Annotated in this window: 49 protein-coding genes and 3 pseudogenes (2 of these 52 only partly in view); 12 read left to right on the top strand and 40 right to left on the bottom strand. The window is 63.7% G+C overall.

Going from position 1 to position 57,671, the window contains the following annotated elements; genetic code table 11:
* Together ACSKB9_RS38870 and ACSKB9_RS38865 are read right to left on the bottom strand one after the other, a co-directional pair.
* Positions 1-66, bottom strand: partial view of a hypothetical protein gene (locus ACSKB9_RS38870; protein WP_438079623.1) — the 5' end (the start) only. The gene continues 168 nt to the left of window position 1, outside the view; the window shows 66 of its 234 coding nt (coding positions 1-66); the start codon lies at positions 64-66; the stop codon falls past the left edge of the window.
* Positions 63-1,148 (bottom strand): hypothetical protein, encoded by a 1,086-nt coding sequence (locus ACSKB9_RS38865; protein ID WP_438079622.1) that lies wholly within the window; start codon positions 1,146-1,148, stop codon positions 63-65. The genes ACSKB9_RS38870 and ACSKB9_RS38865 overlap by 4 nt, the downstream gene beginning before the upstream one ends.
* A 231-nt stretch (positions 1,149-1,379) precedes the next feature.
* On the opposite strand from ACSKB9_RS38865, the gene ACSKB9_RS38860 reads away from it, so the two are divergent.
* Together ACSKB9_RS38860 and ACSKB9_RS38855 are read left to right on the top strand one after the other, a co-directional pair.
* Positions 1,380-2,924: a hypothetical protein gene (locus ACSKB9_RS38860; RefSeq protein ID WP_438079621.1), complete on the top strand. Its 1,545-nt coding sequence runs from the start codon at positions 1,380-1,382 to the stop codon at positions 2,922-2,924.
* A gap of 36 nt (positions 2,925-2,960) precedes the next feature.
* On the top strand, positions 2,961-3,947 hold the full coding sequence (locus tag ACSKB9_RS38855) for a UbiA family prenyltransferase (protein WP_438079620.1): 987 nt from the start codon (positions 2,961-2,963) through the stop codon (positions 3,945-3,947).
* Positions 3,948-4,047: 100 nt separating this feature from the next.
* Here the strand turns inward: ACSKB9_RS38855 and galE are convergent, their stop codons facing one another.
* From galE to ACSKB9_RS38830, 5 genes and pseudogenes are all read right to left on the bottom strand, one after another.
* Positions 4,048-5,043, bottom strand: coding sequence for a UDP-glucose 4-epimerase GalE (gene galE / locus ACSKB9_RS38850; RefSeq protein ID WP_438079619.1), 996 nt, complete (start codon positions 5,041-5,043; stop codon positions 4,048-4,050).
* 140 nt (positions 5,044-5,183) lie between these two features.
* Positions 5,184-5,438, bottom strand: a complete 255-nt coding sequence (locus ACSKB9_RS38845; protein ID WP_438079618.1) for a hypothetical protein — start codon at positions 5,436-5,438, stop codon at positions 5,184-5,186.
* A 28-nt stretch (positions 5,439-5,466) separates the two neighbouring features.
* Positions 5,467-6,225, bottom strand: coding sequence for a transglutaminase-like cysteine peptidase (locus ACSKB9_RS38840; RefSeq protein ID WP_438079617.1), 759 nt, complete (start codon positions 6,223-6,225; stop codon positions 5,467-5,469).
* Positions 6,226-6,444: 219 nt separating this feature from the next.
* Positions 6,445-7,107 carry a ParA family protein gene (locus ACSKB9_RS38835; protein ID WP_028345280.1) on the bottom strand — a complete coding sequence of 221 codons (663 nt, stop codon included), beginning with the start codon at positions 7,105-7,107 and terminating at the stop codon, positions 6,445-6,447.
* Between the two features lie 140 nt (positions 7,108-7,247).
* Positions 7,248-8,357 (bottom strand): annotated as a pseudogene (locus ACSKB9_RS38830) (glycosyltransferase); the annotation flags it as partial.
* 349 nt (positions 8,358-8,706) lie between these two features.
* Here ACSKB9_RS38830 and ACSKB9_RS38825 point away from each other — a divergent pair.
* Positions 8,707-9,477, top strand: a complete 771-nt coding sequence (locus tag ACSKB9_RS38825) for a hypothetical protein (protein WP_438079616.1) — start codon at positions 8,707-8,709, stop codon at positions 9,475-9,477.
* A 298-nt stretch (positions 9,478-9,775) separates the two neighbouring features.
* On the top strand, positions 9,776-12,058 hold the full coding sequence (locus ACSKB9_RS38820; protein WP_438080583.1) for a glycosyltransferase family 2 protein: 2,283 nt from the start codon (positions 9,776-9,778) through the stop codon (positions 12,056-12,058).
* Here ACSKB9_RS38820 and ACSKB9_RS38815 read toward each other — a convergent pair.
* A complete protein-coding gene (locus ACSKB9_RS38815) occupies positions 11,999-14,341 on the bottom strand; it encodes a glycosyltransferase family 2 protein (protein ID WP_438079615.1) in 2,343 nt (780 codons plus the stop codon). The genes ACSKB9_RS38820 and ACSKB9_RS38815 overlap by 60 nt on opposite strands.
* Positions 14,342-14,573: 232 nt before the next feature.
* Here ACSKB9_RS38815 and ACSKB9_RS38810 point away from each other — a divergent pair, with 232 nt between their 5' ends.
* Positions 14,574-15,881, top strand: coding sequence for a UDP-glucose dehydrogenase family protein (locus tag ACSKB9_RS38810; protein WP_438079614.1), 1,308 nt, complete (start codon positions 14,574-14,576; stop codon positions 15,879-15,881).
* A gap of 135 nt (positions 15,882-16,016) precedes the next feature.
* Here the strand turns inward: ACSKB9_RS38810 and rfbD are convergent, their stop codons facing one another.
* Complete coding sequence (rfbD, locus tag ACSKB9_RS38805) at positions 16,017-16,928, bottom strand: dTDP-4-dehydrorhamnose reductase (RefSeq protein ID WP_438079613.1); 912 nt, start codon at positions 16,926-16,928, stop codon at positions 16,017-16,019.
* Positions 16,913-17,482 (bottom strand): dTDP-4-dehydrorhamnose 3,5-epimerase, encoded by a 570-nt coding sequence (gene rfbC, locus ACSKB9_RS38800; protein ID WP_438079612.1) that lies wholly within the window; start codon positions 17,480-17,482, stop codon positions 16,913-16,915. Before rfbC ends, rfbD begins: the two co-directional genes overlap by 16 nt.
* 109 nt (positions 17,483-17,591) lie before the next feature.
* On the opposite strand from rfbC, the gene rfbA reads away from it, so the two are divergent.
* The 3 genes from rfbA to ACSKB9_RS38785 all read left to right on the top strand — a co-directional run bounded on the left by rfbA (position 17,592) and on the right by ACSKB9_RS38785 (position 20,292).
* Entirely contained in the window at positions 17,592-18,503 is a 912-nt protein-coding gene (gene rfbA, locus ACSKB9_RS38795; protein ID WP_438079611.1) for a glucose-1-phosphate thymidylyltransferase RfbA, read from the top strand.
* Positions 18,493-19,560, top strand: a complete 1,068-nt coding sequence (gene rfbB, locus ACSKB9_RS38790) for a dTDP-glucose 4,6-dehydratase (RefSeq protein ID WP_310880773.1) — start codon at positions 18,493-18,495, stop codon at positions 19,558-19,560. Before rfbA ends, rfbB begins: the two co-directional genes overlap by 11 nt.
* A 165-nt stretch (positions 19,561-19,725) precedes the next feature.
* Positions 19,726-20,292 (top strand): hypothetical protein, encoded by a 567-nt coding sequence (locus ACSKB9_RS38785; protein ID WP_438079610.1) that lies wholly within the window; start codon positions 19,726-19,728, stop codon positions 20,290-20,292.
* 131 nt (positions 20,293-20,423) lie between these two features.
* Here ACSKB9_RS38785 and ACSKB9_RS38780 read toward each other — a convergent pair whose 3' ends face one another.
* The 16 genes and pseudogenes from ACSKB9_RS38780 to ACSKB9_RS38705 form a co-directional block, all read right to left on the bottom strand.
* Entirely contained in the window at positions 20,424-21,725 is a 1,302-nt protein-coding gene (locus ACSKB9_RS38780) for a glycosyltransferase family 92 protein (RefSeq protein WP_438079609.1), read from the bottom strand.
* 441 nt (positions 21,726-22,166) lie between these two features.
* The gene (locus ACSKB9_RS38775; RefSeq protein WP_438079608.1) at positions 22,167-23,090 is read right to left on the bottom strand and encodes a glycosyltransferase family 2 protein; all 924 of its coding nucleotides are present in this window, start codon (positions 23,088-23,090) and stop codon (positions 22,167-22,169) included.
* Between the two features lie 11 nt (positions 23,091-23,101).
* The gene (locus tag ACSKB9_RS38770; RefSeq protein ID WP_438079607.1) at positions 23,102-23,656 is read right to left on the bottom strand and encodes a hypothetical protein; all 555 of its coding nucleotides are present in this window, start codon (positions 23,654-23,656) and stop codon (positions 23,102-23,104) included.
* Positions 23,657-23,663: 7 nt separating this feature from the next.
* Positions 23,664-25,307, bottom strand: a complete 1,644-nt coding sequence (locus ACSKB9_RS38765) for a glycosyltransferase WbsX family protein (RefSeq protein WP_438079606.1) — start codon at positions 25,305-25,307, stop codon at positions 23,664-23,666.
* 334 nt (positions 25,308-25,641) lie between these two features.
* On the bottom strand, positions 25,642-25,986 hold the full coding sequence (locus ACSKB9_RS38760) for a tetratricopeptide repeat protein (RefSeq protein WP_438080581.1): 345 nt from the start codon (positions 25,984-25,986) through the stop codon (positions 25,642-25,644).
* Positions 25,961-27,676, bottom strand: a complete 1,716-nt coding sequence (locus tag ACSKB9_RS38755) for a tetratricopeptide repeat protein (RefSeq protein WP_438079605.1) — start codon at positions 27,674-27,676, stop codon at positions 25,961-25,963. The genes ACSKB9_RS38760 and ACSKB9_RS38755 overlap by 26 nt, the downstream gene beginning before the upstream one ends.
* Positions 27,673-29,019 carry an HlyD family type I secretion periplasmic adaptor subunit gene (locus tag ACSKB9_RS38750; RefSeq protein WP_076833256.1) on the bottom strand — a complete coding sequence of 449 codons (1,347 nt, stop codon included), beginning with the start codon at positions 29,017-29,019 and terminating at the stop codon, positions 27,673-27,675. The genes ACSKB9_RS38755 and ACSKB9_RS38750 overlap by 4 nt, the downstream gene beginning before the upstream one ends.
* The gene (locus ACSKB9_RS38745) at positions 29,009-31,243 is read right to left on the bottom strand and encodes a peptidase domain-containing ABC transporter (RefSeq protein ID WP_438079604.1); all 2,235 of its coding nucleotides are present in this window, start codon (positions 31,241-31,243) and stop codon (positions 29,009-29,011) included. Before ACSKB9_RS38745 ends, ACSKB9_RS38750 begins: the two co-directional genes overlap by 11 nt.
* Before the next feature lie 195 nt (positions 31,244-31,438).
* A complete protein-coding gene (locus ACSKB9_RS38740) occupies positions 31,439-32,053 on the bottom strand; it encodes a class I SAM-dependent methyltransferase (RefSeq protein ID WP_438080580.1) in 615 nt (204 codons plus the stop codon).
* A 460-nt stretch (positions 32,054-32,513) separates the two neighbouring features.
* Positions 32,514-32,864, bottom strand: a complete 351-nt coding sequence (locus ACSKB9_RS38735) for a hypothetical protein (protein ID WP_438080675.1) — start codon at positions 32,862-32,864, stop codon at positions 32,514-32,516.
* 4 nt (positions 32,865-32,868) lie between these two features.
* Positions 32,869-33,180 (bottom strand): annotated as a pseudogene (locus ACSKB9_RS38730) (calcium-binding protein); the annotation flags it as partial.
* 16 nt (positions 33,181-33,196) lie between these two features.
* Positions 33,197-33,787, bottom strand: coding sequence for a calcium-binding protein (locus ACSKB9_RS38725; RefSeq protein ID WP_438079603.1), 591 nt, complete (start codon positions 33,785-33,787; stop codon positions 33,197-33,199).
* 666 nt (positions 33,788-34,453) lie between these two features.
* Positions 34,454-35,608 carry a glycosyltransferase gene (locus ACSKB9_RS38720; protein WP_438079602.1) on the bottom strand — a complete coding sequence of 385 codons (1,155 nt, stop codon included), beginning with the start codon at positions 35,606-35,608 and terminating at the stop codon, positions 34,454-34,456.
* The gene (locus ACSKB9_RS38715) at positions 35,605-37,593 is read right to left on the bottom strand and encodes an alginate lyase family protein (protein ID WP_438079601.1); all 1,989 of its coding nucleotides are present in this window, start codon (positions 37,591-37,593) and stop codon (positions 35,605-35,607) included. The genes ACSKB9_RS38720 and ACSKB9_RS38715 overlap by 4 nt, the downstream gene beginning before the upstream one ends.
* A gap of 1 nt (position 37,594) precedes the next feature.
* On the bottom strand, positions 37,595-39,775 hold the full coding sequence (locus ACSKB9_RS38710) for a bi-domain-containing oxidoreductase (protein ID WP_438079600.1): 2,181 nt from the start codon (positions 39,773-39,775) through the stop codon (positions 37,595-37,597).
* A gap of 111 nt (positions 39,776-39,886) precedes the next feature.
* On the bottom strand, positions 39,887-41,137 hold the full coding sequence (locus tag ACSKB9_RS38705) for a glycosyl hydrolase (RefSeq protein WP_438079599.1): 1,251 nt from the start codon (positions 41,135-41,137) through the stop codon (positions 39,887-39,889).
* A gap of 117 nt (positions 41,138-41,254) precedes the next feature.
* On the opposite strand from ACSKB9_RS38705, the gene ACSKB9_RS38700 reads away from it, so the two are divergent.
* The 3 genes from ACSKB9_RS38700 (at position 41,255) to ACSKB9_RS38690 (ending at position 44,676) form a co-directional block, all read left to right on the top strand.
* A complete protein-coding gene (locus tag ACSKB9_RS38700) occupies positions 41,255-42,559 on the top strand; it encodes a glycosyltransferase family 4 protein (protein ID WP_438079598.1) in 1,305 nt (434 codons plus the stop codon).
* A 78-nt stretch (positions 42,560-42,637) separates the two neighbouring features.
* A complete protein-coding gene (locus tag ACSKB9_RS38695; RefSeq protein ID WP_438079597.1) occupies positions 42,638-43,948 on the top strand; it encodes a nucleotide sugar dehydrogenase in 1,311 nt (436 codons plus the stop codon).
* Between the two features lie 8 nt (positions 43,949-43,956).
* On the top strand, positions 43,957-44,676 hold the full coding sequence (locus tag ACSKB9_RS38690) for a class I SAM-dependent methyltransferase (RefSeq protein WP_438079596.1): 720 nt from the start codon (positions 43,957-43,959) through the stop codon (positions 44,674-44,676).
* A 21-nt stretch (positions 44,677-44,697) separates the two neighbouring features.
* On the opposite strand, the gene ACSKB9_RS38685 is transcribed toward ACSKB9_RS38690, so the two are convergent.
* From ACSKB9_RS38685 to ACSKB9_RS38620, 14 genes and pseudogenes are all read right to left on the bottom strand, one after another.
* Positions 44,698-45,369, bottom strand: coding sequence for a class I SAM-dependent methyltransferase (locus ACSKB9_RS38685; RefSeq protein WP_438079595.1), 672 nt, complete (start codon positions 45,367-45,369; stop codon positions 44,698-44,700).
* 85 nt (positions 45,370-45,454) lie between these two features.
* Positions 45,455-46,081, bottom strand: coding sequence for a class I SAM-dependent methyltransferase (locus tag ACSKB9_RS38680; RefSeq protein ID WP_438079594.1), 627 nt, complete (start codon positions 46,079-46,081; stop codon positions 45,455-45,457).
* Positions 46,078-46,395 carry a hypothetical protein gene (locus ACSKB9_RS38675; RefSeq protein ID WP_438079593.1) on the bottom strand — a complete coding sequence of 106 codons (318 nt, stop codon included), beginning with the start codon at positions 46,393-46,395 and terminating at the stop codon, positions 46,078-46,080. Before ACSKB9_RS38675 ends, ACSKB9_RS38680 begins: the two co-directional genes overlap by 4 nt.
* The gene (locus tag ACSKB9_RS38670; protein WP_438079592.1) at positions 46,343-47,398 is read right to left on the bottom strand and encodes a lipopolysaccharide biosynthesis protein; all 1,056 of its coding nucleotides are present in this window, start codon (positions 47,396-47,398) and stop codon (positions 46,343-46,345) included. Before ACSKB9_RS38670 ends, ACSKB9_RS38675 begins: the two co-directional genes overlap by 53 nt.
* Positions 47,395-48,687, bottom strand: coding sequence for an O-antigen ligase family protein (locus ACSKB9_RS38665; RefSeq protein WP_438079591.1), 1,293 nt, complete (start codon positions 48,685-48,687; stop codon positions 47,395-47,397). The genes ACSKB9_RS38670 and ACSKB9_RS38665 overlap by 4 nt, the downstream gene beginning before the upstream one ends.
* Positions 48,684-48,974, bottom strand: coding sequence for a glycosyltransferase (locus ACSKB9_RS38660; RefSeq protein WP_438080578.1), 291 nt, complete (start codon positions 48,972-48,974; stop codon positions 48,684-48,686). Before ACSKB9_RS38660 ends, ACSKB9_RS38665 begins: the two co-directional genes overlap by 4 nt.
* Before the next feature lie 383 nt (positions 48,975-49,357).
* Positions 49,358-49,768 (bottom strand): annotated as a pseudogene (locus tag ACSKB9_RS38655) (glycosyltransferase family 4 protein); the annotation flags it as partial.
* A 33-nt stretch (positions 49,769-49,801) separates the two neighbouring features.
* Positions 49,802-50,560 (bottom strand): class I SAM-dependent methyltransferase, encoded by a 759-nt coding sequence (locus ACSKB9_RS38650; RefSeq protein WP_438079590.1) that lies wholly within the window; start codon positions 50,558-50,560, stop codon positions 49,802-49,804.
* Positions 50,557-50,808, bottom strand: a complete 252-nt coding sequence (locus ACSKB9_RS38645; protein WP_438079589.1) for a hypothetical protein — start codon at positions 50,806-50,808, stop codon at positions 50,557-50,559. Before ACSKB9_RS38645 ends, ACSKB9_RS38650 begins: the two co-directional genes overlap by 4 nt.
* Positions 50,809-50,845: 37 nt before the next feature.
* Complete coding sequence (locus ACSKB9_RS38640; protein ID WP_438079588.1) at positions 50,846-51,286, bottom strand: hypothetical protein; 441 nt, start codon at positions 51,284-51,286, stop codon at positions 50,846-50,848.
* Positions 51,238-53,601, bottom strand: coding sequence for an AAA family ATPase (locus ACSKB9_RS38635; RefSeq protein ID WP_438079587.1), 2,364 nt, complete (start codon positions 53,599-53,601; stop codon positions 51,238-51,240). The genes ACSKB9_RS38640 and ACSKB9_RS38635 overlap by 49 nt, the downstream gene beginning before the upstream one ends.
* Before the next feature lie 185 nt (positions 53,602-53,786).
* Entirely contained in the window at positions 53,787-54,392 is a 606-nt protein-coding gene (locus ACSKB9_RS38630) for a hypothetical protein (protein WP_438080576.1), read from the bottom strand.
* Positions 54,393-54,506: 114 nt separating this feature from the next.
* Positions 54,507-56,006, bottom strand: coding sequence for an O-antigen ligase family protein (locus ACSKB9_RS38625; protein ID WP_438079586.1), 1,500 nt, complete (start codon positions 56,004-56,006; stop codon positions 54,507-54,509).
* Positions 56,007-56,037: 31 nt separating this feature from the next.
* The gene (locus ACSKB9_RS38620) at positions 56,038-57,150 is read right to left on the bottom strand and encodes a polysaccharide biosynthesis/export family protein (RefSeq protein ID WP_438079585.1); all 1,113 of its coding nucleotides are present in this window, start codon (positions 57,148-57,150) and stop codon (positions 56,038-56,040) included.
* A gap of 297 nt (positions 57,151-57,447) precedes the next feature.
* Here ACSKB9_RS38620 and ACSKB9_RS38615 point away from each other — a divergent pair, with 297 nt between their 5' ends.
* Positions 57,448-57,671: the 5' portion of a hypothetical protein gene (locus ACSKB9_RS38615; RefSeq protein ID WP_438079584.1), read on the top strand. The gene runs 82 nt beyond the window's last position; 224 of the gene's 306 nt are visible here — the first part of the coding sequence; its start codon is at positions 57,448-57,450; its stop codon lies beyond the right edge, outside the window.

The following is a 57,671-nucleotide window of genomic DNA, read 5'->3' as shown; positions in this document are numbered from 1 at the left end:
AACGGCAGCACGCGATGCCAGCAGGAGCGCCAGCACGACGCTGAACCGGACGGACACTCCGCTCACGGTTTCTCGCATTCCGAGTAGAACACGCCATTGGCGGCCGCCAGCCGCTGCAGGCAATGCCGCTTGTCGGTGACCGCGCCCTCGACCGTGAAATCGTAGGCCTGCGCCTTCAGGATCAACGCGTAGCGTCCCGGCGGCAGCGGCGCCTCGTCGCGCGGCAGGACCTCGAACATCTGCGGATCGTCCTTGAGCGGCGCCGCGCGGAACGGGATCGAGATGTTGCGGATCACCCAGCTGTCGTCGCCCGGCGAGACCACCGGCTTGCCGGTCGCGTCGAACGTGGTCTGCTGGCTCACATGCGCGATCAGACGCACATCGATCGGGTCGGAGGCGCCGCCGGCACCCTCGCGCCGGAACACGATGAAGCGGAGATGTCCGTCAGGCAGCGTGGTCTCGCTCGGCCTGGTGATCGCCGCCGAGATCGCCACCCGCGGATCCGGCGCACGCCCCTGGATCAGTTGCAGCTCGTAAAGCTTGCCGCCGCTCTCGGCGTAGACGCCGTAGGCGGTCGGCAATGGCCGTCTCGGCACCGGCGGCTCGGCCGCAGCGGCCGGCGCCGGGACGGCCGCGACCACCGCCGGCCTTTGGGCTTCGGGCGGCGCCGATGCCAGCGTGCCGGCAATCATCGCGCGGGCCGCGGCCAACGACACGCCGCGTTGCTGCAGCAGGACAACGGCCGCGATCAGCCCGAAGAACGCCAGCATGACAACGTAACGCAGCGGCGCCGACGACGACCATCGCGAACGGCGCGGTATCTTGGCGGGCTCGACGCGATCCATGGTCGTGACAAAGGCCACCTCGGCATCGATCCGGGGCGGTGCCTCGATCCTCCGCGCAGCGCCCGCCGCCTCGAGGAATGCGGGCAGCGCCCGCGCCGGCGGCACCTCGAATTTCTCGATCACATTACTCTTGGTGTGCGCTTCGACGCCTTCGATCGCCACTTCCAGCGCCTGCATCAGACGCTGCTTTTCCGCCGGATCCTCGTGCCCGAGCTGCTGCAGCTTCTGCCGCGCGAGCTCGTAGACCGCGCTGCGCAGCTGCTGCGGGTCGGCGCTCACGGAATCGATGGTTCGCGCCAGCACCAGCGCGAACTCCACCTCGGGGTGCGCAGGACCGATGTCCCTGACCGTTCTCTGGGCTGGCGTCGGCGTCACAAATGTTAGTCTGGTTTGCCCATAATGTTACAACATTCTATGTGGATTTTACTGTTAACACAAACCACCAGGCCGGCCGATCACGCCACGGTTTGACCGTCCCGATCCGAGCAGCAGCAGGATTCATTGACCCGTTCTCTGCCCATCCTAGACCAGTGGTTGTTCGCGCCCAAGCGGGACCGCCGATCCTGGCCGGACGTCCTGCTCCTCGCGGGATGGGTCGCGCTGGTCGGCTTCCAGATCGGCCGTCACGTGATGTGGCGCGACGAGGTCCGGGCGCTCACCATTGCCCTGAACGGCGACGATCCGGTCGCCATGCTGAGAGGGTTGCATGGCGAGGGCCACCCTGCCCTTTGGTACGTTCTGCTGCGCGGCGCACATGTCGCATTCGATCGGGTCGAGGTGCTGCCCGCCGTCGCCTTCGTGGTCGGGCTCGTCACGGTCGCGTTGCTGATCTTCCGGTCACTATTCCCACGACCGTTGGTCCTGCTGCTGATCACGGGCCATGCGCTGTTGTTTGAATATGTCGTGATGGCCAGGAATTACGGCATCTCGGCCCTGGTCCTGTTCGCGATTGCGGCCTGCTATCGGGCCCACCGCGACCGTGGTCTGGTGCTCGGCGCGCTGCTGTTCCTGCTCGCCAACACCAACGTCGTCGGCGCGATCATGGCCGGCGCATTCCTGCTGTTCTGGCTGCTCGACCTGCTCGAGACCCGAGGGAGCCGTGACTGGCGCTGGTCGCCGCAACTCACCAATTTCGCGATCAATGCAACGATCGCGACGATTGGCGTCGTGATCTGCGCGGTGACGATGCTGCCGACCTATAATGACGCCGCGGCCCGGGACTGGTCGCACGATTCACCGCTGGCGGCGGCAATCCTGTCCCTGGTGAACCCCGGCGCGACGTCGCTGGGCGCGCTGTTTGCCAATCTGCTGCCGGGGGTCGCGGGATCGGTGCTGCTGTTCGGCGCGACGCTCGGGCTCTTGCCGCGGCGGCCGGCCTTTCTCGCCGCCATCGCCGCCCTGCTGCTGACGTCGATGTTCTTCGCCGTCGCCGCCAACGGTGCCTACCGACATGCCGCGGTCTGGCTGAGCTTCCTGATCGCGCTTTACTGGATCGGCTGGAGCCGGGTCACCGCGCCATCCGGCTCTCGCGCATGGCTCGACCAACGCTTGCCGGCGATCGGACGCGTGTCGCTGCTGCTGGTGCTCGCGATCCAGACTGCCGCCGGCATCAACGATTTGCGCAACGCAGTGACCGGCGTGGTCGCGAGCCGCAGCGCCGATCTCGGCCGCCTGATCGCCTCGCGCGCCGATCTCACCAATGCAGTGATCCTCGGCGAGCCGGAATGGCTGGTCGAGGCGTTGCCCTACTACGTCAAGAACCGGACCTACCTCGCGCGCGACCACAAATTCGGCAGCGTCGTGATCTTCTCGCGCAAGGGCAAGATGGACGGCGATCTCGGCGAGACCCTGCGCCTCGCCCGCGAGCTTCGCGACACGAGCCGCGCGCCCATCATCATCCTGCTGGCCTACCGGCTCGACGAGATCACGCCCGACCGGATCTACGACGAAGGCAAGGACTGGCGGACGTTCCATGCCTCGGTGGCGCAGATCCGCGATTTCCGCGAAGCGACCACGATGCTCCGCCGCTTCGGCCCCGCCAAGACCGACGAGAGTTTCGACGTCTACCTCCTCAACTAGGCGATCGATCGACGACAACAGAAGAAGGACCGTGCGATGGCGCTGATAGACAGCAAGGTCGAAGCCGGCAAGCCGCCGGCCGCAAGCATCCGGCAGTATCTCGCCATCCTGCGGCTCGACCACAGCACCAAGCACATCTTCATCGTCCCCGGGATTGTCCTCGCCTGGCTGTTGCGCGGCCCGAGAGGCGAGCATATCGCGAGCGCGATCGTCCTCGGCCTCGTGGCCGCGATCTGCATCGCGTCGGCCAATTATGTGATCAACGAATGGTTCGACCGCGACTTCGACCGGCATCATCCGACCAAATCGCAGCGCTCCGCGGTGCAGCGCGCGATGGACGGCAAGATCATCGGGCTAGAGTGGCTGCTGCTGGTCGCGCTCGGTCTCGTCTGCGCATCTGCCAGCAGCCGCCTGATGCTGTTCGCAACCGGCATCTTCGCCCTGCAGGGCATCGTCTACAACGTCCCGCCGCTCCGCAGCAAGGACAAGGCCTATTTCGACGTCATCTCGGAATCCGTCAACAATCCGCTGCGGCTGTTGATCGGCTGGGCGATGATCGACCCGACCTCGCTGCCGCCGGGCTCGGTGATCCTGTGCTACTGGTTTGGCGGCGCGTTCCTGATGGCGGCCAAGCGGCTGTCGGAATATCGGGAGATTGCCGCGTCCCACGGCAGGGAGCTGCTGGCGCGCTACCGCGCGAGCTTCGCGCACTATACCGAGGTGTCGCTGACGGCCTCGTGCCTCAGCTATTCGCTGTTCTCGGTGTTCTTCCTCTCGGTGTTCCTGGTGAAGTACCGCATCGAGTATGTCTTGGCGATGCCGCTGGTGGTGATGCTGTTCACCACCTACTTCTCGATGTCGACGTCGCCGGGGTCGTCGGCGCAGAAGCCCGAGAAGCTCTATGGCGAGCGCGGCCTGATGCTGCTCGTGCTGGCGCTGGTCGCCGTCTTCCTGGTGGCAAGCCTTGTCGACATGCCGTTCCTCTCGCGGCTGGCCGAACAGCACTACATCACATTGAACTGAGCCTCTCGCGGCGCAATCGTTATTTGAGCATGATCTCCGCGCAAACGCGTTCCGCGTTTGTCGCGAGGGAAAACCGCTTCGCACTTTTCCGGATCATGCTCTACCGCCGGCGCGGATGTGCCTTCTGATGCCAGGCCCAGGCCGAGCGAATGATGTAGCCGAGATCGGACCGGCTGGCCTTGAAGCCGAGGCCGCGCTCCGACCTGGAGGGATCGGCCACCAGGATCGGCGGATCGCCGGCCCGGCGCTCGCGCACCACGCTCGGCACCGCTTCACCGGTCTCGGCCCGGATCGCGTCGAGCACCTGGCGCACCGAATAGCCGGTGCCGGTGCCGAGATTGAACACGCCGCCGGCGTCGCCCTTCAGCAGCAGCTCGAGCGCCGCGATATGGGCGCCGGCGAGATCATCGACATGGATGTAGTCGCGCACCGCGGTGCCATCAGGCGTGTCATAGTCTTCGCCGAAGATCGCAAAGTCCGGCACGTGCCCCAGCAGCGCCATCAGCGCGCGCGGAATCAAATGCGTCTCGGGATCGCGGAGTTCGCCGATGGTGACGGAGGCGTCGGCGCCGCAGGCATTGAAATAGCGCAGGCAGACCGAGTTGAACCGATAGGCCGCGCGGTAGTCGGCCAGGATCTGCTCGATCATGAATTTGGAGCGGCCGTAGGGATTGACGGTCGGACCTGCGGCACTCTCGGGAATTGGATCGCGGCCGGCGTTGCCGTAGACCGCGCCGGTGCTGGAAAACACCAGGCGGTCGCAGGCCGCCTCCCGCATGCCGCGCAGCAGGCCGAGCGTGCCGGCAACGTTATTGGTGAAGTATTTCTGCGGATCCGCCACGGACTCGCCGACCGCACTGAACGCGGCGAAATGCATCACGGCGAGCGCGTTGTGGTCGCGGATGGTGGCGGCGATCTTGTCGTGGTCGGCGACGTCGCCGATCACGAGCGGCCCCCATCGCACGAAATCACGGTGACCGGTGGACGAATTGTCGTAGACGACCGGCAGAAACCCGGCCTCGGCCACCGCCTTGGCGCAATGGGACCCGATGTATCCCGCGCCACCCGTGATCAGGATCGAACCCCTGCTCGCCATTTAAAAGTGTTGTCCTTGCGCGAACCAATCCCGCGCCTCAACCGGCGCAGTGATCGCATCGGTACGACATTCCGTCCGAGGCGGCAAAATGACGATGGGAATAGCGTTAAGACAGAACGGATTTGCAGCCGAAGCGACGGTTAGCGCGACCCGAGCGGCACGTTGGTCCGTTGCCCGACCGGCGGCGAGTGCCGCGACGGTCTGCCATAGGGGTAAGCCGGTGTTGCCGGCGGGACCGGCCGGGTCGCCTGCGGCCGCGATGTCGGAACGCCGCCGCCGGGTCCATCGATCGAATAGCGCGTTGTGCCCTGCGTGGTCTGTCCGGTGCCCTGTGCAAGCGCCGGGGTGATGGCGACGACCAGCGCCGCTGTTGTGACAAGGCCGGCCAGCTTCATGTCGATGCCTCGATGGGTTGGACCGGGGTCAACCGTTGATGCCTCCAATCGTTCCGGCAATGTCGTCGCAGCGCGCTGGCGATCGTCTCTGATGCGAAAAATGGCGCGGCGAAATGTCTCGCTGCGCCATTTTCGATCGATGGGGCTCGTTCAGAAATTCAGGCGCCGGCCTGCGCGACGGCGGCCCAGTGATCGGGGTTCGCCGGGGTCTGCATCCTGACCCAACGATAACGCGCCTGCGACCAGCTGCGATCTGCGCATTCAGATTGTCGAGCACGATGTCTCCACCCCTGGCGCGGACCACCAGCACGAGATGATGCTCGCCGGAGGAGGTCACAACCTCGCTCAGCAGAAGGTCGCGCATCGGCCAGCCGCGCGCCAGGAGTTCGTGGCGCTTGCTGACTGCATAATCGTTGCAATCGCCGCGCGCCGGATTGATCAACCATTCCTCGCCGGCAAGGCCGCGTTCGTTGCGCTGTGGCACGATGCTGCGATTGACCGATGCGTTGACCTCGATCAGGTCGGCGATGCGTTGCTTGGTCAGCCGTGTGGCGCCGCCGCGGAACACCATCCGGGCGCGGGCTTTCTGCTTGCACTCGTCGGCATAGCGCATGCAGAACATGGTGTAGGCCATCGGCGCCAGCGTCGGCGCGCTGAAGCGGATCTTCTCGATCACGCCGCGCAGCGGCAGCGGGAAGCCGACCATTCCAGCCTGGGTGTTCTGTGCGCTTGTCCCGAGCGCAAGGACGGCCAGAACCAGGGCCATCACTCTCTTGACGTTGTACATTCTTCACTCCCCACAGTGACGGGAAGCATGTACGGGAAATGTCTTGAGCTTGGGCTCAAGCGCGCGGCGGCATTTGTTTCAAATGCGAGGGTGCGCGCGAGCAATCCGTTAACCAAGCCTGCGGGGCGCCGCCGTCAGGTCAAGGGCCGGTTGCGGCCCGAACTCTTTCGTTCCCATGCCCGCATGGTTGGCCTGTCGTGAAGCCGCCGGCGCGCTCTGTTAAATCGCCACCCGCTGCCTGGGCGCGATCCCGCACCAGCTCATGACGAGATCGGCGAGCATCTTGATCTCGAGATCCGCGGGCGTCCCGCCGGCGAAATCGGCGACCGATTGCCCCAAGGCGACGGCGCGAACATAGGCCGAGCGACTGCCGATCATCGGCCCGATCTCCTCGTCGAGCGTATCGAGCTCCTCGATCAGCTGCTGGCCTTCGAGCGTGCGCTGGTCGACGCGGTTCGGCACGATCATGGCACGGAGCGCCGTTCGCCGCGTGGCACGCACTTCCCGCACGATGTCGAGCGTCCGCGCGGTGGCCTCGATGTCAAGGCCGGACGGCGTGCACGGCATCAGCACGATATTGGCGACCGCGAGCACCGCGCCCAGCACCCGATCGTTCGGCGCGGAGTCCACCACGATGATCTGATGCGGAATCTGGCGCATCAGCTTGGCCCATTCGGCGACCGGCCGGGTTTCCGGATCAAGCTGGTAGACGGGGAACGACAGATTGCCGGGCTCGGCCCAGTGACACGCGGACGCCTGCGAGTCGGCGTCGACCAGTCCGACCACGCCCGTGCGCCGATCCAGTTCTGCGGCGAGCAAGACCGCAAGGGTCGTCTTTCCGACCCCGCCCTTGCGCTGGGCAACCGAGATGACAAGCGGCATCGCAAACTCCTGGCGTTATCCCCCGTACGTGCGCGGAGGACACCTTCATCAACGAGCGTCAGCATCCGCGGCAGACAGACCCGCCTTGCGTCGTAATTGTCCCGCACGAAGCTGCGCGCCTTCATCCGCATCTTCTTGAAGGCCTTGGGCCGTGACAGCACCGAGACTACCTGATCCGACAGCGCATCAATATCAAAAAACGGCACCAGCAGGCCGTTGCCGTCCGAGATGATATCGCGAAGCGGGGCGGTGTCGGATGCCACCACCGCACATCCCGCGCTCATGGCCTCCAGCAGCGACCAGGACAGCACGAAGGGATAGGTCAGATAGACGTGCACCGAGGAAATCTGCAGCAGCTCGAGATACGGTTCCCGAGGAATCCGGCCGAGGAAATGCACCCGCCGCAGGTCGATGTCCGCCTTGATTTCGTCGAGGAACATCGACTTCCAGCTCGAACCCTTGGGTGGGTTCGCGCCGTAGGATGTCCCGCTGCCGCCGACGATCACAACCTGCGCATTCGGCCGCGCGGCGAGGATCCTCGGCAGGGACCGCATGAAGATATGGAATCCGCGCACCGGCTCGAGGTTGCGCGAGACGTAGGTGATCACTTCGTCGTCCGCCGACAGCGTCGCGCCGTTCGGAAGCTGAAACCGCGCGACGGGATTGGGCTTCACCTCGTCGGTGTCGACGCCCTCGTGGATCACCTCGATCTTGCTCTGAAACTCGGCGGGAAAGGTCGACCTCTGCCAGGGCGTCGGCGAGACGCCCGTATCGCATTCCGTGAGCGCCAGCAGCGTGGTCGCATTCTTCAGATGGAGTGCGACATTGCCATCGAGGCCCGTCATGGGAAACTCGGGATCGAAGCCGACGTCCCTGCCCTCGGCACCGTAGTAGAATTCGCAATAGAGGATGATCCGCGCGCGCGGAAACATCGTGCGCAGCGGCAGCGTCTCGCCCCAACCGGGATGCGCGAAGATCAGGTCGGGCACGAAGCCCTGCCCCGACAGCGATGACAGCGCGTACAGAACCTCTTCGGCACGCCGCAATTCGACATCGAAGCGCCGGGCAAACGGATGGACGACCGCGAAATCCGTCTTGGTCGTCGAATATTTGAGCAGCCGGATATCCGGCGTCGTGCTGGCGGTCGACGAACCGACGGCAACGACCCTGTTGCCGGGCTGCTCTGCGAGCGCGCGCGCAATGTGGCGGTACTGGGCCGGAAAGTTATTGTGGACGAACAGGACGTTCATTGGCGGGCGAGCGCGCCCCCGGCCGCGCGGTCTTCGATTGGGGTCAGGGTCTGCATCATCACCGGCGGTATGTCATCGATTGGCGAGCAAAACTATCTTACCGGATTAACATTAAGCCCCCTTCTATCACACAGATTTTTGGGCACACTGCAGGAGACTTACCAATCCATTCCGTTAGGCTCGCAGGCGACAATGAACGAACAGATTCAGCAGAAAACCATTGATCTGGCACGGGGTCTCTTCCTGGTTCGATACAATGGCGCAGATGATAAGGTGTCACCTCCGGTGGTGCGCGTATACGCGGATCGCGCAGAGTCTTAACAATTGCAATATCATTACCGGACCGGACGTGGTCAATGGAACCCTGTTCGCGCCCGAGACCGCGCTGGTCGTTTCGGTCGCCCGGCCAAGCCGCCTGATCGTCGAGGTCACCGCAGGGCGCGTCGGCGGGTCGACCGCCGCCAACATCAAGATCGAGCCGCTGACCCAGGGACAGGCGGCTGAGCAGCAGCCGGCCAGCCAGCCATTCGACATGTTCGAGCCGGAGGCCGGCCCCGGCGAGTTGAGCGACCTCAAGCTGCTCGCGCATGTCGCGGGCCTCGGCGACGTGACCGTCGGCTCGAATGTCTGGATTGCCGGACCGTCCGCGCCGGCCCGGATCGAGGGAATTTCCCTCGAATGGCCCAACAAGCCGCGGGATCTCCAGCTGCAATATGCCGTCAAGTTCGCCAGGCCGCAGCGCGGCGACAACCAGTTCGTTCCTCTCGGAACTTTTGCCGGAACCCGGGGACGCGCATTGGCCATCACGGGGTTCTCGCTGGAGGCCTCGGGTCCCGGTGCGGATCGCTACGCCATCGCGGCTGAAACCATCTTCCTGGGGGCTCCGACCCTGCGGGTCACCGGGAACCGGATTGTGGTGTCGGGCCCCTCCGGACGGGAACCGTTGGTGGGCCTCAAGCTCAATCTCGAGGAGCGCCGGGTGCAGGCAGCCCCTCTGGCGCCCCAGCAGCCGCGGCGCGTCGAACCCGCCACTCCGATGCCGCACCAGGACGGACCCCGCCTCGAGGGACGGGTGCGTGTGTTCCGGAGCCGGCAGGGCGCCGTCAAGACGGCAGGCTGACCATGCGGGCAGATAAGGGCGCCACTTGACCGCCGACGCGCGCAGGATCGCCTTTACGTCCAAAACGCTCCACCACGTCGATCTCGAGCGGGCCGCTGTCGGGGCGCTCGAGGCGCGTGATTTCCGCCTGGCGTTCGCGCTCGCCGACCGCCGCTGCCGGATCCTGCCGCATCCGGGCGCTCGCGCCCATCTGCTGCGCGCAGAAGCGCTGTTTCATCTCGATCTCAGGGATGCGGCCATCGCCAGCGTGGCGAGGGCGCTCGAGCTCGAGCCGGACGATCTGGTCGCTGCCCGGCGAATGATGGCTTGGGGCGACGACCTTCAGCAGATCGAGGCGGCGCGAAGCGTCACGCGGCGTGATGACGATCCGGATTCGGTCAGGAGCGCCCTCCTTCTGCTCGAACAGAGCGGCCAGGACAGCTGCGCCCGCATCGACTTTCTCGATGAAGAGGTGAAGGGATGGGTGACGTGGCGCGGGCCGGACGACCCGCACCTTTCGCTGGCGCAGGCGGATCAATCCAGCACGATCCAGCTTCCCGCCGATCCACGCCACAAATTCGCGCGTGACGGGCGACAGGCTGCGAGCTTCCGTCTGATCCGGCCCGCATCCGCGACCTCGCAGCGCCTGCAGATCACGCAGGCGGACCGGGTGATCGCAAGTGTTCAACTCCCGGCCAACCGCGTTCCGGATCATCGGACCGCACCACGCCGGCCGGCTCGCCTTCGAAACGGCGAACCTCCTCCGCTCACCATCATCATCCCGGTATACCGGGATCTGGCCGCAACGCGAGCCTGCATCGACAGCGCGTTGAATGCGCTCGCCTGCACGCCGGGCTCGACCATCGTCGTCGTGGATGATGCGTCGCCCGAGCCCGACATCAAGCGCCTGCTCAATGAGCTCGCCGCCGAATTCCGCATCAGGCTCCTGACCAACGAGCACAATCTTGGCTTTGTCGGCGCGGTCAACCGGGCGCTCGGCGAGACCGGCGCCGGCGACGTCGTGCTGCTGAACTCGGACACGATCGTGCCGAAATACGCGCTGCAACGCCTGCGCAGCGCCGTGCAATCGACGCCGCGCGTGGGCACGGCGACCCCGCTGTCGAACAACGGCGAATACACCAGCTTTCCAATCCCGAACCGGTCGAATCCCCTGCCCGCGGCCGGCGAAATCGAATTGCTGGACGAACTTGCAGGCAGCGCAAATTCCGGGATTGCGATCGACATCCCCAACGGCATCGGGTTCTGCCTCTACATTACCCGCGAATGCCTCGACGCCGTGCGCGAGCTCTCCGACGACTTCTATCGCGGCTACCTCGAAGACGTCGACTTCTGCTTGCGCGCGGCGGAGGCCGGCTTCCGCAACGTCTGCATTCCTTCGGTTTTCGTCGGGCACGAGGGCTCACGCTCGTTTCTGGGCGAGAAGCGTTCGCTCGTGATGCGAAATCTTCGCGTTCTCGAACACCGTTACCGGCGCTATGCGACGGACTGCGCCGCATTCCTGCTTGCCGATCCACTCCGCGATTGCCGCGCCGCGCTCGAGCTCAAGCTGCTCACGAACCAGCAGGTCGCCGCCGGCCCAACAGTCATCCTCTGCGGCTCGTTCGCCGGCCGCGAAATTGCCATCAGGCGCTGCCGGCAGCTGGCAGCAGAGGGTCAGCACGGTCTGGTCGTGCAGATCCGCTCCGAGGGACAACGCCAGCTGGCTGCGATGTTCGATCCGGATGGCGGAGCGCCGCAGTCGATCGCACTCGACGTTGCGACGCCTGAGGGCCGCGAGGCTCTTCTGAGGTTTCTCGCCGATCTCGGAATCCGGTCGCTCGAGATTGCGGAGCCGAACCGCATTCCCGGCGCATGTCTGGCGCAGCTCAAGCAACACTTTGCCTACGACCTCCTGATCACCGACACCGCGCTTGCAACGCGCACGGCGGTTGGATCAGGCGTTCATCCGGATTGGACGAGCCTGGTCGCCGGGGCGCGGCGCGTGACTGCGATCGGTGACGATGGCGCGGCCTTTTCCGAAGCCGTTCTCGGCCTGCAAGCCGTGAGGCTGAGCGACCCGCCCGCGCCGCCGGCGCTGTATGCCGCCGTGAGCGGCCCCGCGCGTCTCGGCCTGCTGGTCCTGCACGCCAGCGCCGCGGAATTTCGCTTCATACGTGCGTTGAGCGATCAACTGGCCGACACCGACGAAGACGTCGAGATCGTCGTGCTGGGGAGTACCCTCGACGATCTCAAGCTGATGCAGCGCACCAATGTCGTCGTCACCGGCGATATTGCCGTCGACGACGTCGCCACGCTCATCGAAGGTCACGGCATCACGCAATTGGTTCTCGACATCGGCGAACCGGCGTTTGGTCATCCATTGGTGGACGCACTGCTGGCAACCGGGCTGCCGATCGCCGCGACGGAATGGAGTCCAACTCGTCCGGGACGCGGCCGAAGCACCGACCTGAAGCTGCAGCCGGGCCTTGATGCCGATGCAACGATTGCCGCCGTACGCGACTGGGCGCTCGAGGACGTCCTGCTACAACCCGATCGGAGGGGCGGTCGGCACCGGCGGCAGGTTGGCACGCGCCTTCCATGATCGCGGCGGCCATGCAAGCGAGGAGAACGGCGTCGAATCCAGCCCCAGCAGCGGGCTGTAATAGGGATCGTCGAGCAGCACCTCTCCCCATTTCGCGCGCAGGATCGACAGCTCGCGCCTGAAGCGTGCCCTGCGATCAGGCGCGGAATCGCGGCCGCGGCTTGCCAACTCCAGATGAACGAGTTTCGCGTCCGGCGTGAACACGATCCGCTTTCCGAGCTCGCGCAGCTTCAGGCACAAATCGATATCGTTGAAGCTGATCGGAAAGCGGATCTCGTCCATGCCGCCGACGGCCACGAAATCGCGCTTGCGCATCAAGAGGCACGCCCCCGTCACCGCCGAACATTCGTGCGCCACCTGAAGCAGATCGCCATAGCCGGGATCACCATCCATCCGGTCGTTGAAGGCGTGCGCAGCCGAAAAATTGGCGCCCAGCACCACTCCACCGTGCTGCACGACGCTGCTTGGCCAGAGCAGCTTTGCGCCGACGGCTCCGACATCGGGAGCGGCGAGCCGCCACAGCATCTCCGCCAACCAGGTATCGTCGAGCGCCTCGACGTCATTGTTGAGAAAGCAGATGTTCTCGGTATCGACGCAAGCAACGGCGGCGTTGTTGATGAATGCGAAGTTGAAGGGCCCCTCGACCGAGATGACGTCGATTTCCTGCGCGGACAGGCTGTCCAGATAGTCCAGCGTTTCCGGCTCGGTCGAGCTGTTGTCGACGACAAGGATCCGGGCGTTTGTCTCATTTGCCGCCGGCATGACCGTCTCGATGCATCGCTTGAGCAGCTCGGCGCGATTTCTGGTCGGGATGATGATGGTGGTGCGCTCGTTCCAATCGACGGCGCGCTTGACCTGAACGGCCGGAAGAAGACCCGCTTTCCGCGGCTCGACATTGGCCTCGATGCCGGCCCTGGCGAAATATGCCTTGCTTGCGGCGACCAGTTCGGCGGTGGCGGCCGATGCATCAATCCGCGGCAATGCCGCAACCGATCCCGGAAGATGATAGGTTCGATCCGGCTCCGCGCAGCAAAGGAAGATGTCGTAGAGCGACATCGCCGATCGCAGCGCTTCCACGGCAGGCTCCCGACGCACCGCAAAACAATACGCCCCATAGCCCTGCTCGAGCGCGCGTTCGAGATCGAACGCGGAGAACGCCAGCGGCCAGACAGCGCCGGCGCCCGCAGCGACCTCGACGTCGCCATAGACCATATCGCAGCCGGGTTCGGACGCGAAGAGATCGGCGAAGCGTTGCAAGGCGTCTTCCGCGAGGATCGTTCCGCTCAGACAAAACACAAAGAACGCACTGCCGGCGGCATCGCCTTCGACAAACTCGCGCGCTGCTTTTGGATCGAATTGACTGAACGCCCGCGCCGGCAGGGACACCGCCGACCAGGCAGAGTGCCGTTGGGCTTCGAGGCTTTCGATGCTCTCGTCCACCCTGGCATCGCCGATCAGGACGACTGCCGCCTCGGATGCAACATCAGACTGTTCAGATTGTGTCGTCGGCAAGAAGCGCTCTTTCCAGCCGCGATAGGCGTGAAACGGCATCGAGGCCGGCAGCACCCGGTCGAACAGCTCTCCACGAAGCCGCTCGCTATCCCAGCGCCCGAGATCCGCGAGCGTTTGCTCCAATCCGCGATCGAAAGCGACAAAGGAAATCGGCTCCGAGATCAGGCTCCGTCCCGAAATCGTCCGCGCGGATAGTCCACGCATGCGACCGTCCGCAAAATGCTCGGGCAGATGAAAATCGATCCGGCGGCCGACGCCGAACTCGCCGCCCCGCGCTACGTTGGTCCATCCGGTCGGCTTCACGGTCATCACCGGGCGTTGCGCGATCAGGATTTCGATGTCCTCGTCGATGTCCTGAGCAAGCCAGCCTTCGAAGCGCAGACCTCCGACCCACTCGATATCGCCGATCCGGTGCCACCGCGCTTCCGGCGCGGCGACATCGCAGCGAATCGGAGCACCGACGGGAGTGCCGATATTTGCCAGCCTTGCCTCAATGATCCCGGCGTTCGCGCTGACTTGATCCTGCACGTTGAAGGTAAAGCCAAATCGAGCGTCGCCGATCCCGGCATCGGCAAGCTCCGTTACGAACTCGTCACACAATGATGACATGTATGGCTCGCCGTCGATAAGCAGGTCGACGGTGTAGCGTCGGCCGAGATCGGCGCGATCATAGACAAACCCGGAAAACGTCGTGCGATCGGATCTGGAGAACTGCGTTTGCAACGACGCGTATTCAGCTCCTGAGGGCTTCTGCTTGCCAATCGTCTTCATGCTCATGTCCACCCTCAAACGGCAGCTCGATTGTCGGTCGATTTCAAGTTGAGAATGTGTCCATGGTGCGCCCGAGGTGACTAGCGGGCGCTCAGCTGCACTGGGGCGATCACCGTTTGCACAAAAAGCCGCCGACCTCCAACACAAACTATACGCTATAAAACTTGGCGTTATCGGCGCCAATTGTGCTAGTGCTAACTCCTCCTCTCCACACTGATCGACGAGCGGATTCATGAAGATTGCAATGGTTGGAACGGGATATGTAGGTCTCGTGTCCGGTGCGTGTTTTGCCGATTTCGGCCATCAGGTCGTTTGCGTCGACAAGGACGCCGGCAAGATCGAAGCCCTGAAGCGCGGCAAGATCCCGATCTACGAAACTGACCTCGATAAGCTCGTCGAGACCAACGCCGCGGCCGGACGGCTGACCTTCACGACGGAGCTCGCGGGCGCCGTCGCGGACGCCGATGCCGTGTTCATCGCGGTCGGAACGCCCTCGCGGCGCGGCGACGGCCATGCGGACCTGAGCTACGTCTATGCTGCCGCCAAGGAGATCGGCGCGGCGCTCAAGAAGTTCACCGTGGTGGTCACGAAGTCGACCGTGCCCGTGGGCACCGGCGACGAGGTGGAACGCCTGATCCGCGAAACCAATCCCGACGCCGATTTCGCCGTTGCTTCGAACCCCGAATTCCTGCGCGAAGGCGCCGCAATCCAGGATTTTCGCCACCCCGACCGCATCGTCGTCGGCACCGAGGACGATCGGGCCAAGAGGGTGATGGGCGAAGTCTATCGTCCGCTCTATCTGAACCAGGCGCCGATCCTCTATACCGCGCGACGCACGGCGGAACTGATCAAATACGCCGCGAATGCCTTCCTTGCCACCAAGATCACCTTCATCAACGAGATCGCCGATCTCTCCGAGAGGGTCGGGGCGAACGTGCAGGAGGTCGCGCGCGGCATCGGGCTCGACAACCGGATCGGAACCAAGTTCCTGCATGCCGGCGCCGGCTATGGCGGCTCCTGCTTCCCGAAGGACACCCGTGCGCTGTTCAAGACCGCGCTCGACCACGACGTCCAGCTGAAGATCGTCGAGGCCACGCTGACCGCGAACGACAACCGCAAGCGCGCGATGGCGCGCAAGGTCGCCAACGTGCTCGGCGGCGAGCTGCGCGGCAAGACCATCGGCGTGCTCGGCCTGACCTTCAAGCCCGATACGGACGACATGCGCGAGGCGCCCTCGATCCCGCTGATCAACGGCCTGATCGACTTCGGCGCCAAGGTTCGTGCCTACGATCCCATCGGCATGGAGCAGGCGCGCAAGGAATTGCCGGAGATCGAGTACTGCAAGGATGCCTATGAATGCGCGCGGCAGGCCGATGCGCTGGTGATCGTGACCGAGTGGCGCCAGTTCCGCGCGCTCGATCTCAAGCGCATCAGGCAGGAGATGAAGCATCCGGTCGTCGTCGACCTGCGCAACATCTACCGTCCGGACGAGATGGCCGCACACGGCTTCACCTACGACAGCATCGGTCGGCCGCGTTGAGCGCTCGCGCCCGGCGACGATAGCCGCCGGCCGGTTCAATCCTTGAGCCTTGGTTCTGATCAAATCAGGACCAAGGCTCTTTTCTTGTCTGACGCGTTTCCTTCACGCGCGCCGGCATCCACTTCCGAAAGCGCCCTAAGCGTGGGCGGGGGCGCCGAGCTGGACAAACGCATCCAGTTCGCGCGCCAGCGCTTCCTGCCAGGTCGGCATCGCCACGCCGAACTGCGCCTTCAGCCGCGACAGATCCAGCCGCGAATTGCCCGGACGCACCGCCTTGGTCGGAAAATCGGCCGCTGCGATCGGAGCGATGTTCTCGACCGCCAGCGTGATGCCGCGAGACCTCAGCCCGCCGACAATGGCGGTTGCGAAGCCGTGCCAGCTGGTTTCGCCCGCGCAGACGAGATTGACGACACCGCCCCGGCGCACGAGCTGATCGTGCAACGTGGTGAGGTTCGGCAGGACGATGCCGGCGACCGCACCGGCGATCGCTGATGCCGTGGTCGGCGCACCGATCTGATCGGCCACGATCCGCAGCTCCTTACGCTCGCCAGCGAGCCGCGCGATGGTGCGCAGGAAATTCGTGCCCTTTGCGGCATAAACCCATGAGGTGCGCGCGATCAGATGCGCCGCGCCCGCCGCCTGGATCGCGACATCACCGGCAAGCTTGCTGGCGCCGTAGACCGACAGCGGTTCGGTCGGGCTGTCCTCGCGCCACGGCCTGTCGCCCGAGCCATTGAAGACGTAGTCCGTGGAGAAATGCACCAGGGGCACGCTGTTCGCCGCAGCCCATTTGGCGATCGCTTCAGGTGCCTTCGCGTTGACCAGGAACGCCAGCTCGCGCTCGTCCTCGGCGCGATCGACGGCGGTATAGGCCGCCGGATTGATGATGAGATCGGGCTTCAAACTCTCAAGCTGGCTCGTCAACTGCTCCGGCTTCGACAGATCGAACTCCGCGGTGGGCGGCGCGATGATCGTGCCGTGGCTTTCCAGCAGAGGCTTGAGCGCACTGCCAACCTGGCCGCGTGTTCCCGTCAACAAGATCCGCATCGGATTTGTCCATAGGTCGGAAGGTTGCTGGCGTCGGCAAGGAGCGGCGCGTCCGCATCCTTGGCCGACAGCTGTGGCTTGTCGACGCCCCACTTGATCCCGATCGCGGGATCATTCCACCGGATCGAGAGCTCGTCCCTGGGGCTGTAGAAATCATCGCATTTGTAGAAGAAGTCGGCGGTCTCCGAGAGCACCACGAAGCCGTGGGCGAAGCCGCGCGGCACCCATAATTGCCGGCGGTTCTCCTCGCTCAATTCGACCGCGACATGCTTGCCGAAATTCGGACTGCCGACGCGCACGTCGACGGCAACGTCCAGCACCTTGCCGCGCAGCACGGAGACGAGTTTGCCTTGGGTGACCGGGTTTTGCAGATGCAGCCCGCGCAGCACGCCATAGGCCGAGCGGGACATGTTGTCCTGCACGAACGGACGCGTGATGCCGTGCTCGACATAACGCGGAGCCTGGTAGGTCTCGAGGAAGAAGCCGCGCTGGTCGCCGAACAGCTTCGGCTCGACGATCAGGACTTCAGGAAGCTCGGTCTTGATGACGTTCATCTAACATTTGTTCCAGTTTGACGCGCTTGAAATGTTAATTTCCCTCTCATAACAAACTTGTGCAGCGCACGCTATATGTTATGTTCTGATAGTCAAATTGTGAGGGACCATGAAAGGCATTATCCTTGCCGGTGGCACCGGCTCGCGCCTCTATCCGGTGACGACAGTCGTCTCCAAGCAACTGCTGCCCGTCTTCGACAAGCCGATGATCTACTATCCGCTGTCGACGCTGATGCTGGGCGGAATCCGCGATATCCTGATCATTTCCACGCCGCAGGACAAGCCGCTGTTCCAGCGCTTGCTCGGCGATGGCAGCGAGATGGGTGTCCGGTTCGCCTATGCCACGCAGGAGACCCCGCGGGGTCTTGCCGACGCCTTCATCGTCGGACGCGACTTCATCGGCGATGACTCCGTTGCCCTTGTGTTAGGGGATAACATTTTCTACGGCCACGGCCTGCCGAGCATGCTGTCGTCCGCCTCGATCCGCAAGAAAGGCGCCACCGTGTTCGGTTACGTCGTGAACGCGCCTGAACAGTACGGCGTGATCGAGCTGGACGGCACCGGCCGGGCGCTCTCGATCGAGGAGAAGCCGAAGCGGCCGAAGTCCAACGTCGCGGTCACCGGCCTCTATTTCTACGACAATGATGTGGTCGACATCGCGGCCAGGATCAGGCCATCCCCGCGCGGCGAGATCGAGATCACCGACGTCAACAAGGCCTATCTCGAACGCGGCGATCTCTATGTCGAGGTGCTCGGCCGCGGCTTTGCCTGGCTCGACACCGGCACCCATTCCTCGCTGGTCGAAGCCAGCCATTTCGTCCAGATCCTGGAGCAGCGCCAGGGCCTGCGCATCGCCTGCCCCGAGGAGATCGCGCTGCGCCAGGGCTACATCTCGCTCGAGGCGTTCGCGAGGGTCGCGCAGAAGACCGCCAAGAGCAGCTACGGCGAGTACCTGCTGTCGGTCTACCGCTCATTCCACGGCGAGCCGCGCGCGGCGGAGGTATTCAAACATGCGGTTTAAGGGATCGACGATCTTCGTCACCGGCGGCGCCGGCTTCATCGGCTCCGCCGTGGTCCGCCACCTGCTGCGCGACACCCACGCCCGCGTCGTCAACATCGACAAGCTGACCTATGCGGCAAACCTGGCCTCGCTGCCCCGCGCCGCCGAAAGCCTGAATTACACCTTCGAGAAGGCCTGCATCTGCGAGGCGCAGAACCTGCGCCGGCTGTTCGAGAAATATCAGCCCGATGCGGTGATGAACCTTGCCGCGGAAAGCCACGTCGACCGCTCGATCGACGGCCCCGGCGAATTCATCCAGACCAACATCGTCGGCACCTTCACGATCCTGCAGGAGACGCTGCGTCACTGGCGTACGCTCTCGCCCGAGAAGCGCGACCGCTTCCGCTTCCTGCATATCTCGACCGACGAGGTGTTCGGTTCGCTCGGCGACGAAGGGCTGTTCACCGAGACCACGGCGTATGCGCCGAATTCGCCCTATTCGGCCAGCAAGGCGTCGTCCGATCATTTGGTGCGGGCCTGGCGCGAGACCTACGAGCTGCCGACCCTGGTGACCAACTGCTCCAACAATTACGGCCCCTACCACTTCCCGGAAAAGCTGATCCCGCACATGATCATCAAGGGGCTCGCCGGCGAGCCGCTGCCGGTCTATGGCGACGGCAAGAACATCCGCGACTGGCTGTTCGTCGAGGATCACGCCAAGGCGCTGACGCTGGTGCTGGAGCGCGGCGAGGTCGGCGAGACCTACAATGTCGGCGGCCGCAACGAACGCACCAACCTGCACGTGGTCGAGAGCATCTGCGACCTGCTCGACGAGGTCGTGCCGGCCGCGGCAGGCCCGCGCCGCCAGCTGATCAATTTCGTCGCCGACCGGCCGGGCCACGACCGCCGCTATGCCATCGACGCCACCAAGCTCGAAACCGAGCTCGGCTGGCGCGCCGAGGAGAATTTCGAGACCGGCATCGCCAAGACCGTGCGCTGGTATGTCGACGAGCAACCCTGGTGGCGCGCCATCCTGGAGGGCGGCTACAAGGTGGAGCGCGTCGGCCTGAACCAGTAGTCGCCGATCTTTCCAATCACCGGCGTGGATGGCCAACAGGACGTCGAGAAGCGCGATGACAACTCAACCAGATCTCATCGCTGCTTGACGAGCCGCGACCGCCTTCCGACGGTGGATTGGCAGCCACCCGCCAGACAACAACTCGAGAAACCACGGAATCCCGTCATGAACATCGCAATGGACGGTCAGGAACTGACGCTGTTCAAAAGCTTCGTGGTTCTCTCGAAGCGCTATCTGGAATTTGGTTCGGGAGGCAGCACTTGGCTCGCCTGTCAAACCAAGAAGGAATGGGTTATCTCGATCAATTCCTCGCTGGAATGGCTCAACAACGTCGGCGACGCTACGCGCGATGCGAGCACCAAGCCGCTGCTGCTGCACGTCGATATCGGCAAGCTGCGCGAGTGGGGTTATCCGATCGAGAAGGAGAAGGAGGGCTCCTGGCCCGAATATCACGAGCGTGTCTGGGAGCGTCCGGAAAGCAGGACGGCCGACCTGTATTTCATCGACGGCCGGTTTCGCGTGGCAAGCTTCGTGCAGTGCGTGCTGCACGGCGCACCGGGAGCCTTCATCGCAATCCACGACTTCGAGAACCGGCCCCACTACCATTCGGTGCGGACGGTCGCGCGGGAAATCGCGCGCGCCAACAACATGTCGATCTTCCAGAGGCCTACCAGGATCGACGTCGATGCCGCACAAGCCCTGCTTGCGAAATACCGGCTGGAGCCGCTGTAGCCGGCAGCCGGAGCTGGAGGCTATTGCGGTCGATCGTTGCCGCGGTCAAAGATCACGCAAACTGCATGATTGATCGGGCGCGCCACTTGGCGCGCCCTCCTTTTCGGTGAGGAAATCGCTGTCGCCCCGCTTCAGCCCTGGACCAGCTTCTTCAACTCCGGAAGAAACCTTTGAATCGTTGCGTCTTCGACGTCGTTGCGATCCCGCAACGTGAAGAACTCCATCGCGCGGATCTTCTCGGGATCTCCATCGGCGAGCGGCCTGCCGCGCTCGCGCTTCTTCAGCAATTGCTCGCGTGACTTCGTGTAGTAGTGATTGATCACGAGCTTGCTCCGCTTGGGAGCCGTGCAGCGGCCGCCGATCGGGAATACCGGCGTGCCGTCTTCCTGGACGTAGCAACCCAGAACGAGCGATTGATGGGGATGCAGGTAGGACACGATGGTGTCCGGCCGCACGATCGACTTCATGATGAAATGATCCGGGAAGTCGTCCGGAGCGCGACGCGTGAAGGACTCGATGCACAGGCCGGCCGGCCGCGCGTCGTGACCGTTCGATCCGAAGTTCAACCAATGCACCGCCACTGCCGGCGCCGAGCCGAGCTCGGTCAGGACGTCCTTGATGTTGCCGGCCTGCGTCGGAAACAAATACTCATCGGCATCAATGAAGGCGCACCATTCCGCACAATTGCGATAGGTGTCGATCGCATGCGAGAAGGCGCGCATCTGGCCGAATTCGCCCTCCACGAAATGATAGGTGATCATCTCGGGCCACGGGAAGGACTCGATCACGGCACGCGTATCATCAGTGCTGCCGTTGTCGTAGAGGTAGAAGTGATCAACGCCGACCAGTCGGTGGAAGTGCAGCCATTCCAGCAGATCGTCGCCTTCATTCTTGATGGCGCACACCGCGGCGAGGCTGTGCTTCTTCCGATCGACCCCGACATAGAGCTTCTTCGCCTCCATCACGCGCAGGAGGCCGGCAAACTCTCGCCGCAGATTTTCACTTTTCGGGGCCGCAATGAGCGCGGCAAGATAGACATCCTGCGCTTCATGGGCGGACCCCATGTTGAGGGCCGCGATTGCCAGGCGATGCAACACCCGCGAGTCGGACGGCATCTGCTTGACGAGGTCGAGAAGGATTCCACGCGCTCCGGCGAAATCGCATGCCTGCACAAGCGCCGCCGCCTTTGCAAACTGGAATTCCTTGTAATCACCGAATTGCTGCTCCAACTGCTTGACCGATTGGATCAGCTCGTCGGGTTTCGGATTTGCGATCCGCCCGGAAAAGAAATCTCTAAGCCTTGCCTCGATCTCACTTGCTGGAAGCGTATCGAGATTCACGCCTGAGCTGAAACTAGACAATGCTGGAATTTCCATGTCCAACCTGAGCCGCTCCCACGAGATCAACAAGCTATTAACATTGGTTCGCACCACGAATTCCCTATTAGCGCACATATCCTACAAGAATAAGGCTATAACACGCAGTGCTCACAATTAACTCTTGTAAGGTTATTTCGAGGAAAATCAATACAATAGAGCAAGGAGGCTCGACGTCATTTGCACGAAAATCGCGTCACAGGACCGGAACGATCGGAGATCGCCGATGGACGACGGGAATGAAGCAGTCCGCTAGTCGTTCGGGCTTACAAGACGATGCCTTTGACATCGTTATCCGCAAGCCTCCCGCCCGGCGCGTTCAGCTTTTTGAGTTCCAGCACCCTGCTGCGGCTGCGGCACGTTCCAGACCTCTCGTCGGAGCAATTCGATGGGACGCCAGGCTCCCAGCCGACGAAGCGATGAAGCTCGGTCCCCATCCCAATCAAGGCGCCGTTCCGATTGTGTCGGAACGGACAAGGCTGGCCTTGCATTGCTCGATCAGCGCCAGCGAACCGGCCGGGTCCGATCGTTCAACTCCACCGTCCGGTGTTCTACATGATAGGGCGCGTAGATCTGCTTCACCCAATAGTTGAAGTTCGGGTGCAGCTTCACGAAGTCATAGAATGAATCGCCGAAATTCGACGGACTGAGGCAGGTCTTGTTCTGAGGCCGTGACGCGATTGCATTCAGGCAATACGACATCATGCAAGCCTTTGTCTCGCTCTCTGCCACCTTGCTCAGACTTCGGAAACTGTTGGTTGAATGAAGTCGATACAGATAGCGGTCGGTCTCGAGATAGGTCGGCTCGACCTTGGTTACCGCGCGTAACGCAAAGTCCCAGTCATGGCAGTATTTGAGGTCGGCAAGCCAACCCACCTGCCGCAGCAGTTCACGGCTGAAGACAAAGTTTCCGGTCGATGCCGCGATCTGAGAATCCAGAAATGTCCATGACAACGGCGCACCTGCGATCTGGGCCCGATCGATCGCATAGCGCAGGCGCGTTGGAAACTGGAAGTTGCTGATCGACTTTCCATGTTCGTCGATTGGCTCAACCGCCGAGAAGCCGAAGAACAGCCGATCATTGGCATGCTTATCCGCGAACAGCCGAACCCGATCCTTGGAAAAGGCATCGTCCGAATTCAAAAGGAAAATCATGTCGCCGTTCGTCAGCGATAATGCCCTGTTCCAGGTGTAGTGGGCGCCAAGATTTTGAGGGTTCTTGAGCAGCTTGCAGGAAACGAAGCGCTTTCCGAACGACCTCTTCTTGAGGACCCTCTGCGCGACTTCAAAACTCTTGTCCGGCGAATTGTCGTCTACGATGACGAGCTCGATGTCGGCAAACGTCTGTTGATAGACAGTCTCAAGGCATTCCTCGAGATACTGCTCATGCTTGTAGCACGCGATGACAACACTTGCGAGCATCGGTGGCGACCTCAACGTCTCACGATGATCGAGTGGCGAGACCGCACGAGTGCACTAGTCCCGTCGCCGACCTCCAGAACCGCGAGTTGATATTCACCATCCGGCAAATCTCGAATCGAGAAGGACAGCTGGAAACCGAAATAGCAGTCCTTGCTCTCGGCCTTCATATACTCCTTCACGTCCACGCGCTCGTGCCAATCTACGATCAGGCAATAGCCGCCGTTTGCTGCGCCATCCGGAGTAAGCCCCGACAGGACCAGGAATCCCGTTCTCTGTCGGCTGGCCTCAAAGGCGTTGCCCGCGCAAATCCATCCCCGCACCAATATCTCATAGCGCGGATCGACAATCACCCGTTCGCCGGTTTGAGAATTGATGTTCTCGATCACCAGCAACGAACCTGCCGGATTACCGGACGCGCCTTCTGCCTCCACTGGCGTGCCGCTTCTTACGCGCTGCACCCCCGAATGGGTGAGGCCCGACCGGTGCAGGCTTGCGAGCACTTCGACATGTGTCGAGGCTTCTTTTACCGCCCACTCAAGCTCCTGCCTGCTCAGGCAATCCAGCAAATCCGGGCTATTTCGAAATCTGGGCCGAAATGGGCTCAGCCGAAGCGACCCTTCGCACGACCTCGAGAAACGCCCGTCCATGGCGCGAATCCGGCTCGAGATGCGCGCCTTCCGCCCACTCGTTCCAGGAATTGATAAACACCAATGATTCGGAAAAGCTGTTGCCCTTGGCACGCAGGGTTGCATCGCGAAGCCAAACCTCAAACGCTTCCGGACTGGACCTGGTAAAGACGTGACCGCGCGGCCCCTTGCGAGGCGTATTGTCCCAACGCGGCATCACCGCAGGAAAGAACGGGAAGTCGTAGATCTTGCCGATCGACGATCGCATGGCGTCGACATAGTCGTACACCTTTCCAGCGAAGGTCGGCGGTGCGTCGACTTCGGTCGGCGGCACCTCCCTTGTCGAGACCGTGTGCGGAGGAAACTCGATTGCCGCGTCGCAATTGACGTCGCGCGGATCGAACTCTCCGAACGTCATCGCATTGCAAATGAGAAGCTCGCCGATTCCGAGTTCTCTGGCTCGCTCGCGCCAAATCTCGAACAAGCGCTGCTTGTCCGGCAACAATGACGGCCTGTAGATGACGATGACCTTTCGACCGTCGACAGTTATGTAGCGCTCATCGAGCAGCAGGTCGGCCATGTCGTCGATAAAGCGGACATCGTCGTCCAGGGAGTGGTTTTGTCCCAACAGAAGCTCAGCGTCCGAGCCGTCCCACCGACGAGACCAATTCTCGTTTGCCCAGCAAATGCAGAAAGGCAGGTTCGGCTCGCCGTCCTCGAGCAGCAGCTGAAGCGGCTTTTCCAATAACCTTCGGCCCTGGAACCAATAGACGTAGTAGCAAAATCCATCGATGCCGTACTGGCGCGCCAGCTCGCCCTGCTGACGACGCGTTTCCGGCAGCCGGACGTCATAGAATCCAAGATCGGCCGGCAACCATGGGGACTCGTGTGCCGGAAACTGGGCACGCATGCGCGCGACGTTGGTCCACTCGGTAAACCCTGGCCCCCACCACCTGTCATTTTCATCAAATGAATGGAATTGCGGGAGGTAGAAGCAAATGTAGCGCACCTCCTTGGGAGGCGCGTCCGCCAGTCCAGCAACGATCCTGTTGTTGCTCGGAAACAACAGGTCGTCGTAGTCCGCGGTCGAGAACCCCAGCGCGACGATCAATTCGCCTGGCGTATAGTTCTCGAACAGGGGTATTTCGTAGTACTCGCCATCATTCAGGCTGATACGCAGATAGATCTGCGCACGCTTAGGCTCCACAAGCGCGTTTCTCAGGGCGCGCGCCAAGCGACGGCGCACTCCCGGCGCGGATAGATCGATACGAAATCCGGGACGTCCGATCACGCTCCGCGGACCTACGCGGGCCGGCATAGACCGGCCTGTCCGTCCCTCCTCGACACAGTGGGAACCGACAAAAAGCGCGATCGAAACGGTTGAAGCGGGCGACTGGGCATCGACAATCCAACCCGAAATCCCACGCCCCGAATACTCCAGTATCGCGCCGCGCAGACGCGATCCTGACTGGAGATCGCCTACGTCGGGATCCAGGAACAGGCTCTGCGGATGGTCGTCCTGCTGAACCGGACTGGCAACGGGCAACATATCCTTTGTATCCCTGACGCTCCGTTCGACCATCTTGTTCATTGCCACTCAATCTCCTGCCAACGCTCAGCGCCGGGTCCGGTTTCTCTTTCCCGGTCGCGCGGAAGTTCGATCCCGAGATCACGCTGCCTGACATGCCCGGATCGTGACCTCCTGATCCTTATCGATCATCTCCACACAACCAGAGGTACAATGAACATTTCTTCCGCGAACGCAACATTAGCGCAATCTCTCTGTCGTCGATGTGAAAACCATTGTTCGTTCTGCCTAGATTGTCACGCGGACTTGCCCGCTTCCGTGCCTTCGCGCTCAAAAACAAAGCTGTCCATCATCTCTGCCGTTGCCTGCGCGCGACGCGATGCCGCCTCCAACAATCTCAGCCAACGCTCTCGCCCATTGCCTGCAGACGACGTCGCGCGCCTTCGTTGTTCTGCTGCGCCGCTTGTCGATACCAGTACAGCGCCTGATCGCGATCCTGTGCGACGCCGTTGCCGGCGCGCAGCGCATCGCCAATTGCGAGTTGGGCTTCGATCATGCCCTGCTTCGCAGCGGCCTCGAACCATTCGGCCGCCTTCGCCGGATCGGCATCGCGGCCCTGTCCCCGGCCCAGCATCACGGCAAGGTTGTATTGCGCCGTCCTGTGGCCCTGGCGCGCCGCCGCCTCGTACCACGTGACGCCCTTGGCGAGGTCCTGCTCAACGCCCTGCCCGGTGCAATACATCACCGCAAGCTTGAACTGCGCCGCGGCATTGCCGCCGTCCGCGGCCTTGACGATCCAGCCGGCGGCGGCCTGCGGATCCTTGAGGCCGCTCTTGGGATCGGAATACAGTAGCGCCAATGTGCTGGGCCTCGACGTGGCCGGCGCTCGCCGCGCGTTTGAACCATTGGGCTGCGGCCGGAACGTCGACCGCGCCGCCGGATCTTCCCATGTGAAGGCCGCCCAGCTGAAATGCCGCGGCCGGATGGCCGGCCTCGGCAGCGTCGGTCAGCAGCGCACGTGCTTGCGCAAGACGCTCCGCGGACGGTTCATCCTGGATAAGAAACATCGCATAGGCCGTCTTCGCATCGGCATCGCCGCCGTCGGCCGCCTTGCTGAGCCACTCCGCCGCACGCGCTTGATCGCGCGCCACGCCGTTGCCCGCCGAGTAGAGCCGGCCGAGTTGCACGCCTGCGGCGCTAATGCCTCCCTCGGACGCGCGCTCGAACCAATTGATCGCAGTGGCGACATCGCGCGCCACGCCCCTGCCATTGAGATAGAACACCGCAATGTTGTGGGCCGCCGTGGCATGGCCGCCCTCCGCCGCACGCTCGAACCATTTCGCAGCCTGGCGAATGCTGGGCGGAACGCCGGTGCCGGTGGCATAGAAGCGTCCGGTCAGGAACTGCGCCTGCGTATCGCCGCGCTCGGCCGCCTTCTCGTACCAATACGCAGCCTCGCGCAGATCCGGCTCGGCGGCAGTCCCGAGCGCATAGAACTCAGCGAGCGCCTGGATCGCCGGCAGGAAGTCCTTCCGCGCCGCCTTGCGCAATGCGGTCTCGGCCCTGTCGAGATCCTTGACAGCCCCTTTGCCGCTCAACCGCAACAGCGCAATGTTGTAGAGCGCGATCGTATCGTCATGCGCAGCGGCGCTCTGGAACAGCCGTGCGGCCTCTTCGACATTTTCGGGGAGCCCGGTACCCTTGAGGCACATGAAAGCCAGCGCAACCTGTGCGCGAACATGTCCCTGTTCCGCGGCCTTGTGATACCAGATCGCGGCCTCCGCGAAATCGACGGGAACGCCCCGCCCCTGATAATACACATCGCCAAGCGCGAACTCACCGGCCGCCGCCTTCTGCTCGGCCGCGGCCTCGTACCAGCGCAGGGCGGCAGCGTGATCTTTCGTGCAGCCTTGCCCGTTGGCGTACATATCGCCAAGGATCGCTTGCGCCTCCGCTTTGCCGGCCTCCGCCGCCACCGATAACCAGAGGAACGCGGCGTCGATATCCCTGGGCACGCCGATTCCGTTCGGGAAAACCAGATCGTGGAGGTTGACCGCCTTGTCGCCCAGACGCGCCGCAGTGGATTGCCGCCACATCTCTGGCCTGTTCGGTCCAACCGTGGCGTTGACGCCGTTGAAGTAGATCAAGCCAAGCTGGAATTGGGCTTCGGTATGTCCCTTCAGGGCGGCGCGTTCGTACCACGCGACCGCATCCGGAAGGCTGCCGATAACGCCCTCGTTCCGCGCATAGAGCAGCCCGATCCGGTAATCCGCCTCCGGATCGCCGGCTTGCGAGGCGAGCCGCCAAAACCGCAACGCCTCGAGATATTGCTGGTTCTCGTACGCCTCCAGCCCCCGTTCAAACGGCTTCGAGTCTGAACGGGACGAGCCGGGGCGCAGCAAGTTGAGAAGGGAACGCGTCGATACCGTCATGGCTCGCGCATTGCTTCTTTTGCGCTGCGCAGCATGCCGCCGAGCAGATACATCGCCACCGAGCGGGTGCCGACATTGACATCACCCTGCAGCGTCATGCCGGGGATGAGGCGGAAGGTCTTCGGAACATCCTTGAAGTTGGTCTGGTCGACCGAACACCGCGCCTTATAGAAGGCGTCCACAGGCTTTCCATCATCGTCGTTCGTGAAGGCGCCTTCGCTGATCCAGCGAATCTTGCCTTCGGCCGTACCGTGCTCCGCCGCGTTGAACGCATCGACCTTCATCGTGCAGGGGTCGTTGGGCCGGACGAAGCCGACGTCGCGCGACAGGATCTGGATCTCCGCCTCGAGCCGCGTCTTGAGCGGCATCAGCGTGATGAAGGGATCACCCGGCTTCAGCACGGACCCGACCGAGAGCTTGGCGAGGGTCAAGACGACCGATGGCTCGGCAGCCGTCCACCGCACAAGGTCCTGATGCTTGATCGCCTTGTCATACTGTGAGCGGGCCGTATCAAGGTTGTTGCGCGTCGTGACCAGATCCTGGCTCAGCTGCGCGTTCCACTGCTCGGTGAAGGCGTTGCGATCCGCCTTCAAGGAATCCAGCTGGTGCTGCGCTTCCAGCAAAGTGTTGTGCGTGTTGTCGATCTGACGCAACAGCTCCAGGCGCGTGTCCTGCGAAAGATACAGGTTCAGCTTGGACCCGCTGCCGCTTTCGGCGAGCGTCGAGCGCATGTCCTCGATCTTGCCGGCGATCTCGGCACGCTGACTGTACCGCTCGTCGTCCTTCTTCGACTTCTGGATCGTCGCTTCGGTTTGGCTGATCTTGGAATCGTAGCTGTTCACCTGCGCGTGGTACTGCGCGACGCGCTGGTCGTAGAGCGCCTTTTGCAAGGAGTTGTACCTGGTGACATCAGGATCGTTGGATTGGCCGTACGACAACGGCTTTCCGGACAATTCGGCCTCGTCCCGGGCGACCTGCGCCTCAAGGCTCGCAACCTGCAGCTTGTACTGCGTGACATCGGCAGCCGTGAACGTCGAGTCCAGGGTCGCGAGCAATTGTCCCGTCTCAACCTGCTGACCTTCCCGAACATCGATCGTCTTGATGATGGACGCGTCCAAAGCCTGCAGGACGTTGATCTGATCGACGGGAACGATCTTGCCGCCCACGCTCGTGATCACGCGATCGACGCGCGTGAAGCACATGATCGCCACGACGGCGGCGAGGAACCCCACCAGGACGAACAGCGTTGCGCGGGCCAGCAACGGCTCGGCGGCCTCGCGGATCGCATCGGTCTCGGACTGGAACTGGCGAACGGTCGCGAGCGAAGCTTGATTAGGAGACAAGGGTCGGACTCCTGAAATTCTTTTCATTGCGGCCCGCCGGCGCAAGGTGAGTGTTCTGCTGGTACCAGAGCGAGCTGTAGATGTCGTTCCGTTCAAGAAGTTCCTCATGACGACCGATATCGTCGACGACGCCGCGGTTGAGAACGAGGATCGCGTCGGCCTTCGTCAGCGACGACAGACGGTGCGAGATGATGATCAGCGTGCGGCCATGGGCAATCCGCGAAATATTCGCGTTCACGATCGTCTCGCTCTCCGCATCGAGCGCGCTGGTCGCTTCGTCCAGGATCAGAATCGGCGGATTGACGATCAGCGCTCGCGCGATCGCGAGGCGCTGGCGCTGGCCGCCGGAAAGATTCGTGGATCCCTCGTAGATATAGGTCTCGTAGCCTCGCGGCAGCTTGTCGATGAATTCCTCGGCACCGGCCAATCGCGCCGCCCTGACAATGTCGTCGAGGGTCGCATCGGGCTTTGCGGCCGCAATATTCTCGCGGATTGTGCCACTGAACAGAAAGTTCTCCTGCAGCACGACGCCGACGTTGCGCCGGAGGTGGTCGACATCGTATTCGCGGACATCGATCCCGTCGACCTTGATCAGTCCGCCATAGTCGGAGTGCAGGCGCTGCAATAGCCGCGTGATCGTGGTCTTGCCCGAGCCGCTCTTGCCCATCACGCCCAGCGTCGTGCCGAGCGGAATCTCGAAGGAGATATTGTTGAGCGCCGGCGACACCGCGCCCTTGTACTTGAACGTGACGCCGGAGAATTCGACCAGCCCCTTCAGCGGGACCCTCACACCATGGCCGGAACGTCCCTCCTCAGCCGGCTGATTCACCAGCCTGCCGACGATCGTGACCGCAGTGCGCGCCTCGTCATATTGGTTGATGAGCTGGGCCATCTGCATCAGCGGCCCGGCAACGCGCTGCGACAGCATCAGAAAGGCAAACAGCGCTCCAACGTAGACCGGATCGCCACTCGACACGGCCATGTAGACGCCGAACGCATAGGGAGCACTCACCGCCAGCCGCTCCAACGGCTTCACCAGCGTCTGGATGGCGGTTCCGGTCATGCCTTCCGCAAGCCGCGCCTTGGCGACGCGCGCCACCAGCACGTCCCACATGTGGCGCTGGCGCGCATCGAGTGCCAGCGATTTGATGGTCCGCATGCCGTTCAGGCTCTGGATCAGAAACGCTCCCTGTGCCCCTTCGGCCGCCAGGGTTGCCGAGGACTTCTTCCGATAGGCGGGCAGCATCACGATCAGCCAGGTCACGATCATCGCAGCAAAGGCAAGAACCATCAGCGTCATGAGCGGGCTGAAGAAGAACATGACGGGCAGGAAGAAGAACAGCGTCGTCGAATCGAGAATGGTCCCGAACAACTGCCCGGTCAGAAAGCCGCGAATTCGAAATACTTCGCGGATATCCCGGGAAATCAGGCCGACCGGATTCTGCTCGAAGTAGTCGATCGGCAGATTGAGCACCTTCTCGAACACGTAGGTCGACAGTTTGACGTCGAGGCGTGCCGTCAAACGCTGAACCAGATACTGCCGCAGGAACGAGAATGCCGCCTCGAACACGATGACCACGAGCATCGCAGTACACAGCACATAGAACGTGTTGTAGGCCTTGTAGAAGATGACCTTGTCCGAGAGCAGCCGCCAGAACATGATCGGTGCCAGGCCCATGAAGCCCAGGATCAGCGCCGCAATCGCGACGTCGCGCAGGATGCGCCGTTCGCGGAACAACAATGCGGTGACAAAGCCGAAGCTGAACGGCTGCGTCTCGTCCGAAATCTCATAGTCGCGCTTGGCCATGACGACGTCGCCCGACCAGATGTCCTCAAAGCGCGGTTGATCGATGACGAGCAGCGCGTCCTCGCTCGCGTTCGGATCCTGCAGGACCACCCGGGAGCTGTTCTCGTCGCCTTCGAGGCGCAGCAGCACCATGTGGCTGCCGTCGCGCAGCCGAACGATGGCCGGCAGCGCCCTCTTGAGATGGCTCAGACCCTTCCAGTCCAGCGTGACGGCCTTTGCCGTCATGCCCGAGGAATTCGCACACTTCAAAAGCTCGGCCAGCGTGACTTCCTGATCGCCCAGGAGGTTGTCGTGGATCAGCTGGGACGGGGTCAGATGCAAGCCATGCTGCCTTGCCACGATGACGAGACAAGCGAGGCCCGAAGGTGGCAGCGCCTCCACCGAAGGTGCGCCGACGAGCGAGAGGTGTTTGGTCATGGATGCCTCGAAGTTTCGACTGCGCAAGGTCCGGTCCCAGCGAGATATAACGTATCACTGTTAGTTCGCTAACGCAGCATTTTCAGCGCGTCACCCGAAAAAGATATGTTTCACGGCAAGCCGCGAAGCCAATTTCGAGCACGTTCTCGCGCGATTTAACCAGGGAACCTTATAACATTGTTTAACATCGACAAATCACGAGTTGGCGGTCACCGTCTCCTGGAAGTCGAATCCGCAGGCCTCCAGCTGCGGCCTGATCCGCTCATCCCTGGCCTCCGGCATCAGCGCCAATGCGCAGATCTCAAAATTCCCGCTGCGAACGGAAACCGTCGGGAAACCGGCGCTGAGCAGCAGGTTTCCCATCCGCTCGGTCGAAAAGCCGGTCTTGTGCGCCATGTGATAGCGCCCCTGCTCGATCGCGCCGGAATGCCCGTAGATCATGTCCAATGGCCGGATCGGACCAGCCGGCGAGACGTAAGCGATCGCGCCGAGGCCGCGCGTCAACATGTGCTGCGCGACCGCCTCGAGGTCGGGAGACATGATCAACGCGAATCCGTCCGGCTTGAGGACTTGGCGGAACTGGACGAATGTGGGGTGAACCTCATGGGCGTAGAGATGCTCCATGACATGAGAACACCAGATCGCGTCGAACGAGGCCGCCGGGAACAATCGGGCAAGATCGGTAATCGACCCGACGACGTCGGGGCTCACGCCGCCGTCGACGTCTAATCGAATCTCGTCCCATTCATTCGATGTCAGGAGCGGCTGGATGCGCTTGGTAACCGTCGATCCAGCGCCGGCATTCAGCATTTTTTTCTTGGCCAATTCGAGAGCTCCGCGAGTTCGTTAAGCGGCTGAGTTCTGCAGCGATCGTTCGTCTTGAACAAAGGTGCCAGGGCCGCAGATAGCCATTGGCCGCAGCTCCGTTGTGTCAAGCGAGCGGCACGGCTTTACAAAAGCTACGTGGTCCGAATGTGACGAACTAACTTATAACATCCATTGGCGGAAATGCCCCGGGCGGAACTTGTGATTGATTCGATGCATCCGACGCGAATCGGCCGACAAAGTTCCAATCGGAATGCGCGCATGCGCTTCCCCTTGAGGCGAGCCGTCGAACTCATCGCAGGTGCGTCATGATCATCAACGGCAGCGTATTCGATTGTTCAATTTCAATTACCCATTCCTGACGGCCATGCCGGCGATCAAAGAAAAAAGCGCCGCCTCAACCTCGGTTGGGGCGGCGCTTTCGCTTAGTGCAGACCTCAGGATCTTACAGCTTGGTCGAGTTACCATCGTTGAAGATCAGGTATTCGATGTTGCTGATCTGGGTCACCTGACCATTGCTGAAGGTGATGTCCATAGAACCGTTCGATCCAGAGCTGATGTCGCTCACGTCGGTCGAAGCGTGATCCAGGAAGGTCAGGGAGTCCTTGTTGCCGCCACCGCCATCGATGGTGTCGCTGCTGGTGGCGTTGTTCAGGTAGAAGTAGTCCTGACCGGAGCCGCCAACCATCGAGGCCGTACCGGTGTCGGAGCCGACGAACGAGTCCTTGCCGTCGCCGCCGATCAGAGTTCTGCGTGCCGGAGCCGGCGACCAGCGTATCGTTGCCGGAACCGCCATGCAGCGTGTCGTTGCCGGCGCCGCCATAGAGCGAGTCGTTGCCGGCACCGCCGTCGAGCGAGGTCGCGTGCGACGCATCGCTGCCCGAGTAGAGCACGTCCTTGCCGTTGCCGCCGAACTCAGCAGCAGTCTGGGCACCGCCGACAAGGAGGTCATTGCCGTTGCCGCCATGCAGCGTGTCGACACCGGAACCGCCATACAGCGAGTCGTTGCCGGCGCCGCCGTCCAGACTGTCGTTGCCCGCACCACCGTACAGCGCATCGTTGCCCTTGCCGCCATCCAGCGTGCTGGAATTGCCGGCGGTGCTGCCGGACACCAGCACGTCCTTGCCGTCACCGCCACTCAGCTGCGAACGAGCTGCCGCCGTAGAGTGTGTCGTTGCCGGAGCCACCGTTCAGGGTGTCGGCACCGGAGCCGAACAGCAGATCGTTGCCCTTGCCGCCATCCAGCGTGCTGTGACCGGAGACGTTGTCGACCAGCACGTCGTTGCCGGAGCCGGCATCGATCGAGTCGTGACCGGCACCGCCGAAGATGGTGTCGTTGCCGGAGCCGGTGAGAACCGTCGTGTCGCCGGTGTTGTTGATGAACACCTGATCGTTGCCGTGGCCGGTCGCGACCAGCACCGGGGTGCTGCCGTTCACCGTCAGCGTGACGTCCTTGTTGGTGTCCTCGATGATCGCCTTCAGGTTGGCGTCGGTGTTAACGGTGTTAATCGGGTTGGTTTCGATCAGAACATTGGCGTTCGGATCCGGGTTGGTGATCCCAGCCCCTTCCTGCACCGGAATCGTCGCGCCGTTATCCGGGCTGGTGTATCCGATCCCCGCGTTGATCAGATAGTCAAGAATCTGTTGCTGGGTCGAGTGATCGATCGTTCCGTTGATCGCGTGTTTGAGGTCCGTCTGGTCTAGATTGTAAGTCGCCATCGATGTAGCCCCTGCTTGGGATACGAGGATTCAAGCCGCTCGCCCACACATAAGCTGTTGATTCACAACTGGTTTGTTGCGACGCAACTCAAATGTGGACCCAGGTTACGAACTTGTTAAGTCCATTGTTAAGACCGTTAGGCCGGAGTGTCAATCAGCAATGCGCTGTTAACACCTGGTTCCCTGAGATTTATGTGAGACTTAGCACTATTTCCAATGCACTATAACATTGGGCGTAGGCCAATCGCCAATGTTAGCCGCGACGCAAAAAAGGGTAGCGATTATACGGGGTTTCACGGGCCCCGGATACCGCGGGAGCGCAGAATTTCGCTGATGCTGTGAGCGCTTTGACGCGATTTTCTGATCTGAAAAAAATATTTCTGCATCGCATGAGACGTTTTGCAAAAAAGCGTCAAACTTCGCAGCCGGCGCCCCACCGGCCAGTGTTATAGCGCCCCTTGGCAGCAGTTTGCGGGCTCGATCAAGCGAGATCCATGGAATCACCCGCAGAATCAGCGCCGTTCGACCGCAAGATCAAAAACCTGGCGCGATGCCGCTCAGACATCCTGCTGTAACAAATTAACACCAGATTTGCCGCAATATGTTAGCAACGTCGGCATGGAACCGGCGATGCCCGATCGCGGGCAGAGCGCCGACCTGCGGCGATCATCCCCCGGCGGCCCGCGCGTAGATGGCCTCGAGCAGCCGGCGGTTCTCGTCCGGCGCGTAGCGCTCGAGATAGGCGGCTCGTGCGGCCCATCCCCATGCGGCGATCAGTTCGGCGGCGCCGAAAACCTCACTGATCCGATTTCGGAGCGTGGCCGCGTCGCCCGGCGGCACCAGCGCGCCGGTCTTGCCGGCGCTCACCACCTCGGCAAGTCCGCCGATCTCGGAGGCGATGACCGGCGTGCCGCACGCGAAGGCCTCGACCACGACCATCGGAAATCCTTCGTACCATAGCGACGGCACCACCAATGCCCGGGCATTCGCCATTTCCCGCAGCACCTCATCGCGCGAGAGCCCGCCCAGGAAGGTGACATGATCGGAAGCCCGAGCCTCCAACGCAGCACGCTCCGGCCCCTCGCCCACGACGCGCAAGGGCACGCCGGTCCCCGCAACGGCCTCGAGCAGCACGCCGACGCCCTTCTCGCGGCTCAGCCGTCCAACATAGAGTAGCCCGCTGCGCGGCGTGGCTGCATCGGGCGCCCCCGGATCGACCATGAAATTCGGTTTCACGTCGATCCGATCGGCGTCGAAGCCGGCCTGCGTGAACAGGGTTTTGGCGAACTGCGTCAGCGCGATCAGGCGCAGGCCGGGACGCGTCCAGGTGCCGCGGCGCTGGTGCTGCGCGATCATGTAGGCCGAGGCGATCGAGCCCGGAAGCGATCCGCGGTAGCAGCGGTGCACGACGCCCCAGAGGTGTCCGCGATCGAGGCACTTGTGGCAGATGCGGCCGTCGCGCAGCAGCATGCCGCCGGTGCAGATGCTGCGATAATTATGCAGGGTCGCCACCGCAGGCACGCACTTTTGCCGGCAGAGATCGAACACGGCGGGCGACAGCAGCGGGAAGAAATTGTGGACGTGCACAACGTCGGGGCGAAAGCGGTCGATCGCCTCCGCCACAACCCGCTTTCCCTCCGCGTTATCGGCGATCGACAGCGTGGTCGTGATGCGCGCGGCGAGCGAATTGATCGCCACGTTGCTGACCGTGAGCGTTTCAACGCTGTGTCCTGCGGCGCGCAGCAGGTCGACTTCCGCTTCAAACACGACGTCCTCGCCGCCGCGTCCCTGATACCTGTTGTGAGCGACCAGGATCTTCATGATCCGGCCGGGTCTGAAAACCAGCGCAGTTCGGTCACCAGGTTTTGGCCGCCCGCGAGCGTACCGGAGCCGATCAAGGTCGTCGCCGGCACCTTGAGATCGAAGGACGGCGAATACCAGCCGGCCGGCATGGTCTCGTCACCCCGATACGGCACCCAGCTGAGGGCCGCCGGCAGATCGAGCTCGCCGCGCCCGCCGGGCCATGCGAGCTGCGCCCTGTGCCCTTCGAGCCTGCATTCGACCTCGGGACCGAGATGCCAGCTGAGGCTCGCCGGCACCGCAAGCGCTTCATCAGCAAGCACGGTATCGGTGACGACGAGCCGCGCCGCCTGACGCTGCAATTGCGCCGAGCGGCGATGCACGACACCTGCTTCGTCGCGATATCCCGAATGCTCCGCGACCCAGCTCGCATCCGCATCGCGATCGTCCAGACCGCTGGCGGCGACAAGCCGGCTCTGCGCATGCCGTGTCCAGAGAAACGGCCCGCCCGACACTGACTGGTCGCGCGCGAACAGGCACAGCGTGTTGTGCGCCAGCGTGGAGCGGAAGTAGGCCCGCCATCGCGGATCGCCATGGTAGCAATTGGTGCCGGGGTCGGCGAGGATCTCCACACCGCCGATCCTGCATTCGAGCGACAACGCGTCCGCATGGGCGTGGGCGGCAATGCGGCCGAAGCCATGCGGGCCATGGTCACAGCGGCACCACACCGCGCGGTCGGAATCGATCAGAAAGGTCTGTCCCGCCCCCTCGAGCAGATGCGGGCGGCGCTTGGGCCGCCCGGCGATCGCTCGGGCCTCGATGCCGTCGGTGAGCACAAAGCTGCGCAGATCGGGCTCCGGCGATGTGGGCCACCATGGCAGAGCGCCGAACAGGCGCGCGCCGCTGGCGAGCAAGCCGAGCCAGCGATTGCCGGCGTGATCGTCGAGCAACAGGCCGATGCCGTCGTCGCCATCGCCCTGCCGCGGCGGATGACCGCGATCGTCCAGCATCGCAGCAATGACGTCGCTCATGCGGCACATCGTGGTCCACACCGCATCGCCAAGCGGATGTCCGGAGGACTCGCCCTGCACTGCCGCCGCCAGCAGCAGTTCGAGAACAAAGCCATGATAATCGGTCGCGAGCTCGCTGTTGCTGCCGCAGGCAAGCGTCTGCGCAACGGCTTCGTGCGCCAGTGTGGCGGCCGATTGCTCGCGCCATCGCGCACTGTCCTGGAAGAACGGAAACACGCAAGCCGCCACGAACTGCCCGGCAGCCTCCGCGATGAGGTGGTTGTTGGCCGAGGAGCCACGGCTTGGGAACTGCGACAGCCAGTATTGATGCGCATAGAGCTGCGTCAGGAACAGTTCGTTGTCCTCGAACAGCGCGGCAGCACCGGGCCAGTTCTGCAGCAGCTGGCGCACCCAGGCCCATGAGATCAACCGCACGCCAAGCTCGATGCCGCTGATCCAGTGCGGGCCGCGCGGGAACGGATTTTCGCGCCACCAGCTCACCAGATGCTCGGCCGCGCGCACGGCGTAGCGCTCGTCGGAGGTCAGGTAATACGCGGTCGCGAGCACCGTGAGATGGTGATGACGCGACGGCTCCCAGATGTATTTGATGTTTCCGACCGCGGTTTCGTCACGATAGGGAACCGCGAATGCGTGCACACCGGCCGGCGCCCGCTTGCCGCTTCTGATATCGACGAACCAGTCAGGCCGTTCGCCGAGGGCCCCATGGTCCCTGGCGAAAATCCGCCAGTGCCCTACGAGAATCCGGTCGGCGCTCTGGATCAGCCGTTCGGCGGCCTGTTGCGGGGCGCTCGCCCGCGAAGGCAGCGGCTTCAGGCGCGGCTGCCGCGGGCCGGCAGCGAGCCTGGCGCCGGCGCGCCGTGCGATGTCGGGCGGAGTGATCCGCCAGAGCAAATGCAGCACCTGGTCGTTCACCCGCCCCGCAAGCTCGGACGGCTCCATGCGCTGCAGCCTGCGCAGATACCAGGCCGGATTCATCTCACGCCGTCGAGGCGCGCGCGACGCCCTGCTCTGCCGCGCCGGCCGTCAGATTGATCGGCATCCCGGCGGCCGCGCTTTCCTGCACGGCAAGCGTTGCGCGCGTGGTCGCCAGCAGCCCGTCGAGCGCGATCGGCATCGCGGCTCCCGATGCGACCGCGGCGATGAAGGCATCCAGCATCGGCCGCTGGCCCTTGTCGAGCCGCGCTGTCTTCGCCGTGCGCTGTCCGGCGTGCCAGACCTCGAAGCCCGAGAAATTGTCGAAGGCGGCAAAACCCGTGCTTGCCGATATCTCGAGCGCTTCCTTCGGCACCCGCGGATCGCCGCCGGTGAGATAGCTGAGACTCGCGACCGAACCGTCGGCAAAATCGAAGGTGGCGACGAGATTGTCGACGTCCTTGGCCGCCGTGCTCGCGGAGACACGCACCGGCTCGGCGCCGAGCCACCAGCACAACACGTCGATGAAATGGCCGCCCTCGCCGACGAAGCGGCTGCCTTCGCTCTCGGCCTGCAGATACCAGGACGATTTCTCCAGCGGCCCGGCGATGACGCGATATTGCAGGGTCTGCGGTCCTGCCGGCGCGAACGCCGCGCGCATGCCCTGCAGCAGCGGCGAAAAGCGGCGGTTGAAGCCGACCATCAGCCGGCTGTTGCCGGTTTCCCGGATCACCTGCTCCAATCGATCGAGCGAGCTTGTATCGATCGCCAAGGGCTTCTCGACAAACACCGCCTTGCCGGCGCGCAGCGCCTGCGTCGCGAGGTCGGCATGGGAGGCATGGCGCGTTGCGATCAGCACGGCATCGATGTCGTCGGCGCCGAGCACCGAGGCCGCATCCGTCGAGGCACGCGCGAAGCCGAACTTGCGGACCGCCGTGGCGCCGCTCAGGCCGGTATTGGTGGCGACCTCGACAAGGTCGACGCGCTGGTTGCTCGCAAGCTGCGGCAACAGCATGCTGGAGGCATAATTGCCGGCGCCGATGACGCCGAGCCGCACCCGGCCGCTACGCAGGGCAACCGCCGGATTATAGATCATCTGCATCGCGCGGGGAGCGGCGTCCGGATAGGCGAACACCATGCCGAGGCCGACCTCACCGCGGCTCATGCGCTCGAAGGCCGACGTCGCCTGCTCCAGCGGCACCGTTTCGGAAATCAGCGAGGAAAAATCGAGCCGCCCGTCGGCGAGCAGCGCAACGATCGCTTCCATATTGCGCTTCTCGGTCCAGCGCACATGACCGATCGGATAGTCGATGCCGCCCTCCTCATAGAGCGGATCGTAGCGGCCGGGGCCGTAGGAGCGCGAGAAGCGCACGTCGAGCTCCTTGTCGTAGAACTCGTTCCACGGCAGGTTCAGCGTGCATTTGCCGATATCGACAATGCGGCCGCGGTCGCGCAGCAGCGCCGCCGAACGCGATGCGAGATCGGGATCGTCGCTGCCCGCGGTGATGAACACGCAATCGACGCCGTTGCCTGCGGTCAGCTGGTCGATCCGGGCGCGGAATTCGGCCGCGGCATCATCCGATGCGACGGCACAGACCGCGGCGCCCGCAGCCTCCGCCTGGCGACAGCGCGCCTCCAGCCGGTCGAGCCCGACGACCACGACACCGGCGCTGCGCAGCAGCCGCACCATGATCTGGCCGATCAGCCCAAGCCCGATCACGCAGGCGGTCTCGCCGAAACGGATCTCCGACTGGCGCATCGCCTGCAGCGCAATCGAGGCGATCGTGGTGAATGCGGCCTGGTCCAGCGCAGCGCTGTCCGGCAGCGGCACGCAGAGGTTCACCGGCACCCAATTATATTCGGCGTGGGTTGCATATTGATTGCCGCCGCAGCAGATGCGCTGTCCGACCGAGAAGCCGCCGACGCCCTCGCCCACCTCCACGACGGTGCCCGACAGCGAGTAGCCGAGCGGCGTGTAGGAATCGAGGCGGTTCATCACCTTCTGATAGGTCGCAGCCAACCCCTGCTGACGGACCGAACGCACCACCTTGGCAACCTGGTCAGGTCGCGCGCGCGCCTTGCCGAGCAGCGACAGGCGGCCTTCGGTGAACTTCATCATCTCGGTGCCGGTCGACACCGCCGAGAACGCCGTGCGCACCAAAACCCCGCCGGGGCGGCAGCGCGGCGCCGGCACATCGATCAGCTTGAGCTCGCCGCTCTTATAGTTCTGCGCGATCTGCTTCACGGTCGGTCAATCGCCTCAAGTTAACAGCGCTCCTTGTATCGCGCCTGCCGCCCGCAATGAAGCCAGGATCATCGTCATAATTATCTCATTGCCGGAGACTTAACATTGTTATCATTCCAGCAACAGGACCGGTTTTGGCGAGATCTCGACCTCGCCGTTGGCGACAGGCCCTTCGCCGCCGTCGAGGCCCTGGTAAAGGCTGAAACGCGGGTCGACCCGGTAAACGGACCGGCCTTTGGTGGTCCAGAGGATCAAGCCGTTACGGCCATCCGGCATGCGAAGCTCGACGCGCCAGGTCGTCGGCGACGTCCTGCCTGCGGCCACGACACTTGCACCGACCAGCCAGGACTGGATCGTGCGGTAGGCAATTCCGCTCGGCAGCAGCCCGCGCGCCGGGTCCCATAATTTTCCAAAGTCGCTGCCGCCTCCGGCAAACTCGTACCAATAGAACCGGTCGACGCCACTGATCCATTTCAGGATGTAGGCGCGCGCCAGACACCCGTCCGGATTGTCCTCATAGGACGACCAGCCGGCCTCGGTGTCCCAGATTGGCCTCGCGGACAGGTCGTGTGCGGCGAGGATTTTCTTGAAGCGCGCAATGATTTCAATCACCGCTTCGGGTTCGCTCGTGTAGCCGTGGAAGGCGAACACGTCGGCATATTGTCCGCCGCCTTGCGCCATGAAGGCCTGTTGCCAGCGATATCCGTCCGGTGTGCCGTTGGACGGCGGTGTCAGCACGGTCAAGGTGGGATCGCTGGCTTTAATGATCTCGTAGGCCCGCTTCTGCAGCTGGACCATGGTTGCGATATCGCCCGAGTAATATTTGGGATCCTCGGGCTCGTTCCAGATTTCCCAGTATTTGATGCGGCCGGCGGCGCGCGCCACGGCCGCGCGCACCCAGTCGTCCCATGACGTGAGATCGGCCGGCGGCGAGCTTGCACCGGGCGTGAACGCCGGCGGCGCATCCTTCACCGACGCGGCCCAGCGCGGCGTATAGGCGAGATTGACAACGATCTCGACGTGCTCGCGCTCCGCCGCCGCCAGGATGGCATCGAAGCGCGCCCAATTGTAGATGCCGGGCGCCGGATTGATCTGTGCCCAGTAGATCGCGCCCCATAGCCGAACGCCGTCGAATTTGAGCTCGGGCCAGGGCTGCGACTTTGGCTGCGACTGCCCGATTGCGTTGATCGTCATGCCGAACAGCGTCGGCGGGATCACCGCATTCACTCGGCTCGCACTCAGCGCATCGCTTGACGTCGAACCATTCCACTGCAGCGGCCATTTGTGGGCCAGCGGCAGCAGCGCGCTCAAAACCAGCGCAATCAATGCCCTTTGGCCCCAATCCCTCACTCTGCCTGCCATGTCCCTGTCTCGTCGCCGTCACATCGGTGCCGGGATTGCATAGTGGAAGCCGCGCATGTTAATGCCGATGTTAGTCGGATTGTGATGTTGTTAGGTCAATGGTATAGATCATCTCAGATGTCGAGAGCTCAACCATCACCGCGGCGGATCCTGTTCATCGTCGAGAACCTTCCGGTTCCTTTCGATCGCAGGGTGTGGTGCGAAGCAACGTCGCTGCGCAAGGCGGGCTATGAAGTTTCTGTGATCTGCCCGAAGGGCCGCGGCCATGACAAATCCTACGAATGCCTCGAAGGCATTCACATTTATCGCCATCCGATGCCGGTGGAAGCGCGCGGGATCGCCGCCTACCTGATCGAATATCCGGTCGCGCTGTTCTGGGAAACGCTGCTCGCGATCAAGGTGGCGTGGAAGCACGGCTTCGACGTGATCCAGGGCTGCAATCCGCCCGACCTGATCTTCCTGATCGGCCTGTTGTTCAAACTCGGCGGCAAGCGCTTCGTGTTCGATCATCACGACGTCAATCCCGAGCTCTACGAGGCGAAATTCGGCCGCAGGGACTTCTTCTGGCAGCTGCTGCGGCTGGTCGAATATCTCACCTTCAAGACGGCGAGCATCTCGATCGCGACTAACGAATCCTATCGCGAGATCGCGATCACGCGCGGCGGTATGCCGGCCAGCCGGGTTTTCGTGGTGCGATCCGGCCCCAATCTCGACCGGGTGCGCTCGCGGCCGGCCGATCCGGCCTGGCGCCGTGGCCGGCGCTACAGCGTCGGCTATGTCGGCGTGATCGGCCAGTCGGAAGGCATCGATCTCTTGCTGCAGTCGATCGGCCACATCGTGCACGATCTCGGCCGCACCGACATCCAGTTCAACATCGCCGGCACCGGGCCGGAGTGGAATGCGGTGGTCAAGCTCTGCGAGGAGATGCAGCTCTCCGACTACGTGAACTTCACCGGCGCCATCGCGGATGAGGCGCTGTTCACGATGCTCTCGACCGCTGACGTCTGCGTCAATCCGGACCGCGTCACGCCGATGAACGACATCTCCACCATGAACAAGATCATGGAATACATGGCGCTCGGACGGCCGATCGTTCAGTTCGACGTTCGCGAAGGCCGCCGCTCGGCGCTCGACGCCTCGCTCTATGCCGCGAAGAACGACCCGAAGGATTTTGCCAGCAAGATCATCGCGTTGATCGACGATCCGGCATTGCGACAGACGATGGGGGCATTTGGCCGCAACCGCGTCGAGCGGGCGCTGTCGTGGACCCATGAGGAGCCGAAGCTGCTCGCGGCCTATGAGGCGTTGTTCGCCGGGAAGGTCCCCGCACAAAGCCGTGCACCGCGCGCGCATGCACCCGCCGAGCGGCCGACCTCGCAACCTTCCAGCGCGAACGCAGCTGCCGGGCGGGCATCGTCTTGAACGCGCAGCCGCCTCACTCATGTCAAACGCGACGCGGCTGCGGCCACGCGCACGTCCTGGATTGTTGAAGGTCGAAGCATGAATGTCAGCATTTTCGGCCTCGGCTATGTCGGAACGGTGTGCGCCGCCTGCTTCACCGAACTCGGCCACCAGATCATCGGCGTCGACAAAAGCGTTGCGAAGGTCGACCTGATCCGCGGAGGCAGATCGCCGGTCGTCGAGCCGGGCATCTCGGACAAGGTGGCGCGCGCGGTGGCAACCGGTCAGCTGACCGCGACCACCGACGCCACCGAAGCGATCGTCAACAGCGACATATCGATGGTCTGCGTCGGCACGCCCTCGTCCGGCAACGGCAACCTCGACCTGACCGCGATCCGACAGGTCGCGATCGAGATCGGCCGCGGACTGCGCGCCAAGAACGCGCCGCATACCGTGACGATCCGCTCCACCGTGCTGCCTGGCACCACTCGCGGTACCGTCGGGCCGCTGATCGAGGAAGCCTCCGGCAACAGGATCGGACGCGATTTCGACCTTGCCTTCAATCCCGAGTTCCTGCGCGAGGGCAGCGCCATTGCGGATTTCAACGCGCCGTCCAAGACCGTGGTCGGCGCCTTCAGCCAGGAAACCGCCGACCGCGTCATGGCGCTCTACAAGGATCTGCCCGGCGCCAAGATCACGCCAGCGGTCGAGACCGCGGAACTGGTGAAATATGTCGACAACAGTTGGCATGCGCTCAAGGTCAGCTTTGCCAACGAGATCGGCACGATTGCGAAGACGCTTGGCATCGACGGGCGCGACGTCATGAACATCTTCATGCAGGACACAAGGCTCAACATCTCGCCGGCCTATTTGCGGCCGGGCTTCGCCTTCGGCGGCTCCTGCCTGCCCAAGGACGTCAAGGCGCTGAAACACCTTGCACACAGCCGCGGACTGTCGACGCCGGTGCTCGAGAGCATCCTGCCGAGCAATGACATGATCATGTCGCGCGGCGCCGACTGGATCCTGTCGCATGAGGGCCGCCGCATCGCGTTCCTCGGCATCAGCTTCAAGGCCGGCACCGACGATGTCCGCGACAGTCCTTTCGTGAGGCTGGTGAAGAGCCTGCGCGGCGAGCGGCGCGACATCCGGATCTACGACCCCAATGTGCAGCTCTCGCAATTGATCGGCGCCAACCGGGATTTCCTGATGCGCAATCCGGAACTGGTCGGCCTGCTGAACGACGACGTGACGGCAACCATCGAATGGGCCGACATTATCGTGCTGACGACGGCCGATCCACGCTTCGTTGCGGCGCTGACGGCGACGCGTCCCGACCAGGTCGTGCTCGAACTGTCGGAGATCGGATTGCCCGAGCAGGTGCGCGCCAAGGTGAGTGGCTTCCACTGGTAGGGAATATCATGGCCACCATGGGCCAGACCCGCGAGCGACCCGAAATCCGCTTTCACGACGAAATTTCGTCGGGGTGGGAGACGCTGCATCAGAGCCGCACCTTCAGGGCGCGGACGGCCGCGATGTTCGGTCTGCTCGGGAACGCGGACCTCAACGGACAGCGCTGGCTCGACGCCGGTTGCGGCACCGGAACGCTGTCCCGCCTGCTCGCCGCGCGCGGCTGCGACGTCACCGGCGTCGACGCCTCATCGGAGATGATTGCGGCGGCTTGCGGCCGCCACGCTGACGGCACGCTCGCCGAACGGCTCACATTCCGGCAGATCCCGACCATCGCGAGCCTGCCGTTTCCCGATCGATCCTTCGACGGCACGCTGTGCGCGAGCGTGCTGGAATATGTTCCCGACGTGGCGCAGTGCCTCGCCGAGATGCATCGCGTGCTCAGGCCCGGCGGGCTGTTGCTGCTCTCGATCCCCAACCGCGGATCGCTGCTGCGCCGGAGCTACAAGCTCGCGCATGCGGCCTCTTCACGCGTATCGGCGCGGCCGCTGTTTCGCTATCTCGCGTTCTCCAAATTCGACACCTCGCCGGCGGCCATGCAGGATCTGCTCCGACAACACGGCTTCACGATGCTGGGGAACAGCTTTGCCGGCTCCCCGCTGCCGCCGGCGCTCGATCGCCAGCCCGCAGTGGGCACGCTGATCAATATCCTGGCCCGGCGCGACGATTGACCTGGCAGGCGGATGGCTGCCTCACGCCTTGATCGCCATCAGCGATTTGGTCATGCCGAGATAGCGTTCGCGATAGATCTTCGCGTCCGGAAACGTCTCGGTCATCTCGCGCCAGTCGAACAGATGCCAGTCGGGCGCAGTGCGCTTGAACCAGAAGCGATTGAATCGCTCGATCAGCGCGATCTGCAGCCGCCTCGGCAGCAGGACGATGATGCCCGGCAGCCAGGTATGGCTTTCGATCGGAAAGTACCGGTACGGCGTCTGCACGTAGAAGGACTTTGCGACCCGCGAGATCTCGCCCGCAAAACGGTTCTGATGTTCGCGCGCGATGCTCTGAAACGCCGCTCCGTCCTCGATCGTCACGACATCCCGCTTCGGCCCGGTGACATGCTCGATCACCGACGAGCAGAAGCAGAAGTCGAACGCCTGATCGTCGAACGGCAGGCGCTCGGTCTCCCGCAGCAGGACCGTCTTGAATCCGAAGCGCTCGCGCGCGGCCTTGAGATCGTCGGCCGATATGTCGCAGACCGTGATGTCGGTATGGCGCGGCAGGATCGCGCGAATGTGCCGGCCGGTCCCGCCGCCAAGATCGAGGATTTTCGCATCGAGCGGTAGGTTCACGGTGCGGACGAGAAATTCGCCGCGCCGCTGGCGCGCTGCATTGGAAAATCGGGCTTGAATCGCACCCAGCAAGGTCAGTCTCCTGCTACCGGTCGGTTCGGTCTAGCACGGCATGCGCGATCTCTCACGCTACAATGCTTCGATTTTCCTGCCACGCTCACTTGATGGCCTCGAAGAAGATCGACTCGTCCGGCCGGTTGTCGAGCCGGTCGATGTCGGGACAGACGCCCTCGCGATAGGCACGGTTGTGGGTTTCCGAACAGCCGGCGTCGCGGAACAGCGCGGCGAGCGAGGCGCGGGTAAAGCCCCAGTGATGCGCGAAGGCGGCCTCCTTGCGGCGATCGATCTCGAATACGCCCTTGAGGAAAGCCAGCGGCGCCGCCGGATCGTAGAGCGCGACGATCCGCTCCATGTCGGGGACGACGATGCGACATACCCCGCCAGGCGCCAGCACCCGCGCGATCTCGCGCGCCAGCCGCTCGACCTCGTCGGGAAACAGGTGCTCGAAGACGTGCGCGCTGAACACCGCCGAGAGGCTGCGATCCGCGAACGGCAGCGGCTTGGTCAGGTTCATGTGGAGCAGTCCGGCAAACTTGCCTTGGCGATGCTCGGCATAGCGGGCATCGCTCAGCATGCCGGCGAGATGTAGCGCTTTCGCCGCGAACGGCACCCGCGCGATCCACAGGTGCATCGTGATGTCGGTATTGATCCAGCCGTCGATGCCGCAATTGAAGGCGCCGATATGCAGCTTTTCGAGCGAGCCGCCGCGCGCGTCGTCGGTCATGTCCGCTCCCGCGCCGAATTGGTCAGCACAACCGTGATCACCGACGCCGCGCTGGAGGCCACCATCGCCGCAACCGCGCCCATCACCTGCCAGGCCTCGGCTGCGAACGGCAGGACGCAGCACAGCGCGACGAGGCCGGCAATCCGGCTCAGCATGAACCGCTGCGGCTTGCCGGTCGCAAACAGCGGCAGAGCGAGGCCGAGCCACACCGCGTCGAGCGCCATCGCAGCGCCCATCAAGGCGAGGCTGCCGGTACCGATCTCATAGCTCTGTCCGTGGATGACAAGCGCCAGAATGCGCTGGCCGAGCAGCACGACCGCCGCCCCATAGGCCGCGGCGACCGACCCGAGCAACAGGGCATTTTCGCGCGCGGCAGCGGCGACCGCGCTGCGCCGGCCGGCGCGCAGTTCGGCCGCGATTTCCGGCAGGCGAACCGAGAACATCGTCGCGCAAAATTGGCTGAGCGGTGCGAACACCAACAGCAGGATTCGCAGCGACGCGCTCGCGTCCAGCCCGATCAGGAAGCCGCACACCGGGATCAGCCCGATGCTGCCGATCCAGTAGGTGAGCGAGGTCGCGACGAACCAGCGCCCGTTCCGAAACAGCCGCCGCAGCGAGCCGCGGAAGATTTTCGGCTTGCGGCCAGGCCAGCTCGCGGGTGTGGGCCAGCAGCAGGCTGCCGGCGAGCGCGGCCGAAATTGCGATACACGCCATCGCCGCGGCGGCGCCGGCGAGCTTGAGCGCGATCATCAGCCCGGCCGAGACGACCAGCGCCACGCAATAGGTCAGCGAGGACGCCAGCGCGCGCGGCAGTCGCCCGTCGAGATAGCAGATCCGGCGGAACATGCTCTGCAGCCGAACCGCCGGGATCGCGAGCCCGGTTGCGATCACGAGCCCGCCGGCCTCCCCGCCGACGGCTGCGATCACAAGGCCCGCACTCACCAGCAGCAGGCCGAGCGCACCCGAGACGAGCAGCGACGATAGATAGAGGCCGAGCCGCAGCTGCGGCCATAGCGATTTCGGAATCCGGTGCGCAGCCGCCGGCAGCCCGTCGTCGAACAGACCGCGCAGAAACACCGCCTCGATCAGGATCGACAGCGACCAGGCGACGCTGAACCTGCCGAACGAATTGATGTCGAGCACATTGGCGAGCACGATCGTCAGCACGAAGGCGGAGCCGCTCAGCAGCGCCTGATCGATCAGGCCGAGCGCGACATTGCCCCCGGCCCGCCGCAGCCGGCGGAGTAATCCGCTCACGGCACCGGCGACCCGGGCCTGAGCCGCCACCCGGTCCAGCCTGTCGATCAACGCACTCACGCCTCACTCACCCGCAATCTGTTGAATGTCCGCCGCGGCGCCATTTGCAGCCTGGCCTCCGGGCCGAAATAGCACCAGAACACCAGCACGCAGCCGAAATAATTGTGCAGCAGCTGGCTGGAGTCATTGGCCGACGCGATCACGACGAACAGCAGCATCGCGAATGGTGCCAGCCAGTACATCCCTGTCCGCTCGAACGCAAAGACGATCGTGTTCCACAACGCGCGCGCCAGCAGCAGCATATAGAGCGCACCGCCGAGCAGGCCGAACTGGAGAAAGGCGTCAAGATAGGAGTTCTCGAACGAGCCGAACTCGGTATTCCACGGCGCCATGCTCGTCAGCTCGTTCACCGGCGAGTTCGGCAGTTCGTTGAAGAATCCCGAAAACCCGTAGCCGAGCCAGGGGTGCTGCCAGAAGAAGTGCGGCCAGACCGACCAGAGGAACGAGCGGCCGGTCAGGTTTCCGCTGCGGCCCACCAGCCCGTACAACTCGTCGCTCGGCAGGGCGAACACGACAAGCGCAACAAGAGCGAGGCCAAGCCAATAGATCGAGGCAGCCCCCCTGTGCCCGAGCACCACGAGCACGAGCCCGAAGGTCACGGCAAGCGCCGTCAACATGCTGATCAGCGGACCTGCGGCGCCGGCCGCGGCGAGCGCAAAAAGATGACATCCCATCAGCAGCAGCGTCCAGCCGAACTGGCGGCGCGGTCCTGCCAGCATGCGCACGAAGCAGATCAGCACCATGAGACCGAAGAATGCGCCCGCGAGGTTCTTGTGACCGAACACGCCGGCATAGGCCTGGGTTCCGAGCACCGTCGGCCGATGCAGCGGGTCGTAATCCCATTGCGAGCCGATCACCGGAAACAGCAGGACGTGAACGATCAGCACCACGATCCCGATCCGGAACAGCGCATCGACGAGACGATCAACCGGGCAGCTGATCACGACCCACGCCGAGAACATCGTGGTCAACAGATACATCGCGAACTTGATCGACGAGCCGGCGGGGTCGGCGCTCAGCGCCAGTGATACCAGGGCGAAGACGATGAACGTCAGATAGAGATGCGACTGCAGCATCAGCAGGCCGAAGCGCTTCCGATCGATTGCAATGTGCAGCACCAGGAGGATGTAGAGCAGCAGCCAGGCGCCGCGGAACAGCGTGGATTCCCCGGCCCTTTCCGCGAACGAGATGCCCTCGATGAAATTGAACAGGAAATAGATGCAGCCGAGCACCATCACCAGATAGGCGTGCAGAAAGACATCGGTTCGCAGCCACCATCTGCCGATCATTGCACGGCCTCCTGCCGGGCCGGAGCCCTCAAGAGATGATCGACCGCGGCCGCAAAACGCGCCGCGGCGTCGGCAAGCGCATCGCGTCGCACGCTCTGCCGGGCCTGCCGCGACATCGCCTCCCAGTGCGCGGGATGTTCGAGCAAGCCGCGCGCCGCGTCGACCCAAACCTGTTCATCGAGCGCGCAAACATAGCCGTTGTCCTGGTCACGGACCAACTCACCGCCTGCCCCGACATGGGGCGACACCAGGCACGGAACCCCGCACTGCAGGGCCTCGTTGCACACCAGGCCCACGGTTCCAGCAGTGAAGGCAGCAGCAGCAGCCGCGACTGCAGAAAAACGTCCGATATCGCCTGCCACGGCAGGTAGCGGTCGTGGCTGACATCGATGCCGGCACCGCCGAGCCGCGCCAGCATGCGCCGTTCGGCGGCGCCGGACCCGACCACACGCACCTTCAGCCCGGGCACGATCCGGCCAAGCGCGATCGCGACGTTCTCGAAGAAGATCGCATTCTTGGCGTCGTCATTGAGGCGGGCGCACCACAGCAGATGAAATGGACGGTCGTCGAATGCCGGCACAACCGCCGGCGGATCCCATGCCGGCACCAACGGCACCACGAACAGGTCGTCGGCGCGAACACCCTCGCCGCGGAAATACGCCCTACCCTTGTCGCTGCAACACACCACTGCGTCGCACTGGCGCAGCAGCCAGGGCCGCGCCAGACGGTGATAGGCGGTGTTGGGCATCGTCTCGCGCCAGCCGTCGATCGTCAGCGCGAGCGCCTTGCCGTTGGCGCGCGCCCATGCCGCGCCGGCCAGCATCGAGGGATAAAGACCGTTCACGAACAGCAGGTCGGGCGCGAGCGCATTCAAGGCGCGCCCGACCCCGATATTGACATGGGTGTGACGCGACCGCGACAGCGGGATCGATACACCCGGCACCGTGCGCGTGATGTAACGCGGCGTGAACGAGCCGGCCCAGGAGCGATCGGCCTCCTGTGGCGTGCAGGACAGCACGGCGAGATCCAGCCCGCGGCTGGCCAGCTCGTTGTAGAGACGGTTGGTGTAAGGTGTGATCATGTTGTTGAAGACGACCACGCGCGGCGCCATGGCTTACCAGTCCCGCGGCAGCGCCTGCGCCTCGTCACGCCGGCAGAGCGCCCCGCAATGATAGGTCGCAAGCCGGGTCGCGAACGCCGGGCCGACCGACAACAGCGACTTCCGCACAATGCTTTTGGCGAGCCCCCTCACCCGCGACGAATGGAACGCGTGAACCGGCAGGCTGTGGTCATAGGTGCCGAAGCCGGTGACGTGGAGCCCCGCGGTCTCCAGCACCAGGCGGAACGTGTCGGGCGTGTAAAAATTGATATGGCCGATGTCGAGCGTCGATTGCAACGCCCGGCGGTTGGTCCGCGCATGCAGCTCGCACGGCACCTCGACATAGACGAAGGTCCGCGCGACCCGGGCGAGCTCGTGCAGAAGTGCGCGCGGTTCGGGCACGTGCTCCAGGACGTGGCTGGCATAGACGAGGTCGAACGATCCATCGGCGAACGGGATCGTCGCGCCGTCATAGCTGGACCAGCGAAATGGGGCTGAAGCGGCGCCGTCGATCTCCAGATTGGTCGCGGGATCGATCACGTCGATGCCGGTGAAGTCGCGGCCGACGCCGATCGCCGACAGCCGCGCCAGCACGGCGCCGGTGCCGCAGCCGACCTCGAGCACATTGCCGACCTTCGCGGCGGCTGCGCCGAGCAAGCCGGCGATATGATCCGCCTTGTCGACCGCGCAGACGCGGCGCCAGTCGCGCTCCTCCGCCGAATAGACGCCCTCATAATGCGCGTTGTGCTGTCCGATGCAAAATTCCATCGTCATGGCCTAGCGCTCGCCTCCGGCGGCATTCGGGCAGGCTCGTCGAGGCGGTCGTTCGATTTGTGCTCCCAATTGCGCCGCTCCGCCGGCGAGCGGCGGTCGAGATCGTATCCAATGTCAGCCATGGTGCGGGTCAGGATATCGACGTTCCGTTGCGGAACAGCTGCAAGGCCGGCGAGCAACGTGTCACGGTGCGCCCAGCCCGGTCCCTTCAGGAGATCGATTGCCTCGGTGTACAGTTCGGTCTTCACGAGACGCGCGAACTCGGCAACCACGTCGGACGAAAGGTCAGGCGGCAGCGCGTTCGAACATTGCGAGCGCCATCGCGCTGCGCTTGACCACGATCCAGCCCTCATTGGGTCCGAGCCGGTACGACATCCGCAGCAGGTCGAAATTGGCGTCGCTCAAGCCCTGCCGTATATTGCGAAGCCAGAACAGCACGAGCCAGAGATAGGGATCGGCCGGCGCGCAGCCGAGCGATTTGCGGACCGCTTCGTCAAGCTCGCCCATCCGGGCGTCGACCTGCGCGCCGGATGCAAGCGCGTTCTCGGCGAGGCGCAGCCGGATCACCGCCGCGCTGCGATCGATGGCCGGCATGCAATCCTTCTCCGCCACGGCGCGCGACAGCAGCGGACCAAGGTCGTCGAGCTCGACGTCGCTGACCGGTACGTTGCGAAGGATCAGGTCCTTTGCGCCGTCGAGCCGGGTCTGGTCGACAAAGGCCGGCAAGGTGGTCGTGCCCCAGGCGACGGACGAGCACGCGACCGCGGCCAGCAAGCCGCGCGCAAGCCAGCCGGCTGCGCGCCCGGGCATCCCGCCGTGCATCTCACTCGGTGTAGCCATATCGCCCATAGTGCGAGTTGTAATAGTAGTTCTTGCCGCCATAGCCGCTGTAGCGGCTCATCGCGGCGATATCGGCCTTGTTGAGCACGACGCCGAGCAGGTTCTCGTTGACCGCTCGCGCACTGCGCAGCGCACGCTCGACCACCTGCACCTGGGTCTTGCCCCATTCCACGATGAAGACGAAGGAATTCGACGAAGTGGGCGGTGATGCGGACATCGACCACCGGCGTGAGCGGCGGGAAATCGACGATCACGTAGTCATAATGGCTGCGGGCCCCGTCGATGAAATCCCTCATCTGGTCGGAGGCCAGCACGTCGTGCGAATGGGCGATGCGCGATCGCGTGGCGCCAGGCAGGAAGGCGAGGCCGGTCTCGGGATCGCGCCATAGCGTGTCCTGCAATGTCGCATTGTTCGACAGCACGTCGAGGATGCCGCGCTCGGCAGTCGCGGCGACCTTGCGGCTGAGCGAGGGATTGCGCAGATCGCAATCGATCAGGAGCACGCGGGCCCCGCTCTGGGCAACCAATTGCGCAAATACGAAGGCCAACGTCGACTTGCCCTCGTTGGGCAGCGCCGAGGTCAGCCCGAGGATCTTCGACGGCTTGGTGACGTTGAGGTCGGCATTGACCTTGATCGAGCGGATCGCTTCCGAGAACCGCGAGAATGGCGAATTGATCGCCGCCCACAGCACCGGCTCGTCGCCGCGCCGGATCGTGCGCGGGCCGATCGGCAGATTGGGACGACCGGCGACCGGCGCCTTGATCTGGCCCGGCGAGACGCGGGGAACGATGGCGACGCAGTCGGCCTCGAGGATCGTCTCGACCATTTCAGCGGTGCGGAACACCCGGTCATAGAGGTCGCGCAACACGCCGAGCCCGAGCCCGGCGATCAGGCCGCCGAGGGCCGAGAGCGCGAGCACGACCAAGGTCTGCGGATGGCTCTTGCTGAGCGGACGCGAGGCGCGGGTGATCACCCGCGCCTCGCTGACCGGGAACGACTGCTGCTGCACGTTTTCCATGTAGCGCTGCAGGAAATTGTCGTAGAGCGAGCGATAGGTCTGCGCCGAGCTCTCGAGCTCGCGCAGCGTGACCTGCGCCTGGTTGGTCGACTGCGACTGCGACACCGAGTCGTTCACGGCGCGCTCGATCTCGTTCTGGCGCTGCTGGGCGATCGCATAGTCGCTCTTGTAGCTTTCGGCGAGCCGCTTCAGTTCATCGATGATCGACGACTGGATCTCGCGCATCTGGTTGCGCAGGTTGACGGCGGCCAGGTGATTGTAGCCGTAGCGCGACGACCAGTCGGCCTCGCGGTTGGCAAGCTCGAGATATTGCGAGCGCAGCTTGGTGATGACCTGGTTGTTCAGGGTATCGGCCACCGTCGCATCGGGGACGCCTCCCTTCACCACCGCCTCGATGCGGTCGAGCTTGGCCTTGGCGTCGGTGACCTGCGACTTCACCTGGAGCAGCTGGGTGTTGAGCTCGCCGAGCTGCTGCTCGTTGAGCAGCTTGCCGCTGGAGGTGACGATGTTGTTGGTCTTCTTGTAGTCGAGCACCGCGCGCTCGGCGTTGGATGCCTGCGTGCGCAGCTCCTGGATGCGGTCCTGCAGCCAGACACTGGCGCGGCGCGTCGCCTGATATTTGGAATTGAGCTGATCGACGATATAGGCGTCGGCGACGGCGTTCGCGATCTGCGCCGCGCGCTCGGGATCGAGCGAGCGGAAGCTGACCTCGATCACATAGGTCATGCCGCGGCGGCGGACGTCGAGCTGCTTCTGGAACGTGCGGACCGCGCGCCGGGTCCGGTCGAATTCGGTGGGCGGCGCCCCGCCGGCGAGCAGGCCGGACACGAAATCGAGCACGGCTCCTACCGCGCCGGCCCTGGAGCCGACGAATTCCGGATCCTCGTCGAGCTTGAGGTCTCGGATCACCGCGAGCGCCACATTCTCCGACTTCAGGATTTCGACCTGGCTCTCGACCGCGGCGGAATCGACCGGGGCCTCGCTCACCGGCGATTGCTGCTGGAAGGCCTGGAATTTGCGCGTGTCGATGATCATCGTGGCAAGCGCCGTATAGCTCGGCGCCGCCGTCGCCAGATAGCAGATGCCGCCGAACAGGCAGAGCGCGGCGGTCCCGAGGATGACCCAGTATTGCCGGAGCAGATAGGTGACGAAGGCGTCAAAGGTTTCCGCCAGCGACGGCAATTCAGCCGGACGATTTCTCAGATCGACAGACGGCGAAATCTGGTTGCGCTGAGCATCTCGTCCTATCGCCGCGCCGGCAGGATGGATCCTGCCCTCGCGCCCTCCAATGATCCTGGGAAGCGTCCCGCCGCCGACACCGAAGCGCGTTGCTGCAGAAAGTTCTCCATTGGCGATCGGACGTCCGCTCAGGGGGTAACTGTTGAAATGAGTGTGGTGCCGGTGCCCGTGGCGGTACCGGTCGTCGTGCTGCCCGAACTGCTGACCGACGAGGTGAAGCTGAAGATGCCGGTGTTCACGCTGTTGCCGTCGATGGCCTCGAGCGTTCCGCCGCCGGCGCCGCTGGCGCCCAGCGCGCTGGTCTGGCCGCCGGATGCACCGGCGCTGCCCGCGCCGCCGGCGCCGGTCGCCGCGGTGCCGCTGTCACCCGACGCAGCGGCAAACGCCATCACGGTGTCGAGATCCTTGGTGTCGGCAATCGCCTGCTGGATGCGCGTCGCGTAGGGCTGGTTGCTGCGCACCACGATGCGCGCGGCCTGGGCGAGACCGGCGGCGATCGCCGTCTTCTGGTCCTTGCTTGCCTTGGCGAGCAGCGCGATCAGCGGATCGAGCGATGTCGGATCGTTGAGGGCGAAATCGCGCGCCCGCGAGGTCAACTCCACACCCGCGTTCGGATATTGGGTCAGCAGTTGCTCCGGGCTGGCCTTGAAATTGGTGACCGCCTGGGACAGCTGGATTAGCCCGCCAGGTGTCTCCGCCATCGCCGCGCCACCGGGTGTCGCGAGCGCCAGCATCACCAACATCGCCAAGCGCGGGGCGGAAAGCCGCCGGATCGCTCAAATGTGAACACAGCTATCTCCCTAACGAATACTAACAGTTCGTTAGCATAGCCAGAGTTATCGCGCCAATTAAATAGCCTCGCCGGCCGCGGCCGGGCGTTGGCGCGCGAAATCAGCGTTAACCGGCCGCCCGACCGTAACACGGGCGTCGCGGCCACCGCCGGCGCCGGAGCGAAAGGATTGCGACAGGCCTGCCCCGAGCAAGGCCGCGATAACAACGGCATAGCCGGTGATCTGGAGCGAGAAATCGATCATCGAATGGAGCGCGCCGGCGGCCGACGCGCAGAGCGCCGCGAGCGGCACGATCACGTCGCGGCGGCGGGTCCGCACGCCATGCGCGAGCACGCCGAACGCTGCGAGCAGCGCGATCATGGCGGCGCCGGCCATTAACATTCCGCCGTCGGACGCCAGTTCGAGCCAGCTGTTGTGCGCCCGGTTCCAGGTCCCGCGCAGCGAGATGTCGTCGGTGCGATAGGCCGGATAGACCCATTCGAAGGTCCCGAAACCATCGCCGAGCCACGGGTGATCCCAGATCATCCGCAACGTTGCGCGATAGGTGGAGAACCGTCCCTCATCCGACAGGCCCATCGTGCTGAAGCGCGCGCCAACGCTACCGCCGAGAAGCTGCAGCAGTGCCAGCGCGACCAGGCTGCCGACGCCGAGCGCCACGATCATGCCGTAGCGGCGCGGCACGCGGTTACGAAAGAAGATCGCGGCGGCTGCGACCGCAGCGAGCAGCGAGATCCCGACGCCGCCGCGCGAGCCGGTCAGAAACATCGCCAGCAGGCAAGTAAGCCAGCCGAACGCATGGCCGGCGAGCCGGCGCCGCGCCGGCATATCGAGGCGCGCAAGCAGCCCTGACAGGCCGGCACGGCGCGGCGGCCAATGCCGCTCGATCAGCTCGCAGCCGAACAACAGCCAGATCAGCGCACAGCAGCCGTAATAGATGCCGGCCGTGTTGCGATTGACAAAGGGAGATGTCAGCCACGCCAGGTGCGCCTGCTTCTCGTGCACCAGGTAGATCCGGGTGGGATCGACCGTGAAAGTGATGATGCCGCAGATCGCATAGACCAGGCCCGCCGCGGCCACCGCCCGCAACAACCCGCGCGCCAGTCTGCGGTTGGCACCGAGCACCACGCCGATGGCGAAGCTGAGCAGGCAAACGATTCCGACGCCGATCGAATAGAACGGCTGACCGCGCGCGATCGATACGGCCGGCGGCAGCTCGGCAGGCAGCAATCTGCCGGCCTGCGCCCACAACGCGTTCGGCGCCACACCCGACCAGGGGTGGAGCGCCGACTGCTCGTGCAGCACCAGCATGGCAAGCGCCGTCAACAACGCCGTCACGGCGAGGATCATGAGCTGACTGCCGCGCAGGCGCATCGGCAACACCCCGAGCAGTGCAATCCCGAGCAGGATCGACCAGATCGCGGGCGCAACCGTACCGACCGAGCCGAGCGGCAGCGGCGCCAAAGCGACGACGGCGCAGAACAGCCACGATGACCAGCGCACCGGCCACGGCAACGCCGTCGCCTCGCTTGAGCCGGAAGCTAATCGCAAACGTGTCATGAAGCCGGCCGTGCCGGCTCACGCCCCAATATCAGGGCGCAAGCTTGATCGAATTACGAAGTAAGGTTGCGTTGTAGGCGGCCACGATCGGATCGTTCGCCGTTGCCGTCACGAGGCGGATCTGCTGCATCACCTTGGCGTCCTCGACGGATGCCGCGTTCGACGCATAGAGCACGTCCTTGTTGCGCAACTGGAAGCGCGTGGCCAGGAAATAGCCGGCCGGATCGCGGAAATTGATGTTGTAGACGACCGGGATGATCGGCCCTGAATATTTGCTGACGTCGACGCCAAGCTTGGCGGCCACCTCCGGCAGTTCGCCGCGATAGACGAACACCGAGGCCGGATCGGCCGAGGAGTCGTTCAGGCCGCCCGCCTTGGCAACGGCTTCGGCGAGCGAGATGCGCCAGGCCTCGAAATTGAACTGGCCCTGCGCGCCCGACGCGCCGAAGGCGACGAAGGTCTGCGGCTCGCGGTAGACATAAATGGTGTCGCCGGGATGGGCGTAGATATTGCTCTTGGGCTCGTAGACCAGCTGGCCGAACGGCACCGTAGTACGTTTGCCGTCGCGCTCGAGCATGACCCATGTGTCAAAGCCCTGCCCTTTCGGGCCGCCGGCGCGCGTGATGGCGTCGAGCACATGCTCACCCGCGGCATTGGCGGGGAAGCGGTTCGGCGAATCGACCTCGCCGAGCACGGAGATCAGCGAGGTGCGCTGCTCGATCAGGGCGACCACGGCCTGCGGCTCGATCGCGCGGTTCTTCAGCGCATCGACGATCGAGCGCTGCACTTCGGTCGGTGTGCGGTTCTTGGCGCGGATCGCGCCGGCATAAGGCACCGAGATGTTGCCGTCGGTATCGACGTTCTGGTTCGGCAGCGTGATGTAGTTGCCGGGACGCACGCCGGCCTCGACCGGAATGAACAGACCGCCGGCCGCGGCCTCGAAGATCGTGACGCTGACGACGTCGCCGATGCCGAAGCGGATGTCCTTCGGCGGCGGGCCCTGAATGCCGCCGGCGAGTTGCGGCGCGAATGACGCCAGCACGTTCTCGATCTGCGGTGTGATCTTGACCATCGCATAGGGCAGGCTTTCAGGATCGCGCTGCCCGGCCACGACATCGGAGCTCGTCGGACCGTTGGTCGGCATGTAATGGCAACCGCTGACCCAACAGGCGGCCGCAAGCAATAACATTACCCGAATGAAATTCGCACGCGACATTCAAATACTCCGGCCGTGCCGTAACACGCCGACTATCACAATCACAAGTTTCCGCGATATATTGCGATGCAATTGATAAATAATGTTAGCGAGGTGAGGCAATTCGGCGACACCGGCGCACCGCCGTGAGACAAAGCCCCGCGCGCCGTCACTCCGGCTTTGCTTTCGTCCGATCTCCCCGTTATCTGTGAATGAGATGGTTTGAGTTAACCGATTGAGGGTTCGATGGCCCGCAGGAAGCTACCCGCGATCGCGTTGGGAATGGTCGTCCTGCTGCTGGGCGGTTCTGTTGGCAGCGCAGTTTTTGCCGCAGAACTAAGCGTTTCCCCGACCCCGCGCGCTGTGCAACGGGTCAGCGGCAACTGTCAGCGGCTGCAATATTGTCGTGGCGACGTCTGCCAGTGGAAACGGGTTTGCTGGCACGGCTGTCCCGATCGCTACTCCTGCGC

It is taken from the genome of Bradyrhizobium sp. BR 1433 (assembly GCF_051547665.1).
GTDB lineage: Bacteria > Pseudomonadota > Alphaproteobacteria > Rhizobiales > Xanthobacteraceae > Bradyrhizobium > Bradyrhizobium australafricanum.
Note: the sequence above shows the minus strand (reverse complement) of the source record. Positions and strands in the feature narration are given on the sequence as shown.

Bases quoted from the DNA above. Each gene is read 5' to 3' on its own strand.
- ACSKB9_RS38855 (WP_438079620.1), top strand. From the start codon at position 2,961: ATGGCGCTGATAGACAGCAAGGTCGAAGCCGGCAAGCCGCCGGCCGCA.
- galE (WP_438079619.1), bottom strand. From the start codon at position 5,043: ATGGCGAGCAGGGGTTCGATCCTGATCACGGGTGGCGCGGGATACATC.
- ACSKB9_RS38845 (WP_438079618.1), bottom strand. From the start codon at position 5,438: ATGAAGCTGGCCGGCCTTGTCACAACAGCGGCGCTGGTCGTCGCCATC.
- ACSKB9_RS38840 (WP_438079617.1), bottom strand. From the start codon at position 6,225: ATGTACAACGTCAAGAGAGTGATGGCCCTGGTTCTGGCCGTCCTTGCG.
- ACSKB9_RS38835 (WP_028345280.1), bottom strand. From the start codon at position 7,107: ATGCCGCTTGTCATCTCGGTTGCCCAGCGCAAGGGCGGGGTCGGAAAG.
- ACSKB9_RS38820 (WP_438080583.1), top strand. From the start codon at position 9,776: ATGATGGCTTGGGGCGACGACCTTCAGCAGATCGAGGCGGCGCGAAGC.
- ACSKB9_RS38815 (WP_438079615.1), bottom strand. From the start codon at position 14,341: ATGAAGACGATTGGCAAGCAGAAGCCCTCAGGAGCTGAATACGCGTCG.
- ACSKB9_RS38810 (WP_438079614.1), top strand. From the start codon at position 14,574: ATGAAGATTGCAATGGTTGGAACGGGATATGTAGGTCTCGTGTCCGGT.
- rfbD (WP_438079613.1), bottom strand. From the start codon at position 16,928: ATGCGGATCTTGTTGACGGGAACACGCGGCCAGGTTGGCAGTGCGCTC.
- rfbC (WP_438079612.1), bottom strand. From the start codon at position 17,482: ATGAACGTCATCAAGACCGAGCTTCCTGAAGTCCTGATCGTCGAGCCG.
- rfbA (WP_438079611.1), top strand. From the start codon at position 17,592: ATGAAAGGCATTATCCTTGCCGGTGGCACCGGCTCGCGCCTCTATCCG.
- rfbB (WP_310880773.1), top strand. From the start codon at position 18,493: ATGCGGTTTAAGGGATCGACGATCTTCGTCACCGGCGGCGCCGGCTTC.
- ACSKB9_RS38785 (WP_438079610.1), top strand. From the start codon at position 19,726: ATGAACATCGCAATGGACGGTCAGGAACTGACGCTGTTCAAAAGCTTC.
- ACSKB9_RS38775 (WP_438079608.1), bottom strand. From the start codon at position 23,090: ATGCTCGCAAGTGTTGTCATCGCGTGCTACAAGCATGAGCAGTATCTC.
- ACSKB9_RS38765 (WP_438079606.1), bottom strand. From the start codon at position 25,307: ATGAACAAGATGGTCGAACGGAGCGTCAGGGATACAAAGGATATGTTG.
- ACSKB9_RS38760 (WP_438080581.1), bottom strand. From the start codon at position 25,986: ATGTATTGCACCGGGCAGGGCGTTGAGCAGGACCTCGCCAAGGGCGTC.
- ACSKB9_RS38755 (WP_438079605.1), bottom strand. From the start codon at position 27,676: ATGACGGTATCGACGCGTTCCCTTCTCAACTTGCTGCGCCCCGGCTCG.
- ACSKB9_RS38745 (WP_438079604.1), bottom strand. From the start codon at position 31,243: ATGACCAAACACCTCTCGCTCGTCGGCGCACCTTCGGTGGAGGCGCTG.
- ACSKB9_RS38740 (WP_438080580.1), bottom strand. From the start codon at position 32,053: ATGCTGAATGCCGGCGCTGGATCGACGGTTACCAAGCGCATCCAGCCG.
- ACSKB9_RS38735 (WP_438080675.1), bottom strand. From the start codon at position 32,864: ATGGCGGTTCCGGCAACGATACGCTGGTCGCCGGCTCCGGCACGCAGA.
- ACSKB9_RS38725 (WP_438079603.1), bottom strand. From the start codon at position 33,787: ATGGCGACTTACAATCTAGACCAGACGGACCTCAAACACGCGATCAAC.
- ACSKB9_RS38720 (WP_438079602.1), bottom strand. From the start codon at position 35,608: ATGAAGATCCTGGTCGCTCACAACAGGTATCAGGGACGCGGCGGCGAG.
- ACSKB9_RS38715 (WP_438079601.1), bottom strand. From the start codon at position 37,593: ATGAATCCGGCCTGGTATCTGCGCAGGCTGCAGCGCATGGAGCCGTCC.
- ACSKB9_RS38705 (WP_438079599.1), bottom strand. From the start codon at position 41,137: ATGGCAGGCAGAGTGAGGGATTGGGGCCAAAGGGCATTGATTGCGCTG.
- ACSKB9_RS38700 (WP_438079598.1), top strand. From the start codon at position 41,255: ATGTCGAGAGCTCAACCATCACCGCGGCGGATCCTGTTCATCGTCGAG.
- ACSKB9_RS38695 (WP_438079597.1), top strand. From the start codon at position 42,638: ATGAATGTCAGCATTTTCGGCCTCGGCTATGTCGGAACGGTGTGCGCC.
- ACSKB9_RS38690 (WP_438079596.1), top strand. From the start codon at position 43,957: ATGGCCACCATGGGCCAGACCCGCGAGCGACCCGAAATCCGCTTTCAC.
- ACSKB9_RS38680 (WP_438079594.1), bottom strand. From the start codon at position 46,081: ATGACCGACGACGCGCGCGGCGGCTCGCTCGAAAAGCTGCATATCGGC.
- ACSKB9_RS38665 (WP_438079591.1), bottom strand. From the start codon at position 48,687: ATGATCGGCAGATGGTGGCTGCGAACCGATGTCTTTCTGCACGCCTAT.
- ACSKB9_RS38650 (WP_438079590.1), bottom strand. From the start codon at position 50,560: ATGACGATGGAATTTTGCATCGGACAGCACAACGCGCATTATGAGGGC.
- ACSKB9_RS38630 (WP_438080576.1), bottom strand. From the start codon at position 54,392: ATGCTGGCGCTCGCGACACCCGGTGGCGCGGCGATGGCGGAGACACCT.
- ACSKB9_RS38625 (WP_438079586.1), bottom strand. From the start codon at position 56,006: ATGACACGTTTGCGATTAGCTTCCGGCTCAAGCGAGGCGACGGCGTTG.
- ACSKB9_RS38620 (WP_438079585.1), bottom strand. From the start codon at position 57,150: ATGCCGACCAACGGTCCGACGAGCTCCGATGTCGTGGCCGGGCAGCGC.